Source organism: Sphingobacterium sp. UBA7625 (assembly GCF_002484085.1).
Taxonomy (GTDB): Bacteria; Bacteroidota; Bacteroidia; order Sphingobacteriales; family Sphingobacteriaceae; genus Sphingobacterium; species Sphingobacterium athyrii.
Genome location: NZ_DLJD01000015.1, coordinates 1 through 57,671, shown reverse-complemented (window position 1 = coordinate 57,671; position 57,671 = coordinate 1). Strand labels below are relative to the sequence as shown.

48 protein-coding genes (1 of these 48 running past the window's edge) are annotated in these 57,671 nt (G+C 41.9%); 22 read left to right on the top strand and 26 right to left on the bottom strand.

Annotated elements, in window-relative coordinates; genetic code table 11:
* From B4G94_RS06095 to B4G94_RS06075, 5 genes are all read right to left on the bottom strand, one after another.
* On the bottom strand, nucleotides 1-224 hold the beginning of the coding sequence (locus B4G94_RS06095) for a DKNYY domain-containing protein (protein WP_286857760.1). Its footprint begins 826 nt before the window's first position; 224 of the gene's 1,050 nt are visible here — the first part of the coding sequence; its start codon is at nucleotides 222-224; the stop codon falls past the left edge of the window.
* A gap of 284 nt (nucleotides 225-508) precedes the next feature.
* Nucleotides 509-1,453: an alpha/beta hydrolase family protein gene (locus B4G94_RS06090; protein WP_286857758.1), complete on the bottom strand. Its 945-nt coding sequence runs from the start codon at nucleotides 1,451-1,453 to the stop codon at nucleotides 509-511.
* A 209-nt stretch (nucleotides 1,454-1,662) separates the two neighbouring features.
* Entirely contained in the window at nucleotides 1,663-1,986 is a 324-nt protein-coding gene (locus B4G94_RS06085) for a 2Fe-2S iron-sulfur cluster-binding protein (protein WP_165305932.1), read from the bottom strand.
* Nucleotides 1,987-2,079: 93 nt separating this feature from the next.
* Nucleotides 2,080-2,976: a dihydrodipicolinate synthase family protein gene (locus tag B4G94_RS06080; RefSeq protein ID WP_286857755.1), complete on the bottom strand. Its 897-nt coding sequence runs from the start codon at nucleotides 2,974-2,976 to the stop codon at nucleotides 2,080-2,082.
* Nucleotides 2,977-2,997: 21 nt separating this feature from the next.
* Nucleotides 2,998-3,498 (bottom strand): cupin domain-containing protein, encoded by a 501-nt coding sequence (locus B4G94_RS06075; RefSeq protein ID WP_286857754.1) that lies wholly within the window; start codon nucleotides 3,496-3,498, stop codon nucleotides 2,998-3,000.
* A gap of 101 nt (nucleotides 3,499-3,599) precedes the next feature.
* Here B4G94_RS06075 and B4G94_RS06070 point away from each other — a divergent pair, with 101 nt between their 5' ends.
* Nucleotides 3,600-5,021, top strand: a complete 1,422-nt coding sequence (locus B4G94_RS06070) for a PLP-dependent aminotransferase family protein (protein ID WP_286857751.1) — start codon at nucleotides 3,600-3,602, stop codon at nucleotides 5,019-5,021.
* A 299-nt stretch (nucleotides 5,022-5,320) separates the two neighbouring features.
* Here B4G94_RS06070 and B4G94_RS06065 read toward each other — a convergent pair whose 3' ends face one another.
* The gene (locus B4G94_RS06065) at nucleotides 5,321-6,727 is read right to left on the bottom strand and encodes a hypothetical protein (protein ID WP_286857749.1); all 1,407 of its coding nucleotides are present in this window, start codon (nucleotides 6,725-6,727) and stop codon (nucleotides 5,321-5,323) included.
* Between the two features lie 267 nt (nucleotides 6,728-6,994).
* Here B4G94_RS06065 and B4G94_RS06060 point away from each other — a divergent pair, with 267 nt between their 5' ends.
* On the top strand, nucleotides 6,995-8,152 hold the full coding sequence (locus B4G94_RS06060; protein ID WP_286857746.1) for a hypothetical protein: 1,158 nt from the start codon (nucleotides 6,995-6,997) through the stop codon (nucleotides 8,150-8,152).
* Between the two features lie 250 nt (nucleotides 8,153-8,402).
* Here B4G94_RS06060 and B4G94_RS06055 read toward each other — a convergent pair whose 3' ends face one another.
* Both B4G94_RS06055 and B4G94_RS06050 read right to left on the bottom strand, forming a co-directional pair.
* Nucleotides 8,403-8,780 (bottom strand): nuclear transport factor 2 family protein, encoded by a 378-nt coding sequence (locus B4G94_RS06055; protein ID WP_286857744.1) that lies wholly within the window; start codon nucleotides 8,778-8,780, stop codon nucleotides 8,403-8,405.
* Nucleotides 8,781-9,215: 435 nt separating this feature from the next.
* A complete protein-coding gene (locus B4G94_RS06050) occupies nucleotides 9,216-9,464 on the bottom strand; it encodes a hypothetical protein (RefSeq protein WP_108632761.1) in 249 nt (82 codons plus the stop codon).
* 250 nt (nucleotides 9,465-9,714) lie between these two features.
* Here B4G94_RS06050 and B4G94_RS06045 point away from each other — a divergent pair, with 250 nt between their 5' ends.
* From B4G94_RS06045 to B4G94_RS06025, 5 genes are all read left to right on the top strand, one after another.
* Nucleotides 9,715-9,990 carry a hypothetical protein gene (locus tag B4G94_RS06045; RefSeq protein ID WP_286857742.1) on the top strand — a complete coding sequence of 92 codons (276 nt, stop codon included), beginning with the start codon at nucleotides 9,715-9,717 and terminating at the stop codon, nucleotides 9,988-9,990.
* Nucleotides 9,983-12,697, top strand: a complete 2,715-nt coding sequence (locus tag B4G94_RS06040) for a GH116 family glycosyl hydrolase (protein ID WP_286857739.1) — start codon at nucleotides 9,983-9,985, stop codon at nucleotides 12,695-12,697. The genes B4G94_RS06045 and B4G94_RS06040 overlap by 8 nt, the downstream gene beginning before the upstream one ends.
* Nucleotides 12,694-13,272, top strand: coding sequence for an RbsD/FucU domain-containing protein (locus B4G94_RS06035; protein WP_286857738.1), 579 nt, complete (start codon nucleotides 12,694-12,696; stop codon nucleotides 13,270-13,272). The genes B4G94_RS06040 and B4G94_RS06035 overlap by 4 nt, the downstream gene beginning before the upstream one ends.
* Nucleotides 13,273-13,432: 160 nt before the next feature.
* Nucleotides 13,433-13,918, top strand: coding sequence for an RNA polymerase sigma factor (locus B4G94_RS06030; protein WP_286857736.1), 486 nt, complete (start codon nucleotides 13,433-13,435; stop codon nucleotides 13,916-13,918).
* Nucleotides 13,918-14,577 (top strand): hypothetical protein, encoded by a 660-nt coding sequence (locus B4G94_RS06025; RefSeq protein ID WP_286857734.1) that lies wholly within the window; start codon nucleotides 13,918-13,920, stop codon nucleotides 14,575-14,577. The genes B4G94_RS06030 and B4G94_RS06025 overlap by 1 nt, the downstream gene beginning before the upstream one ends.
* Nucleotides 14,578-14,754: 177 nt before the next feature.
* On the opposite strand, the gene B4G94_RS06020 is transcribed toward B4G94_RS06025, so the two are convergent.
* The gene (locus B4G94_RS06020) at nucleotides 14,755-15,645 is read right to left on the bottom strand and encodes a flavin reductase family protein (protein ID WP_286857732.1); all 891 of its coding nucleotides are present in this window, start codon (nucleotides 15,643-15,645) and stop codon (nucleotides 14,755-14,757) included.
* Nucleotides 15,646-15,977: 332 nt separating this feature from the next.
* On the opposite strand from B4G94_RS06020, the gene B4G94_RS06015 reads away from it, so the two are divergent.
* Nucleotides 15,978-16,331, top strand: a complete 354-nt coding sequence (locus B4G94_RS06015; RefSeq protein WP_165305944.1) for a hypothetical protein — start codon at nucleotides 15,978-15,980, stop codon at nucleotides 16,329-16,331.
* A 137-nt stretch (nucleotides 16,332-16,468) separates the two neighbouring features.
* On the opposite strand, the gene B4G94_RS06010 is transcribed toward B4G94_RS06015, so the two are convergent.
* Nucleotides 16,469-17,356 carry a diacylglycerol/lipid kinase family protein gene (locus B4G94_RS06010; RefSeq protein ID WP_286857729.1) on the bottom strand — a complete coding sequence of 296 codons (888 nt, stop codon included), beginning with the start codon at nucleotides 17,354-17,356 and terminating at the stop codon, nucleotides 16,469-16,471.
* 73 nt (nucleotides 17,357-17,429) lie between these two features.
* On the opposite strand from B4G94_RS06010, the gene surE reads away from it, so the two are divergent.
* Complete coding sequence (surE, locus tag B4G94_RS06005; protein ID WP_165305946.1) at nucleotides 17,430-18,164, top strand: 5'/3'-nucleotidase SurE; 735 nt, start codon at nucleotides 17,430-17,432, stop codon at nucleotides 18,162-18,164.
* Nucleotides 18,165-18,183: 19 nt separating this feature from the next.
* Complete coding sequence (locus tag B4G94_RS06000) at nucleotides 18,184-19,308, top strand: aldo/keto reductase (protein WP_286857726.1); 1,125 nt, start codon at nucleotides 18,184-18,186, stop codon at nucleotides 19,306-19,308.
* Nucleotides 19,309-19,698: 390 nt separating this feature from the next.
* Here the strand turns inward: B4G94_RS06000 and B4G94_RS05995 are convergent, their stop codons facing one another.
* The 9 genes from B4G94_RS05995 to B4G94_RS05955 form a co-directional block, all read right to left on the bottom strand.
* Nucleotides 19,699-20,463: a LytR/AlgR family response regulator transcription factor gene (locus B4G94_RS05995; protein ID WP_108632752.1), complete on the bottom strand. Its 765-nt coding sequence runs from the start codon at nucleotides 20,461-20,463 to the stop codon at nucleotides 19,699-19,701.
* Nucleotides 20,444-21,460 (bottom strand): sensor histidine kinase, encoded by a 1,017-nt coding sequence (locus tag B4G94_RS05990; RefSeq protein WP_286857724.1) that lies wholly within the window; start codon nucleotides 21,458-21,460, stop codon nucleotides 20,444-20,446. Before B4G94_RS05990 ends, B4G94_RS05995 begins: the two co-directional genes overlap by 20 nt.
* Nucleotides 21,461-21,570: 110 nt before the next feature.
* Nucleotides 21,571-21,969, bottom strand: coding sequence for a DoxX family protein (locus B4G94_RS05985; RefSeq protein ID WP_165305949.1), 399 nt, complete (start codon nucleotides 21,967-21,969; stop codon nucleotides 21,571-21,573).
* 62 nt (nucleotides 21,970-22,031) lie between these two features.
* On the bottom strand, nucleotides 22,032-23,075 hold the full coding sequence (locus tag B4G94_RS05980; protein WP_286857722.1) for an alpha/beta fold hydrolase: 1,044 nt from the start codon (nucleotides 23,073-23,075) through the stop codon (nucleotides 22,032-22,034).
* Between the two features lie 41 nt (nucleotides 23,076-23,116).
* Nucleotides 23,117-23,557: a hypothetical protein gene (locus B4G94_RS05975; RefSeq protein ID WP_286857720.1), complete on the bottom strand. Its 441-nt coding sequence runs from the start codon at nucleotides 23,555-23,557 to the stop codon at nucleotides 23,117-23,119.
* Nucleotides 23,523-24,542, bottom strand: coding sequence for a heme-binding domain-containing protein (locus B4G94_RS05970; protein WP_286857718.1), 1,020 nt, complete (start codon nucleotides 24,540-24,542; stop codon nucleotides 23,523-23,525). The genes B4G94_RS05975 and B4G94_RS05970 overlap by 35 nt, the downstream gene beginning before the upstream one ends.
* Nucleotides 24,543-24,922: 380 nt before the next feature.
* Nucleotides 24,923-25,705 (bottom strand): DUF1223 domain-containing protein, encoded by a 783-nt coding sequence (locus B4G94_RS05965; protein ID WP_286857716.1) that lies wholly within the window; start codon nucleotides 25,703-25,705, stop codon nucleotides 24,923-24,925.
* 36 nt (nucleotides 25,706-25,741) lie between these two features.
* On the bottom strand, nucleotides 25,742-26,200 hold the full coding sequence (locus B4G94_RS05960; RefSeq protein ID WP_286857715.1) for a protein-disulfide reductase DsbD N-terminal domain-containing protein: 459 nt from the start codon (nucleotides 26,198-26,200) through the stop codon (nucleotides 25,742-25,744).
* Between the two features lie 258 nt (nucleotides 26,201-26,458).
* Nucleotides 26,459-27,751 carry an epoxide hydrolase family protein gene (locus B4G94_RS05955; RefSeq protein WP_286857713.1) on the bottom strand — a complete coding sequence of 431 codons (1,293 nt, stop codon included), beginning with the start codon at nucleotides 27,749-27,751 and terminating at the stop codon, nucleotides 26,459-26,461.
* A 410-nt stretch (nucleotides 27,752-28,161) separates the two neighbouring features.
* Between B4G94_RS05955 and B4G94_RS05950 the strand changes: the two genes are divergently transcribed.
* From B4G94_RS05950 to B4G94_RS05895, 12 genes are all read left to right on the top strand, one after another.
* Nucleotides 28,162-32,493 (top strand): hybrid sensor histidine kinase/response regulator transcription factor, encoded by a 4,332-nt coding sequence (locus tag B4G94_RS05950; RefSeq protein ID WP_286857711.1) that lies wholly within the window; start codon nucleotides 28,162-28,164, stop codon nucleotides 32,491-32,493.
* A gap of 182 nt (nucleotides 32,494-32,675) precedes the next feature.
* Nucleotides 32,676-33,821, top strand: a complete 1,146-nt coding sequence (locus B4G94_RS05945; RefSeq protein WP_286857709.1) for a pectinesterase family protein — start codon at nucleotides 32,676-32,678, stop codon at nucleotides 33,819-33,821.
* A gap of 44 nt (nucleotides 33,822-33,865) precedes the next feature.
* Nucleotides 33,866-37,279 (top strand): SusC/RagA family TonB-linked outer membrane protein, encoded by a 3,414-nt coding sequence (locus B4G94_RS05940; RefSeq protein ID WP_286857708.1) that lies wholly within the window; start codon nucleotides 33,866-33,868, stop codon nucleotides 37,277-37,279.
* Nucleotides 37,280-37,289: 10 nt separating this feature from the next.
* Nucleotides 37,290-39,314, top strand: coding sequence for a RagB/SusD family nutrient uptake outer membrane protein (locus tag B4G94_RS05935; protein WP_108632740.1), 2,025 nt, complete (start codon nucleotides 37,290-37,292; stop codon nucleotides 39,312-39,314).
* An 18-nt stretch (nucleotides 39,315-39,332) separates the two neighbouring features.
* On the top strand, nucleotides 39,333-40,952 hold the full coding sequence (locus tag B4G94_RS05930; RefSeq protein ID WP_286857707.1) for a DUF5123 domain-containing protein: 1,620 nt from the start codon (nucleotides 39,333-39,335) through the stop codon (nucleotides 40,950-40,952).
* A gap of 91 nt (nucleotides 40,953-41,043) precedes the next feature.
* Nucleotides 41,044-42,516 (top strand): pectate lyase family protein, encoded by a 1,473-nt coding sequence (locus B4G94_RS05925; protein ID WP_286857705.1) that lies wholly within the window; start codon nucleotides 41,044-41,046, stop codon nucleotides 42,514-42,516.
* Between the two features lie 47 nt (nucleotides 42,517-42,563).
* The gene (locus tag B4G94_RS05920) at nucleotides 42,564-44,225 is read left to right on the top strand and encodes a glycoside hydrolase family 28 protein (protein ID WP_286857704.1); all 1,662 of its coding nucleotides are present in this window, start codon (nucleotides 42,564-42,566) and stop codon (nucleotides 44,223-44,225) included.
* A 77-nt stretch (nucleotides 44,226-44,302) separates the two neighbouring features.
* Nucleotides 44,303-45,211, top strand: a complete 909-nt coding sequence (locus B4G94_RS05915; protein ID WP_286857703.1) for an alpha/beta hydrolase — start codon at nucleotides 44,303-44,305, stop codon at nucleotides 45,209-45,211.
* Between the two features lie 9 nt (nucleotides 45,212-45,220).
* Nucleotides 45,221-47,683, top strand: a complete 2,463-nt coding sequence (locus B4G94_RS05910) for a glycoside hydrolase family 95 protein (RefSeq protein ID WP_286857702.1) — start codon at nucleotides 45,221-45,223, stop codon at nucleotides 47,681-47,683.
* 243 nt (nucleotides 47,684-47,926) lie between these two features.
* Nucleotides 47,927-49,573 (top strand): glycoside hydrolase 43 family protein, encoded by a 1,647-nt coding sequence (locus B4G94_RS05905; RefSeq protein WP_286857701.1) that lies wholly within the window; start codon nucleotides 47,927-47,929, stop codon nucleotides 49,571-49,573.
* A 118-nt stretch (nucleotides 49,574-49,691) separates the two neighbouring features.
* Nucleotides 49,692-50,726, top strand: a complete 1,035-nt coding sequence (locus B4G94_RS05900) for a pectinesterase family protein (RefSeq protein ID WP_286857699.1) — start codon at nucleotides 49,692-49,694, stop codon at nucleotides 50,724-50,726.
* Complete coding sequence (locus tag B4G94_RS05895) at nucleotides 50,710-51,726, top strand: alpha/beta hydrolase (RefSeq protein WP_286857697.1); 1,017 nt, start codon at nucleotides 50,710-50,712, stop codon at nucleotides 51,724-51,726. The genes B4G94_RS05900 and B4G94_RS05895 overlap by 17 nt, the downstream gene beginning before the upstream one ends.
* A 151-nt stretch (nucleotides 51,727-51,877) precedes the next feature.
* On the opposite strand, the gene B4G94_RS05890 is transcribed toward B4G94_RS05895, so the two are convergent.
* The 7 genes from B4G94_RS05890 to B4G94_RS05860 form a co-directional block, all read right to left on the bottom strand.
* Nucleotides 51,878-52,660 (bottom strand): NIPSNAP family protein, encoded by a 783-nt coding sequence (locus tag B4G94_RS05890; protein WP_286857696.1) that lies wholly within the window; start codon nucleotides 52,658-52,660, stop codon nucleotides 51,878-51,880.
* Nucleotides 52,661-52,704: 44 nt separating this feature from the next.
* Nucleotides 52,705-53,643, bottom strand: coding sequence for a proline dehydrogenase family protein (locus B4G94_RS05885; protein ID WP_286857694.1), 939 nt, complete (start codon nucleotides 53,641-53,643; stop codon nucleotides 52,705-52,707).
* Nucleotides 53,644-53,822: 179 nt separating this feature from the next.
* Nucleotides 53,823-54,155 carry a hypothetical protein gene (locus B4G94_RS05880; RefSeq protein ID WP_108632731.1) on the bottom strand — a complete coding sequence of 111 codons (333 nt, stop codon included), beginning with the start codon at nucleotides 54,153-54,155 and terminating at the stop codon, nucleotides 53,823-53,825.
* A gap of 84 nt (nucleotides 54,156-54,239) precedes the next feature.
* A complete protein-coding gene (locus B4G94_RS05875) occupies nucleotides 54,240-54,800 on the bottom strand; it encodes a Crp/Fnr family transcriptional regulator (protein ID WP_165305969.1) in 561 nt (186 codons plus the stop codon).
* Between the two features lie 78 nt (nucleotides 54,801-54,878).
* Nucleotides 54,879-55,232, bottom strand: a complete 354-nt coding sequence (locus B4G94_RS05870; protein WP_286857690.1) for a hypothetical protein — start codon at nucleotides 55,230-55,232, stop codon at nucleotides 54,879-54,881.
* 112 nt (nucleotides 55,233-55,344) lie between these two features.
* Nucleotides 55,345-56,040, bottom strand: coding sequence for a hypothetical protein (locus tag B4G94_RS05865; RefSeq protein ID WP_286857688.1), 696 nt, complete (start codon nucleotides 56,038-56,040; stop codon nucleotides 55,345-55,347).
* A gap of 342 nt (nucleotides 56,041-56,382) precedes the next feature.
* The coding region (locus B4G94_RS05860; protein ID WP_286857687.1) for a hypothetical protein at nucleotides 56,383-57,671 on the bottom strand (1,289 nt) is incomplete at its 5' end.

The window sequence follows — 57,671 nt, the reverse complement described above, 5'->3', positions numbered from 1 at the left end:
TCCTTTGCAATATCCTCTGCCAATACCTCAAAAGATTCCGCATCGGCCTGCATTTGCGATACACCCAGACTAAACCAATTCCCATTCTGGCAATAAACAATTTGTCCTTTTGAATCTATAAAATAAGAGCTCGATTTTTGTTTATTGACCAGTTTACCGATATCCCGGCAAGAGATACAAAAACTGAGTAAAACACAAGCCAGAAAAAAAGTATATTTTTTCATTTTTATACCAGGGCGAAGTTGTGATATATCCTTTATAGCGCGCATGTATATAAATTTACGCGGTCAAATTTAAAAAAGTGAATTTTCTTGTAAAATTGTAAATCGCCTTATCTTCAGATTTTGCATCTTTCCATTTGTTGTTGACTTTTTTAGGAATGAAATAAACTCTAACCATGCCCTACAGATACCCAATTCATGGAAAATAGGTCATGGCAAACTTATTTCGGGATATATACTGTATTTATGTTTGGTTGCTTGTAGTGAACTGCCGATTGCCAGCATAGTCATAAACGATTTTTAAATTTTTGACTTCGATTTTTAATCCAATTTATCGCTATTTTAATTGGAGCTGAAGAATCTGAAGATGTTAGAAAGTGCCCCATTTCAGGAAATAGACAATATTCAAACGGTTTTCCTTCAATTTTAAGTAAATTAAGATGATCTATAGATAAGCCGACAGGAACTTGCACATCTTGTCCGCCAAAAAGCCAGAGCCCCGGTGCCGTTGTTTTGCTAAGGGCCAGCTGAGGGTCTGTTGTAATAAACTTATATTTATCTGGGGCATTTAGAATATGCGTCCTTACCTCTTTCTCGGTATGATTCGTCCAGAAATCTGCCTTTCCTTCAGTAAAAAACTGAAAACGGAGCTGTTCTCTGGTTGGAACCACTGCCCCACTAAATATGACCGTAAAATCCACTTCTTTTGACTTATTTGATGCCAAAGGAATAATCCATCCGGCTTGGCTGAACCCCAAGAGACCAGTATGTGTTAATTGATGTCCGAAATAATTTTTGAGTGTTAAAACTGCTTCCTTAGCATCCTCCGCCAGGAGATCGAGGTTTGCTGAGTCAATATTATTTGTGCCCACTTCCGGACCCGCATATTCCCCCCCGGATTTACCAACTCCTCGCTTATCATAAGTTAATACAGATATTCCATTTTTAGCCAAGAAAGTTGCAAATGCATTCAATCTGAGCTCCTGTCCAGATCCATGCACCAATACAATTCCGATTTTTGAATTTGGAGCGCTAAAAATTGTTCCTGCCAACTCTATCCCTTTACTTTTAAAATTTATATCTTTTGTTGCGTATTCCGTAGTTTGAGCTACTATATTGCTCGCATATACTAAAAAAAGTAAAGACAAAATTGCTTTTATATGTAATCTTTCTTTAATACGTTGATATGCGGGCTTATCGCAAGAATATGCTATACTAAAATGTTTTTTCATCGGGATTCCATTTTCAAAGTTAGGGTGCTTAAATGCTGTTGCTGTAATTTTATGTTCAGCATCTAACTTAAATAATTTTTAGAACTCGTCCTGATGTTATTTAGGTGAAGTGCTTGTTTTTATCGGTGAAAGCGCTAACGGATCGGTAAAAAAATAATATACTTTTTCTTTTCTTAAAAAGAGCAAAGCATATTTTTCTGTTTGGTAAATTAATACAATTGATCATAGTTTATCTTTATGCTTTTACTTATCGGAGCAGAAACACAGGCTAAAATTAAACCTTGCCGGAGGTGAATCTCTGACAGTACAAAATTCCTTCTTAACCTTACCTCTCCTTCCTCTAATTTGCATACACAAGTGCCGCAGTTGCCCCTGCAACAGGAGTACGGAACGTCAATTCCAGCATTGAGTATCGCATCGAGCAGAGGCATCTGTTTGTTCCATTGGATATGCTTTGTATTGCCGTTCAATGTCAATGTTACTTGCACATAGTCCAATTTCTCTGCTTCGGTGGGGGGATTTTTTTCTTTCATGTTCATATGTTTTTTGGATTTATTTTAAATTATTGCTGAAACATTTATGCGCAAAGCCCGAAGCTTATCTTGCTTTGGGCTTTGGTATTGATTCTAAACGGCCAATTCACTTTGTATTGCTGAAAGTATTCTGTCCAGTTCCGCTATTTCGTTTTCACCAAGTGGTTTTAGTGGGCTTTTAAAACCACCTCCACCTACTCCTAGTATGTCCAAACCGGCCTTTATAGAACGCGGAAGACCTTTTGCTACGATGAATTTTAACAAATCGACCTGTTTGTAAAATATTCTTTGTGCCTTCTCGAGATCATTTTGCTGTACGGCATCGTAAAGTGCAATATTAAGTTCGGGTATCAGGTTCGGTGCGGCTGTACACCAGCCTTTAGCACCGGCCGAAAATGCGGATAGGGCGAGCGGATTGGAACCATTAAAAAACGCGACTCCTTCACCTAGCTCTTTTCTCAAATAATGCATACGTTGAATATCGCCTGTGCTTTCCTTTATCATCGTTACATTCGGAATTTCCAATAAGCGTTTCAGCAGGGCTGGCGACATATCAACACCAGCAGTGGCGGGATTATTATAAGCCATGATTGGAATCGAAATTTTGGAAGCCACAGTGTCGTAATGTTTTACAATTTCGTCATCGGTCAATTTCCAATAGCTCATTGGGATAATCATTACCGCTGTTGCGCCTGCTTTTTCGGCAAATTGTGCGTGGTAAACAGTTCTTTCTGTGGTCAGATTTGAAACACCCACCAATGTGGGGACTCTGCCGGCCACCTGTTGCATGGTGGCTTCGGCCAACGCTTCTTTTTCTGTGTCGTTAAGATAAGGCATTACCCCCGTGCTCCCCAATGGTGCAATCCCATGGGAGCCTGATGTGATCAGGCGTTCTAACTGTTTTTTGAATAACGGAATGTCGATGTTTTCGTTGTTGTCAAATGGTGTAACCGGATAAGCGATTACACCTTTAAATGGTACTTGATTCATAGATACTGTTGCTTTTAAACATTAAAAATCTCGGCCTTCTTCTTCACGCAATGCGACACCTAGGTTTTGCAGTTGTGGCGCATTTTCACAAGCGATGTATTTCGCAGGTTCGTTCTCACTGCGGTTCTGGTGCTGATGCCAAGCCCAAGATGGGATATAAACGGCGTCGCCTGCTTCCCATTCCACAATTTCATCTTCTACCCTGGTCCAGCCTTTGCCTTCAATGACATACAATACAGTTTCATAGGTATGGCGGTGTAGGTGAGTCTCCTGTCCCGGCAACAGACCGCCGATGGTTAGACTGACATTTTTACTGGGTAGATCCACGAAGAAAACAGGATGCTTTCTTTCTTCTGAAAATTGATTGTGTACACCTGTATTTTCAACGTTTTTGTGAATGAGATGCGAGGGTTTTATGTACGTTGGTCTTGCAAATGTTTGATGGAAGTCTTTGGAGCTGAATTGTTTTTGCTCCGCATGAATTGATTTTTTAACTTCTGTTGGTGATTCTAATTTTGACATAACTGATTTTTTTTTCTGTTTTTTTGCACTATTGCATTACAAAAGTATTGTATCTTTGGACTATTAAAATGATACAGTTTTTATAAAAATGAATAGTCCAGATGTTAAGGGATTGGAATTTTGAAATACAGTTAGATGAACAATCGGATAAAGCTATTTATCTGCAAATAGCGGATGCTATAATAAAAGATATTCATTCGGGTAGATTAAAACCGGGCGATGCGCTACCCGGCAGCAGATACCTTGCGCAATTGCTGAAAATTAATCGAAATACGGTTGTGGAAGCCCTTAATGTGCTGCTTATTGAAGGCTGGCTGATATCCAAAGAAAGGCAAGGTACTTTTGTCGCAGATACATTACCTGATTTCAGCGATATTCAAAAAAACAACCCTGTCACTTCTTTAGCAGAAAGTGCTTTAGATAGGTACTGTCACTTACAGTTTGATGACGGGTATCCCGACAGTAAAATTGCACCCATTACAGCGCTTGCAAGGGCATACCGCCAAATATTCAACCAAAAAGCGAGATGGCAGATGATGGGCTATGGCAATGAGCTGGGCGATCTGGAATTTAGGAGAACTATCATTCAAATGCTCAACCATCAACGAGGGATGCAGGTCGATGAGCAAAGTATTTGTATCACTCGTGGGAGTCAAATGGCCATGTACCTGACAGCACAACAGTTGTTTACTGATGGTGATCATGTGATCATTGAAAACCCGGGGTATGCACCAGCGTGGAGAGCCTTTGAAAGTGCGGGGGCTACACTATTGCCAGCAACTGTGGACAAGGATGGTTTGCTGATTGAGGATGTTATTTCTTATTTGCAATCTGGCAAAAAGATCAAGGCAATTTATGTTACACCACACCGCCAATACCCGACTACCGTAACGATGAGCCTGAATAGAAGATTGGAATTAATACGGCTTTCTAATGAACATGGTTTTACCATTATAGAAGACGATTATGATAATGAGTTTCATTTTGGATATCGTCCTGTCTTACCGTTATCAAGTTTTACTGAACTGAAAAATTACGTTTACATCGGTACTATGAGCAAGGTTGTCGCACCGGCTTTACGTATAGGTTATTTGGCGAGCAACGACCGAATGCTAGTTAAGAAAGTAGGGAATTTACGGAAGATTATTGATGTGCAGGGTGATAATATTATGGAACAGGCTGTTTTGCAACTTATCAAAGAAGGTACAATTAAGCGGCATATAAAAAAGGCAACAAATTACTATAAAGCTAAGCGAGATTTTACGGCAATGGTGTTAAATAAATATATCAAAGATAAAGCAACATATACTATTCCCGATGGTGGTTTAGCTTTTTGGGTCGTACCCAATAAGCAAGTGGATTGGTTTGATATTTCCAAAAAGCTGCAAGATAAAGGAATCAACATCATCAATCCCGATGTTTATAGTTTTGATGAAACCGTTAATGGTTTAAGATTTGGCTATGGATCGCTTTCTGAAAAAGATCTGGAGGAAGGTATTATCGCTTTGGGAGAAATGATTTGATCGTTAGTATGCTATGTTCAAACAGATCTAAATGTATAAAGAATTGACTTTAAAATTAGACCGTAAACTCTGCTTTGCGATTTCCCATTAAGTTTCGGCGTCTACATCTTGACAATATAAAAATAGAAAAAAGGTCGATGTGGCAGTGGGGGATTGAAAGGCTTTTCGTAGGGGAAGATTGATTGGTATTCCTTGGGTGTCTTTTAAAAGGCACCCAAGGTTGAAGAAAATGGAACTCCAGCTGAACTTTACTTTCGTCCTTTAATTTTAAACAGGTTTTTATGCAGAATTGATCCAATTTATTGTTCCTTTGCAAACTTCATTTCAAACCCGTTTTCTCGCCTTATCACCTGTTTCAAATCTGGATTAAATTGCCATTCTATTCCAAGACCCATTTTGAAGAGATCGTTCCCTATATAATCTAGGGGGGTGCTATCTTGTTCGGAAGTCTGTAAAATTAGCTTCCCATCCTTTTGTATGAAGGTCAGTTTGACTGTGGGAGATATTTCAGCTGTGTACACACCTAAATACCGTTCAATATTTTCGATGACCCGTTTTTTTACCTCGTAAGGTTCTATTGCTGCAATTCCCTCTAAATTTTCCAACCGGGCAATTATTCCCCAACCATAAAAGTCATTGGACACGCCTATTAATAATTGATTTTCCCCTTTCTTGAGCTTTAATTTAGTACTTCCATTTTGTACCGATATCCTCCCGTCCGGATACTTTTTCATATTCTGTCTAAAAATATTTTTGTCCGTATAAGTGATCTGATCATTTAGATAAACCCATATTTCATCTGAGAATCCCAATTGAAGATTAGTCTGAGTGGCTTCTTTTGCATTGATTATAGCTTTTAGCCAAACTATCCTACGTTTTTCACTGCCGCCAAAGCGTCGTGTTAAGTTGACGAGCCCATATCTTTCGGCTGCTATTTTTTCTACAAAAGAGTCATCTTTCGGTAGGTCGCTGACAGTGGTTGGCTCCCTTCCTTCGGCTAAAAGTGCGGGTTGAGCTACCGACCAGTTCCTGATATAATTTGCTTCGTGTCTACTCAGGTCTGCGCCTTCAGTTTGCGCCAGGTTTTCGGTCTGATCGGGTTTTATCTCAATATTGCTAATATAGGAGTCACCATCGAAGGCGATACTTCCAGAGTGTTCACGACCTTCTAATTTAGGAATCGTTAACCTAAGGGTATTATTGACAAAGACCTGCATTTGCATACCTGAAATGACCAGCTTAATATGATTCCATTCGTCTGTTTTGGCCTGCGCAGCAGTCTGATATTGTGGATACATGTCCCACATATTTACACCGTCTAAAATCGGGCAATACTGAATGCCTTCATTGGCGAATGGATCAGTCATTTTGGGAACACGCAGATAGACAATTTCCTGCTCTTTCTCATTTTTTCGGTGGAAATAGATTGCACTTGCAAACTCCGTTTTTGCCGGAATTACATCATATTCGATAGTGCCGTCTGTGAATATCAGATCTTTAATGACTATTGGTCCTGATGCTGGCGCTATTTTCATCGTATGACGTCCTTTAAACTCTAAGAAATCAACTTTTCCGGGTTGAAACTCCCATTTCTCCGCGCTTAGTGTAATGTTTTGTGTTTCGGGGATTTTACTTTTCTTTTCTTGGGCATAACTTTCGAACAATGTCGCCAAAAGTGCAGCTACTATCAAAATTATTTTTTTCATGTTAATAAAGTTTTTTGATAAATTTAGTGCTTAGACATCTTCTTCCTGAAGTCAACCTTGCATCAAGTTTGTTCAAGTTTGTTCAAGGTAGTGTTGTGTTTTTAAGGTGTTTGTATACAGTGAATTATGATAAATGTAAACCAGTCTGAATTATTTCATTACCTTAATTAATCAATTCAAAATCAACTTGAATGGGGCGAAACTTCCACTTGGAGTACCGTCGATTTTGAAAAGCTTTCGGGTAAAATTCAGGAGAGAACGGGAGTAATGCTTAGTATCTCTACGCTAAAACGGGTTTTTGGTAGGGCCGACTATCAAAGTGCGCCATCGCTGACGACCCTGAATACCTTGTCGCAGTTTATCGGTTATGAAGACTGGCGGGCTTTTCGCAATACATATACTCAAAAGCGGCCAACACAAATGGATGTCCCGAAGGAAGCTGTTTCTGAAAATTTTAAGACTGCCCGAAAAAAGTATGGACATTTATTTTTTAAGATTATTTTCCCTGTTCTAGGGCTGGTCCTGATGGGGTTTTTGACCCAAAAATTTGTTCTTAGTAAACATTCATCTCCTACTAACGCTTTCCATTTTTCGTCAAAGACTATATTGACGGAAGGCTTACCTAATTCAGTCGTATTTGATTACGACGCTTCGGAAACGAATATGCAAGATACAATATTCATTGCTCAAAGCTGGGATACCCGCCGGAAGGTCGCTGTAGATAGAAATGGTAAACATCACTCTTCTATATATTATTATCCCGGTTACTTTCGGGCCAAATTGATGATCGGAAATAAAGTTGTCCGTGAACATGATATACAGATTAAAACTGATGGCTGGTTGGGGCTGATAGAGGCAGACTGGGGAAAAGAACCCCTGTATTTTAGAAAAGCTGATATTATTAAGCCGAATGAAATTGCGGTTGGCAAAGAGCTTCTAGAAAGATATAAGGTCGACCTTTTGGCAGATGCTCCACCGGTCAGGCTTTACAACCAAAAGGATATAACCGGCGTGATGACGAATAATTTTAGTTTTGAAACAGAGTTAAAGACTGAAACGGCCAATGGGGCAAATAGTTGCCAGCGTGTGGAAGTGCTTTTGCAATCAAAAAATGATATCATTATCGTGCCACTTGTAAACCCCGCATGTATCGGTGATATCGCTCTTATCGCCGACGGTTTTTATACGGATAGTAAACAGGATGATCTCAGTGGATTTGGCTGTGATCTCTCCAAATGGACCAAGCTGAAAATAGACTGTAAAAACCAGCAAATTAGATTTTGGATCAATGACAAACAGGCATACATGGCCATGATCAAAAATGCGCCTACTGAAATTGTCGGTGTACAGTACCGTTTCAAAGGACCAGGTTTTGTCAGAAATACCCGTTTATGGGGATCAGGCAATAAAGACATTGTTTTTTGATCTTTCTTTATCGAAGACTATTGCGTCCCTGGAATTTATAATCATTACATATCTACTTTTCCCGAAATTATTTGAAAAAAACTAATCCGTTTTTTGGGATAGTAATACATTGTCAAAATTTGCCTTAACTAAATTAAGCAGTAAAAACATGATTTTCAATAAATTCAAGATATGGTGATATCGCCAAAACCTGTTCGAATTGGCGAAGCATCGCACGCATGAATCGTTGATATAAATATTTAATTTGTTTTTATTCAGGTAATTGCATGAAACTCGCGCCAATGACTTTTAATGTGCCACCAATGTTTTTCCAAACCCTAAAATACCTGAATTTTCCTGCCAATGGTGATCCCATTACGGATCCTTTTGCTGTCATCGTAACGACAGAAAGCGCAGTATCTTCGATTATCCTAATCGCATCAATCTCAGCTGAAGCGTCTTCAATAATCATTGCCTTGGATCTATGTGCGTCTAAGTCCATTTCTTTGGTTAACGTCTGTCCCGCCGGTGTAAGTGCAATAAGTTGATCGTGCAATAGTTGGTCAAGAGCATCTGCATCGCCTGCTAGCTGGGCCAAGAAAAGCTGGTTTTCCGCTTCGGTAACATCTTCTTTCGTAATTCTGTTCATATCCTGATTATATAATTTATTACATACTGTTTTTTGTATCTTTTCCGCGTGACCTTAGGGGCTGTAATTGAACTTCTTGCTTTTTTAATACTTATTTTTTTGCTGATCAATTTCCATGGTATAATTACCATGGGGTTCTAGTATCCATTCATCACCTTTGACCAAATTTTTATTAGTGCATACAGGCAACGAAATCGAAATTTTCTTCCAGTCTGGACTTATTAAAGCACCCTTTTTCAACAGTCAAAATACCCCATATATTAAGTCAGCGAAAGAAGCGGCCTATGAGCTGGGTTCTCAAAGCCCAGCTCATCTTAGCCGATTTTTAAAATGTATTCAGGAACAAATATTTCTGTCGTTAAAGCCGCTAGCTGGATAAGTTTTCAAAGACAATAAACAAGATGTTCATTATCTTGGATCAATTATTTCTAAGGCCTAATTCGTCAACTGTAATTTTCCGATAAAAGGCCGTTTGTCGATTGTATTAATAGCTTCTCGAATAGAATAACATAACTGGTAATTCTCGTTGAGCTTTTTTTTGTTTGATTCGATTTTTTCATCGGCGATCTTGTCAAAGATCCATGTAGGATATAGTGGATCTGAATTGAACTTTGTAATTAATACAGTATACCCATCATTTTGAGCATCCTTTAATCTCTCTTTAGTTATATCTACTATTTTCATAGTGAGATAATATACGAAAAAAAAATTAAGTGGTTTTTGCGTAATACATGATATTTCCCCAACAAATGATTATCTCGTGGTCTCTTAAGGCTATTCCAGCCTTAATTTTCAAGCAGGCCATGGCTAGCGCGTTTGTTACCATTTTCCAGGGCTTTTAGCTTTTTACGGTAAATTTAATCATAAAGCACATCGGGTATAAGAGCAACGCGCAATGGATATCAGGAAATCAAATGGCTTAAGCTGCCATATTTTGAAGAAGAAATTTATGGTGCCCGGGACTCCTGTTTTGCGTCCGAATGGACAACATGTTGCATATCAGTCCTATCCAGCCTACAATAAAATCAAAAAAAATAATAGGGAGGGTGGTGGAGTCACCGGTTATTTGTATCTTAAATTCAACGAAACAGAATATGCCAAGTCTGATCAAGGTTTTGCCGACTGTCCAGTTCCTCAGCATGCAATAGATAGAAACAAAAATTTACTTCCGCAAAACCCGGGATGGTCATTATATAAAACGTATGGATAGAAGAAGCTTTTTTAAGAAAACAAGTTTAATTGGACTTGGTGTACTGGCAAGTCAGTTTAACGTATGGTCAAAATCAATATTTGCCTGGGACAATCCTCTACACAATATCCCTGAGCATAAGGATATAGATAAGCAATGGCTCGCATCTTTGTATCATAGGGGCGAGAAAATTGCCTATCGAAAGAGTAAAAATGAACTGCGTTATATTGGTATGCCCGTCGGTGGATTACACACCGGTACTGTATATATCGGTGGCGATGGACGCCTGTGGTTATGGCAGATATTTAATACTGCCTACGATGGTGAATACGAAGGGATAGAACCCAAAAATGTACAATGGAATAATGGGAATGAGCTGGTGACAGTCCGTCCACGTGATGGGTCAGCGTATATCGAGCCTGCCATTGCGGACAATCTCCGCAGTATGGAGCAAGGTTTTGCACTATCTGTAAACGTTGGAGGAAAACAGGTCGTCAAAGAACTTCGGGAAAATCACTGGGATGAGATTGTATTTGAACCGACTTATCCGACCTGTCGGGTTACCTATAGCAGCACCAACTTTCCTGTGGAAGTTGTGCTGACAGCCTATTCACCATTTATTCCGCTAGATCAGGACAATTCTTCCCTACCGTTAACGACTTTTCATCTTGAATTGCGAAGTAAAGTGAATACAGCGGTCGAAATAACCCTAACGGGCTGGATGGAAAACGGTGTGTTTAAGGGGCGTAAAGATCTTACAATGGTCCGTAAAGTATCCCGTCTTTTAGATCAGGCAGGCCTAAAAGTCCTAAACTACAGTTGTGAACAAGTACCTGACAGTGCTTTGCTGGCCGGCGACTATGGTACGATGGCTTTTACATGCTTGGATCCGCAGGCACAGGTGCATACCAAAGTGCAGCATTGGCCTGTCGCACCGCACTTATTGCAATCTGATAATACCGATTCAGTCGTTGATTTTTCGGATCTACAAGTGGGAGCCTATACCGTTCGGCGTATTATAGAGCCAAATGGGACGAGTCAGATTTCGTATGCGATCTCCTGGCATTTTAATAATCCACATCCCAAGTTAAAGACACATTTGAAAGATGCCCATAATGGTTATTGGTACGGTGCCAAATTCGGTGATGCCGCAGCAGTATTGGATTACTATCTGACAAATCGGGAAAAGCTCGATGGGGAAACCATCGCTTGGCAACAGACCTGGAATGATTCAACATTACCCCATTGGTTTATGGACCGTACTTTTGTTAATATAGGGACTTTAGCAACAGCGAATACGATGCGTTTTGCTTCGGGAAGGTTTTGGGGCTGGGAAGGTGTCGGAGCCTGCGCGGGGACCTGCACCCACGTGTGGCAATATGGGCAGTCCATGGGGCGTATATTTCCTGATCTTGAACGTAATTTAAGGGAGGTTACCGACCTCGGTGTTGGTTTTCAGCCCGAAACCGGTGCAATTATCTTCCGTGCCGAATACGAAAAACGACCTGCGATAGACGGGCAGGCCGGTGTTATTCTCCGTTTCTATCGGGATCATCAGATGAGCCGTGATGACAGTTTTTTAAAACGGAATTGGCCAAAACTTAAACAGGCGATTCAATTTGTCCTCGATCAGGATAAAAATGGAGACGGTATGACCGATACACCTATGGAAAACACATTGGACGCGATATGGGAAGGAGAGATCGGCTGGATTGTAGGACTTTGCCTTGCCGCCGTACAGGCTGCGGCATGTATGGCCGAAGAGGTCGGTGATAAGAAATTCCAGCAGGTCTGTATGGACTACGTCAGGAAAGGGACTGTAAACATGGATAAATATCTTTTTAATGGTGAATATTATATCCATCGACCAGATGCGGCACAGGGGCGGAAGAAGCTGGGCTCCTATAATACCTGCCATATAGATCAGGTTTACGGGCAGGCCTGGTGTTTTCAGGTGGATATGCCGCGGATTAATAACCGAGAGAATACATTATCCGCCCTGAAGGCACTCTGGAAATATAATTTTGCGCTGGATGTGGGTCCTTATATTAAAACACATCTCGGGGGAAGACCTTATGCACTGGCTGGCGAGGGAGGGATGGTCATGAATACCAATCCAAAAAATGAGGAAAAAGCTTATGGCGATAATACGACCTGGCAACTGGGCTATTTTCATGAATGTATGAGTGGATTTGAACATCAAGTGGCAGCGCACATGATGGCGGAGGGGATGATCGATGAAAGCTTGATTATGACCAGGGTAATTCATGACCGGTATCATGCTGCAAAAAGAAATCCCTTTAATGAGATTGAATGCAGTGACCACTATGCGCGTGCGATGGCGAGTTACGGAACCTTTATCAATGCCTGTGGCTTTATTTACCATGGCCCAAAGGGGCAGATCGGTTTTGCTCCTAAAATAGGTGCTTCAGATTTTAAAGCACCTTTTACTACGGCAATGGGGTGGGGGACCTATATTCAAAAGCAACAAAGCGTAGGAAAATGTGTTTGTCAGTTGACATTGAATTATGGTGAATTAGATCTGAGAGAATTTCACCTGGGGGACGCTGGGCAGCTGTCGCTCGATCACAAGCAGATTACTGTCCTGCAAAATAATAGACCGATATTACTTCATAAAATGAAACGTCGGGACGGGCGGCTGGTGCTCAATTTTAAAGACAGCATAGGGCTAAAAAAAGGCGATACGCTACATATTCGATGGTCATGAAAAAAATGGTAAATACGCTTTTTGCGATAATAAGTCTTTTCCTGGTTATGGGATGTATGTCATCAGCTGACCAAAAGGAAAGATCTGAACAGAAATCCGGCTGGGAGGAAGTGCTTTCACAAAAAATGCCCTTGCTTGGACATCGTAATTGGATATTGATCGTTGATAAGGCCTATCCTGCACCAGCGGGTGCAAACATCCTTGTCCTTAATTCCGAAAAGCAGATGTCCGAGGTACTTGAACGTATATTGCAACTGCTCAGCTTACAGAAGCATGTACGGCCTGTTTTTTATCTGGATAAAGAAATTGACTATTTGGACGATGCACTCGCACTGGGATTAAAAGAATACAAAACAAGCTTAACCAAACTTCTGCCTCATATAAAAAAACAGTCTCTTTTGCACGAAGATGTTTTTGGGAAAATGGATAAAGCGGCGGATCTGTTCCAGGTCATTGTGGTGAAAACGGAATCACTTATACCGTATAGTTCAGTTTTTATTGAACTGGATTGTAAATACTGGGATGCCGACCGTGAAAAGATTTTACGTGAGCGGATGTTGAAGTCAAAAGAATGAGGTATTCATCTTGACCTGAATAACATATTGATGTGATACACTTCGTTAAGATTGTTTTTATCTGCCTGCATAACTTTCTTTTTTTACAAGTTGTTGTAATATTTTTCTCTTTATGGAGACTAATAAGTAAAACAATATCAAATAAGCATCCTCGTAAGGTATGTACATCGAAAAAGACTTTATTGCGTTAATAACATCTAATCAGGCTATAATACATCGTATCTGCTGCATGTATGTGGACAATAAAGTCGATAGGGAAGATTTATTTCAGGAAATCGTATTACAGGCATGGAAATCAATCAAAAGTTTTAGGGGGGATGCCAAATTTCAGACATGGTTGTATCGTGTAGGATTGAATACTGCTATTACGTATATCAAGCGCGACCGTAGGCACAGTCTTGCTGAATTGCAATTTAGCCAGCAAAGCTATTGTGATATCATCTATGAGGAAGACAAAGATATTCTTTTGATGTATCAGGCCATAAGTAAATTGAACAAGGTGGAAAAGGCGCTGGTGGCACTTTATCTCGAAGACTATAGCTACAACGATATCGCCATGACCATGGGGATGACCCCCAACCACGTAGCCGTAAAAATATCGCGGATCAAAACAAAATTGAAGGAATTAAGCAAACAACTATCGTGATGGAACTAGATCAGCTCAAATATAAAATGCAAAAAATTAGTATTGGAGGTCAGATGGAGGAAACACTCTTGTCCGAAAATACCATTGAAAAAATTAAACTGCAAAAATCTGCCGGTCTGCTTGATTTAATAGACCAGAATTTAAAAAAGAATATGCAGTATCGCTCAGTGCTTGTTATCTTCTGCATTGGGGTTTTCCTGTATTTCTATGACAGTGGATTTTGGGGTTACTATTTCATTGTTGGTACATTGGCGGAAGCCGGAATGATATACAATGCCTATAAACTGCGAAAAAATATTCATCAAGTTTATTTGGCAGATCTGCCTTTGAGTGATCGTTTCAAGAATATTCAGGGGCTTATCTCCGCTTATTTGAAGTTCTATAATTTAACGGGAATAACGCTCTGTTTCCTACTCACAATAGCACTTTCATTAAAGAATACTCACACTTTTAATGTAGGATCTATATTCGATACTGCTGTACTTTTTAGGTTAGCTGTTTTCGGATTTATTTTTTATTTTTTGCACAGGCACTCTTTTAAGAAATTTGCCAAGCCCCATCAGGATATGCTATTCGATTTACAGTATTACATTGCTGAATTAACGGAGTTGACTCCAGAGGATCCAGACCATTCAGCTGATAAAGCAAATTCTTTTTGAGGTCCAATCTTCAATGGAACAGAAACTTTTTTGGGTGTCTTTCGCAAATGAGTAACGATCAGGGCTAAATGTGCTTCTGCATATACACTTGATGCGGTATTATCAGATAAGATTTTAATCCTTTATCATACTTATATTTACTTGATGTAATCGGCTCTCTCCGCCGGAAAAGGCAGGCTACATCAACAACACTTTCCATGCATCCATTACACGGCCATTATCTAACAAAAGCTTGGCTTTTGAATGCAGACTTGCTGTGCGGTTGTCGGTGCCGGCCGCCAGCAGTTTTTTTATTTCGTCGGTTTTGCGAAAGGCTTCTACTTCCTCATTGGATGGTAGCGCGCTGACAAGAGCCAATAATCCCAGATTATTCCCCGTTAATATGGTGGAGTTTTTAACCTCTTTGGGAAAGGAATCTACACCGATACCTATCCCGGTATGATCCGTTGGTTTGGCAATTTTGAATAAGTTATCGCTGGTTACCCTACAATACCAATCACCACCCAAACGAGCTACCAGATCCATTTTATGCGGGTCTATTTTGTCGTTGGTATCTAGGATAGCTTCATTGATATGGATCAGTTTCACGGCCGCAATAATTAGATTCCCAGCTCCACCGGTTTTTCCTAATGCTATCACATCATTCACGACACATTCTAATTGAACGTTCGATTCCGCTACCCTAGGTGGCTTTATCGTTTCCGAAGCCAATTCAGTAAACCCCGCTTTCGAAAACTCATTCACGTCTTTTGGATAATCTGCACTCGTTAAATAAGTCTGCTGAACCATCTTATAGTTAACAATATTGATCACACATTCCGGTATTTCCAAAATGTTTTCAAGCGTATGCTTGCTGCTATTGTCCCGCGCCCTGGTTGTTGGTGAAAAAACGCAGATCGGTGGGTTGACACTGACAACATTGAAAAAGCTAAACGGGCTTAAATTTACCGCGCCGTTTTTATCAATTGTAGATGCAAAACATATCGGTCGGGGCGCAATGGCCGAGTGCAGATAACCTTGTATTTCTGTCGGTGTAGCTGATGACACATCAATCGTTTTTAATTTCATTCGAATTTTTATTACCGTGAGTTGGGAATAGAAAAGTATACAAAACCAAGCTAAGGGTATCCCATGCTTAGAAATGAAATTACAGAAATTTTTATAAATAGCGTTTTTTTCGGGAAAAGATTGCTTATGAACGTGTAAGAATCGTTTTTTATAAAGTAATATACCTCATCATGTCGCGAATTGAAAATGCGTTACGTTTGAATATTTACTAAACACACAAATAAATTATGAAAAGTTGTCTAAAAATGTTTATTCTATCTATTTTGATTTTCATTACATCATGTAAAGAGAAAAACGAACCTTTGGTGGCTTGTCTCGAAATATATCATCCCATGGTAAGTAACATAAATTATAAAGATTCGAACGGAAAGGAGCTTATCTTTGCTGATAATCCACTCTATCCGGCAGCTGACATCAAAATTTATAAGATAGATATTAATGACCGGGAGACCCCTTTATCATTTACAGTAAATAAAGAATTAAAATTTATTTCGATCAATTTAGACAAAGTTGAGAATGGCACATTCTATATTCAACTGAAGTCCGATGTGCAGGACAAAATTACCTATACAGCTAAAATTGATGCGAATGATCCCTGTAAGGATTATAAACTTCAAGAAATTAAACAGAATGATATCATTGGTCAATATGATCAAAAGAATCAAATTTGGATATTAAAGAAATAAACTTTTCGATGTTTCTTTTTGGATATAACAGAGGATAGCAATTCTCCAGTTAAGATAGCGTTTATTTCTGGGGTATTTGTTTTTGCTGATCTGCTACTGGCTTTCGGTATGTCAAACCCCTATTTTAAATAAAAATATCAATTCCCGTTCACAATAACTTCGATCAAGCTATCGAGTAATGAAATTTTGAGTTGCTGTCCATTATAAACTTTACACTCATCATCAATGTGCAATTCTTTTCCCTGCCATTCCATAGTTAAGCGGCTTGCTCTGATAGGCTCTATATTAAATATCACATTCTTTTTATTCAATAGCCCATCTATATAAGCAACTAGTTCCTGGCGCTGATCGGCGGTTACGACTATGATATCAAACTGACCATCTCCCGGATCAGCATCTGCGGCGAGTACCAATCTGGGGCCTATGCTCGAAATGTTCATCACTTCAACCATAATACACTCTTTTTCAATGCTACCAGTAGCAGTGACCAGTTTGAGCGCTTTGGCTGGAAATGTCAGTGCTAGTTTTCGAAGTTGCTCAAGCGCAATCCTAATCTCATCGTCAGCACTATTGTCTTGCCTATTTTTTTTATCCATTTTTTCCATCAGTATAGGGAATACTCCAAAACCAATCGATTCAATAAAATGCAAAGGCTTTCCGCTCAGGCCAGTCACCATCCCTACGTCGAAATTTTTGAGCTTGAAATATTTCCACAGGCTCATGGCCTGTTTACAGTCCAATGGAATACCAAGAGAAATGGCTATGTTGTTTGCTGTACCTTGGGGCAAGATGGCTATCGGTCTTTTAAATCGTAGTTTTTTTTCCAATAGCGCCATAATAGTCATTTTTATGGTTCCATCCCCGCCAGCTAAGGCAATGAGATCGGTCTCCGGATCTATCTTTTTGACTACATCTTTTTTAGCGACCACCGTGCAACGGTGTCCCAGGTCTTCAATCAGCTGACAAAGTTCGTCTTTGCCGTCATTGTCTTCATCCCCAGCAGCTGGATTGTGTACTAATCGCACTTTTTTGCTCTGTTCTTTCATATCAGCTGAACAAACCCCGCTTGAGATTGGTTTTCTTAGAAAAGACACAACTATGAACATACTTATCACCAATGACGATGGTATCTATTCGCCGGGTATAGCAGCGCTAGCAAAGACGGCTAGGCAGTTTGGTACCGTTAGGATCGTTGCACCAGATGTTGAACAGTCGTCGATGGGACATGCTATTACGCATTCTCGCCCCCTAAGCTATCGGAGTGCCCCTATTACCTTTGAAGGAATTGATGCCTTTCGAGTGAATGGGACACCTGCAGACTGTGTAGCGCTGGGCTTACACATGTTTCCCGATACGCAGGTTGTTCTTTCAGGCATCAACATGGGACCCAACTTAGGCAATTCCATGTGGCATTCAGGTACCCTTGCCGCCGCAAAACAGGCCATGCTCCTCGGTATTACCGGTATTGCTCTGAGTACACCAGTCGGAAAAACAGAACCGGATTTTGAAGGACTGTCTCAATGGACAAGCGATGTACTCAAGATTTTGCTCAATGATAAAGGCTCTGCGCTATATAATGTGAATCTTCCTCCAAAACCAGAAGGAGTCTTATGGACAAGGCAATCGGTGCGGCTTTATGATGGAAATGTAGTACCTAGTCAGGATCCCATGGGAAGAAAAAACTATTGGATAACAGTAATACCACTTGAACCGGCGGAGGAAGGAACAGATCGCTGGGCGGTACAAAATAATTTGGTATCCATTACGCCTTTACGTTTGGATCTGACTGCACATGATGAACTTTCAGCTAGACTGGCAATCGAGAAGAAATGAGACTTATAGGACCGAGCATATGAAAAGAAGTGAATTTTTAGCAGATACAGCCCTTGTGGGTGCAACTTTTGCATTGAGTGCGGCAATACCTGATATTTTATTGACGACATTAAAAGAACATAAAATGGCAACACCTCAAAATTTAACAGAAAAGAAACGATTCCGTCCCGCTGATAAGGCTGGATTTGGTGGAGTCGCATTGGGTAATGGATTCCAACACAACACAGATCTTGAATGTCTGCAAGCGGTGGAGGCGGCATGGAACTCAGGAATACGATTATTTGATACCTCTCCGTGGTATGGTCTAGGGATCAGCGAGCGTAGAATGGGCCTGTTTTTAAAAGACCAACCGCGTGATAGTTTCACACTTTCGACGAAAGTAGGGCGTCTGATGGAACCGAAAGAAGACTTTACGATGGAACAAATATTATGGAAGGGAAAACTAAATTTTGGCTATACGTATGACTACAGTGCCGCCGGTGTCAGAAGGAGTGTGGAGGATAGCTTGCAGCGCTTGGGCTTATCGTCCATTGATGTTGTTTTTATCCATGATCTTTCGCCAGATAACGGCGATATGAAAGATAGTTATGCGCGCTATTTTGAGGAAGCAGCGAAAGGAGCGATGCCAGAGCTGACTAAAATGAGAGCGGAGGGGATTATCAAAGGCTGGGGACTAGGTGTCAATACCATTGAACCTATACTGCAGACATTGGATGTTGCAGATCCCGATATCTTTCTGTCTGCCTGCCAATATTCATTGATTAAGCATGATGATGATCTCAATAAGGTTTTTCCGAAAGTAGCTGAAAGAGATATATCCATAGTGGTAGGTGCACCTTTATGTGCTGGATTTCTGTCAGGCAAAGACCGTTATTTGTATGATGGTAAGTTTCCTGCTGGAGTTAAGGAAAAACTGAATGCTCTAGAGCGTGTAGCAGAAAATCATGCGGTGGACCTACGTACCGCGGCTTTACAATTTGCTGCTGCGCCAAACGAAGTTTCAGGCGTTATACCCGGGGCACATACTGCCGAACAGGCGGTACAAAATGCATTGTCTTTCAAGGCCAAAATACCCGCAGGTTTTTGGGAAGAATTAAAATATGAAAAGCTAATTGCGGAAAATGCGCCAGTACCCAAAGTTTAAGTATTGGCGTTATTATGAATAGCGATGTACTGAATAACAGTATATAGCCTCAGATCGTTTCATAATTTTTGATTTAATGAAAATTTTAAGGCTATACTATTTTTGTCAGGAAAAAGACGCCTTGAAAGGCGTCGGCCTGGACGTATATCAAATGAATATCGTTTGTTAAATTTACGCAGGATGACATTCTGTCAAGGAAATAATAAAAGCTTTAAATGCATAAGCTTTCAAAATGGCACAAGTTGTTATTCCATTTCAACCATCGATAATCATCTGATTAATAACCTTAATAAACGCCCATATACTACTAAAGCAAAACGTAAAGCTTTTCGTATGGCCGGACGCCCTGTCTTTATTTCTAACCCCCTGTGTTATGGATGGGTTCAGTGCTTACCTGTCTTCCAGCCAATTGAGGAATATTGTCGTTTTCTCTTTTCCGATCAATAACTTTTCGTCAGTCGGTACGGTGAGTTTAATATAAAGTTTTCTTGCAAAGTAATGCTCAACTTCCTTCACTGCCGAAAAACTGATCAGGTACTGTCTGTTTAAACGAAAAAAATCCTTATCGGATAATTGGGCGGCCAATTGATCCAGAGACTGGTTGACATCAAAATGCTCACCTTTGAAAGTGACTATCGTGGGTGAAGTATAATTGATGTATATATAAGCAATATCCGCAGTTTTTACCGTCAGGTACTTGTTGTTCTTAAACACCAGAAAGCTTTTTTTTGTAGTCTCTTCGCCACTGATTTTCTGGATAAGCTGAATAAGGTTATTTTCAGATGTCTTTTGGAAGAAATTTTTAAAATTATCGACTTTTTCAAATGCATTTTTAAGATCAGTTTCAGAAAAAGGTTTAAGAAGATAGTCGATCCCGTTTTCTTTGATCGCATCCATTGCGTATTCTCCAAATGCGGTACAGAAAATAACTGGACATACAATTTTAACCGATTTAAAAATATCAAAGCTTATACCATCTGATAGTTGGATATCCATAAAGATAATATCAGGGGAGAGACTGTTGGAAAGATAGTCTATGGCTGCTTCCACGCTCTGTATTTTAGCAATGATCTTCGTTTCGGGACGCAGTTTCAGTATCAGGTTTTCAAGGGAACGCGCAGCTTTGATCTCGTCCTCAATTATTAGGATGTTCATATATAATGGGAAGTTTTATAATAAATGTTTCATTGTCCGTGATTATCTGTATCTCCCGTTCAGAAAGATGAAGATAACGCTGATTAATATTTTCAAGACCTAGTCCTGTAGAGGGCTCTGGAATTTTTCGGGGTTGAATATTGTTTTTGACAATCAGGTAATCCCCTTTTCTATCAATACAGATATGAAGCGGCTTATCCAGCGCAACGATATTATGCTTAATACAATTTTCCACAAGCAGCTGCAGCGTAAATGGTGGAATGAAAGTGCCGTAGATTTCCCTGGGGATATTCTGGGAGACTTGTAGTCCATCCTCAAATCGTGCTTTCAGCAGATAGACATAGGATTCCATGATTTCCAGCTCTTCTTTAAGTGTCAGCAGGTTTAATTTAAGACTTCCTAGGGTGAACCTATAAAAGTCAGCGAGCTTGATGATAAACTCCGTTGACTGGCCATCTTGGCTCTCTACCATATATTTTAAAGTATTGAGACTATTGAAAAGAAAATGCGGGTTGACCTGCTGCTTGAGCAATTCGTACTGGGCTGCAAGATTTGCGGACATCGAACGTTCCAGTTCCCGGACGACCTGCTGGTTCAGATAGGTCTGATAGAGCAGATGGATGAACATATAGAACGTGAGGTTGATCAAGATGCCCCTTACTTCGTACATCAGCATTTTTGGGCCAAAATTAATGTGGGAAAGGATATAGTACTGAACCGAAGAAAGCAAAAACATAAGCAGCAGTCCGACACCCAATCCCCTGAAAAGCTGTGCCGATATCACATTTTTGCTTCCAGTTTTCTTTGTGTAGGCCGGTATGGAATAGATATTATAATACCAGATCAGTAGGGCAAATCCAGTGGTCACAACAAAATCGGCTATCCCTTCTGCAAGAACAAAATGATGGTCCGCAATCTTGGGAATAGAGGTCAATATTCCAAGAGAAATAGAACTGATCCATATCAGTTTATGGGATATGCGAAATGGGGTTTTCATATTTTTATGGTGGCAAAAGTTCTTAATTGTATATATTTTGCGTGCTAAACGTTGTTAGGGAGCAGCACGCAAATTACTGAAAAAAGTTTTGATAACGATGAACCGAAATCCTATCTGTTCAAATCCTTGCTGGCGTAAACGATGTGGTATATGCGATTAAATGAAAAATAGGTTACCAAAAGTAGGATAAGCGCAATCAGTGTATCGGCCACTGACGATGGACCCAGAACGGCAACTTTAGAAAAGAAGGCAAAGATGATGTCGAAAAGCATGCCGGCAAAAACCCATTCCTTGAGCCTGTTAAATCTGTTTGGAATGAGTAATATGATTACGCCTACGATTTTGAAAACGCCGAGAATATAAATGAAATGTTCCGGATAGCCCAATTTACGGGTGATATCCCAGACAGCAGGATTGCGGGTTAGTTCAAAGAATCCGCTTAGGCCAAACCATAATGAGACAAGGATGCTTCCTGAGAGATAAATCTTTTTGTACGTCGAATTTTTCATGATATAAAACAGTATATAATTTATGAGATAGCGGTCAAGATTGACTTTTTTGATTTTTTAAATTATTTGGATAACGAATTTGCTTCAACGATAGCGTCTGCAAATTCTTTTGGGGCTTCCTGGGGCAAGTTGTGCCCGATGCCGCCGGTCAACGTGTGGTGCACATACTTGCCGGTATATTTGGACGCATAATTTTCGGGAAGGGGAAATGCTGCGCCATTGGCATCACCTTCCAAAGTGACCGTTGGTACTGTAATATTCGGGGAATTAGCGAGTTGAGCCTCTAATTCATCGTACTGTTTTTCTCCCGAGGCCAGTCCCAGTCGCCAGCGATAATTGTGAATAACAATCTCGACATGATCAGGATTGTCAAAAGAACTGGCTGATTGTTCATATGTGCCGTCATCAAAAGTCCATTTTGGAGAGGCTGTTTTCCAGATCAGCTTATTGAAGGCTTTGGTGTTCATTTTATAACCTTTATATCCTCTTTCGCTTGCAAAGTAAAATTGGTACCACCATAATAATTCAGCGTTTGGCGGAAGCGGATTCTCGTTTGCTTTTGGACTCCCGATCAGATATCCGCTTACGGCTACCAATGCAGAAACGCGTTCCGGCCAAAGAGCCGCCATAATGTCTGCCGTTCTCGCCCCCCAGTCAAAGCCACCAACGATGGCTTTATCGATCTTCAGGGCATCCATGAATGCAATGATGTCCATTGCTACTGCCGACTGCTGGGCATTACGTGCGGTCTGTGGAGAAACAAAGGTTGTTGTTCCATACCCTCTGAGGTAAGGGATCAGCACATGGTAACCTTTTCCGGCGAGAATTTCCGAAGATTTTTCGAAACTGTGGATATCATATGGCCATCCATGGAGCAGTATGACAGGTTTTCCGGTCTTTGGCCCCAGCTCGGCGTAGCCCACATCGAGCACCCCCGCCCTGATCTTTTTCGTATTCTTGAAAGCTGAACTGGTTGAAATATTGACCTTAGCCTGTTTACTTTCGGAAATTTGCTGCGCCTTAAGAAATGATATCTCCATTCCAGTAAGTACGATTACCAGATATGTAATAAGCACTTTTTTGTTAAGCTTTAATATTGTATTCATTATGTGAGTTGTTAAATGGACAAAAATTATTAGTTAATCTGCTATTGGGGAAACTTCACAGGCTGGCTGTCCAATATAAGCGCGATGCGCTGTTTTCGGGACTGATCCGGGGGTATTTCCCCATATTCAGCCTCATATTCCCATTGACCGTCCTTTCGGGATTGTATCTTCTCTACAAGGATAAGCTCACCGTTGACCTTACTTCCAAAATAATGCGGATCATCCTGCATCCGGTAGGTGACGAGTTTGAGGTAAGCCGGCTGCTCCAGTGGATGCCCCGGATCTGACAATAGCGATAGCGCCGGTGGATTTCCGTACAATGCCGACATGGTCTGCTTATCTGTATTGAAAGACGATGTGATAAATTTCAGCGTTCCCGGCTTGAACATAAACCGTATTTTCTCGGTTTCTCTTTCATGACTTTGGCTACATGAGCCAAAGATTAGGCTACTTAACAGCACTATAGATAATATCTTTTTCATTTTGGACGGTTTTTAAATAGTGTTCGATCAGTTTTTTGGAATTCACTTTTGGCGGTACATTGAACAGGAAGCCTGTTGATTCGGCGAGCTGTCTGTGACAGCTGATGCATGACTGTTGGGCAAAAAGAGCAGTCTTTCCCGTTGGTTTTAACGCTGGGCCATTAAATTTTGCAAACCCCCAGCCCTCTGTATCTTTAAATTCTCTCCCGTCTTTGACCATATACTGCATGTTGACAAAATCGCCGGGTATAATGTCGCCATTAGATTTTCGTACTTGCTTGAACACAGCTTTTGCCACAGCGCTCCCATTGGGCCAGGGGTGAAAGTTTTCTTGCTCAATAGCTTTTACTGCAATATCGTTTCCATAGATTATGCGGATTGTATTGTCAATGAGAGAACTCATTCCGATGACTTTCCAGTTCCTGAATTCACCATTATAGGCTATGCCATTCGGTGAAATGGGGGCAGTTTTGAACGTTGGAGTAGCCCTAATTTCTTTTTGCTGTTCAGCAGCTACAGTAGGTATGAAACCATCTTTTGCCGACAGGGAAAGTGCATACTGTTTTATAATATCCACCTCGCTCGCTGATAATTTAGATCCGGGATGTGTAAGGGAATAAGAGGGGAGAGGCATTTTGCCGGCGTTGACCATATTGAAGATGGCATAAAATTTCCCTTTTTGTTCCGCATCTGAGAGTTTATCCCATTCGGAAAAATTCATCACTTCCCTTGCACGGGCAATATCTTTGTTCACGGTCCACGAAATAGGTGCTATTTTATCAAAGAAAGAAAGCTGCTGTTCATTAGAGTGGCAGTTATAACAGGACCGTTCCAGAATGTGTTCGACCTGTTTGGGTACGTTGCGCATGTGGCCGGTAACAGGTTTCTGTTCTATCGGTTTATTGAAAAATTGCAACGATGTAAAACCTGCAACAATGCAGAGGAATAGGATGTTTATCAATTTGATTCGTTTTATTTGCTTCATTGTATTTGCTCGTTTGTTAAGTAAAATTACTTTTAACCACCGCCTATAGAAAGTTCAAAACGGTTGAATTGGACATATAACTTGTTGAGGCCAGCTTTTGAAATGTTGAAATGGACATGATCTCACTTAATATCAGCATGGATTACATGCCTCAGCCTTGGTGGTTCTAATTTGATGGTAATCGTATTTCTTTCTTGACCGAATGCATGAGCGTTGACATAGCATAAATATTCCCCCAAAATATTTTGGAGGAATAAAGGTTAGATTGCCGCTTTGTCGTGCTATGGCAGATCTACAAGTATGCCCTAAACATGCGCTGGCAAATATGGCCTGGCAACTGGAAACTGTTGAATCCGGACCTCTTAAAAGTACGAGTAGAGCTATTGATGCGATAAACTAATACTTGTGGCATCAATGATTTCCCCTGACTTCTGGTCCTGCTCGAATGCAATAATTTCCCATTGATTTTTCGTGTCGGGCAGCTTAAAAGAAAAACTATCCTGTGCTTTTATCCTGTGGCTCTGCAGTTCATGTACAACCTGAACATGTAAGAGGGATTTACCTGCATTTTCTCCGGCTGATACCTGTGAAGAAGCGTGTTTTTGGACCAGTGCTACAAGGATGTCTGTATTTTTTGCATTCGAAGTTGATGTATAGCTTACCTGTATATTTTTCCCTTCTTTCTGCTCCACTTTTAACCTTAGGTTTTCGGGGTGTGTTTCCAGCAGTGCGGACTGGATACCCTGAAGTACTTTGCCCGTTTCTGAACCTACCATTTCTGTCTTGCCGTTGATGACCATCTGTGGAGTATAGCATGTACTGAGGTTCATCCATGTCGCATACTGTTTTTGTCTTTCGGTAAATTTACTCTGGCTGAAGCGGTCCTTCCATCCTTGATGGTCCCAATAATCGACATGAAAAGCCATGATGAAAAGTTTTTTGTTCTGATTGTTTTTTTCGAGTTTTGCGATCAGTTCATCTGCCGGAGGGCAGCTCCAGCATCCTTCCGAGGTGAAGAGCTCGACTAAGGCAAAACTTTTGTCCGCATTGTGGCTTTTGATATTTGCCAGTTTTTTGTCATCTGCAAATCCTTTGAAGGCCATGATTAGCAAAATGGAGAGCGGTAGGCTCAGACAGTATAGAATTTCTTTAATTGATTTCATGATCTGAATTTTTGATATTTATTTCACGTTAGATACTTAATTGAATATTTTTAGGGCGAAACCAAAGTCCTGTGGTGGTACGCAGACCTGGTCACTGCACTGCATGAATTGGATGGTTCCCCTGATTGTCCCGTTTTTACCTTTCAATTTGATCCGCTGTCCGAATTCAACCTCATTTTCAAAATAGGTAACCGGCATTCCAAGTAGCTTTTCAAATTTGCTGAGCGGAGTGGGTTGAGTAACAGTTCCCAAAAGCTGATATGAACTGTCGGGTTTGAATTTAAAGTTTGTTTTAATGGGGCTGTTGGGACTGTTGCCCAGCGCATACATGTGCCATCCCGGAGCTATCCTGGCTTTCATGCGAATTTCTCCTTCATCGGGAGATTTCCTTTTAAGCGTACATTCCCACGTTATCTGACCTGTTGAAGTCTGTCCTTTAGCATGTCCGCAAAACATCATAAAGACTGTCATTACTAAAATTGCTAATCTGTTCATTTCCTTGTTTTTTAACTGTTAAACCTTAAGTTTTGTCATACAAATAGACAGGAAATATGATTTTAAAACCAGTTATAAATAGCTGTAATAGACATTTTAGTGCATGAAATGAACTGAGTACCTTTTAAAAAAAGATGGCCTGCTCAAAAGAGGTGGAAAACAATAACTGAAAAGGCTGCCCGCTTAGTTGGACAGCCTTGCAATCAAATGAGTACAATGAAATTTTTCTCTGATTTTTGAATTAGTGTTTATTGGATCTTACAGATTTTTCCGTAAGGTTTTAAAAGCATTCCTCATCTCTGATACAAAGATTTCCGGCTGTTCCCAGGCAGCAAAGTGACCGCCTTTCGGTGCTTTATGATAATAATATAAAGAAGGATATGCTGCTTTTGACCAGCTTTCAGGGGCTTGGTATATTTCATGCGGGAATACTGATATGGCTACTGGAACTTTAATATCCTTGGTTTTCTGATGTTCCGAGCTGAAATTATTGTTATTGTTTTCCCAGTAGAAACGCGATGATGAAGCTCCTGTATTGGTGAGCCAGTACAGTGTGATGTCATCAAGGATAGCATCGCGACTGATTACTTTTTCAGGTGTAAGATCACTCTCAGACCATTCCGCAATTTTTTCATAAAGGAATGCCGCCAATGCAGTTGGTGAATCGGAAAGCAGATACCCGGTGGTTTGTGGACGCGTTACCATCATCCCTCCATAGGCGGCGTTTCTGCCAAAGAAGGTACTCATGGAATTATAAGCTTTGGTTTCGGATTCCGAAAGGCCTGCCGGTGCAGGATCACCTGCATTGATCGGTTTCACGAGTTCCGCCGGGATGGTTGCGGGCATGTTTATGTGAATACCCAAAAGTCCTGAAGGAGCCTGTCTTGCCAGTGCATCGGAAATCACGGAGCCATGGTCACCACCCTGAGAAACGTATTTTGTATAGCCAAGGCGTTTAACAAGCGTATCCCAGGCTCTGGCAACACGTTCAGGGTTCCAGCCCAATTCTTTTGGAATCTCGGAAAAGCCATATCCCGGGATAGCAGGTATGATGACGTCAAATGCATCCTCTGCCTTTCCGCCATATTTAACAGGATCGGTCAACGGACCTATGGCATCAATGAACTCCAATGGTGAACCGGGCCAGCCATGGGTCAAGATAATAGGGAGGGCATTCTTTTCTTTTGAGCGTACATGGATAAACTGGATATCAAGTCCATCAATCTTGGTGACAAATTGCGGAAGGGCGTTCAGCTTATTTTCCGCTTTGCGCCAGTCATAGCCATTACTCCAATAATCGATCAGTCCTTTTAACTGTGCAAGCTGAATACCCTGCGATTCGTCGTTAACTGTTTCTTTGTCCGGGAAGCGGGTTTCTGCGATACGTCTTTTGAGTTCATCAAGTTTAGACTGTGGAATATTGATCTTGAAAGGCCTGATGGCTGCATCAGATTTTGAGGATTTCGTTTTTATGGCCTGCGCATGCGTAGTTGTCGGAATGCTTAGTGCGAACGTTGCTAACATAAGGATGGTTGTCATTTTTGTTTTCATTGCTGTTTGATTTAGATTTTACAATATCTTTCTTTTTGTTGCAGCAAATGTATCTCGGATACGGAACGAATTAAATGGGAAACTGGTTCAATTGGACATATTCGATGTCGAGTTGGAAAATATAAGGTGCGAATAGAAGGTTCCATTTAGAAAAATGGAATAAAAAGAAGGATGAGATTATCTCTTTTTGAGACATCCCTAGCTAGCGGGATTTTAAATATAGATAAGGTTTATTTGTTTGAAATATAGTGTTTTATAAAAAAAATGGAGGGCTAGCCCAAGAAGCAATAGCGCACAAATGTATATTGAGATCGATTGCGTAGAAATTTCAACCTAGGGTACAAATAATAAACTAACTTCGTGTTATAACCAAATTCCTATGATCTGCATGGGGATCCTAATCTGAAATTATGGCAAAATCTAGTAGTTCGTGGCTGTTTTTATTTGTATTTGCACTAGCTTATGCTGGGATAGTGAAAGGGCAGGAAAATTTTAAATTGGATTATTTTGGTGGGGAGAAAGGCCTGTCTCATGGTAATCTGACAGGATTACTGAAGGATAGGGATGGTTTTCTTTGGATCAGTACCTGGAATGGCATCAACCGCTACGATGGGCAGCGTTTCAAAACATATAATTCTACTGAGCAAAAAGGACATGCAGTAGCAAGCCGTCGCATCATCCAAATGATTGACGGTATAAACAACGACATCTGGTTTTTAACCTATGACATGAAACTTTATCATTTTGATAAGGCTTCAGAAGATTTTTTTTCTGTATCGGAAGTCGTGAAGTCAACACAAAACAAACCGGTACAGTTCAATAAGATTTTAGCAATCGACACACAATCGGTATGGGTAGGAAGTACAGACAATGGTTTGTTTTGCATAAATGCTCTTGGTAAACAATATAACTATTCCATTTTTAGCGCAGAGAATAAGAAGCCCAGTCATCATTTATCATCAAATAAGTTAACCTATTTCCATCAGGATGCCCAAAAGCAGCTATGGATAGGAACGAAAGAAGGGTTGCATATGCTTCAAATGGACCCTAAAGAACGATATTCATTCCGGGTGGTCCAATCATTTGACTTAAAGTCTGATGGTATCTTTAAGATTGCCGAGGCTCCGGATTTTATTTATTTTTCTACCTTGAGAAATAAGTTGCTGGTGTTTAATAAGCAGAAAAAAGATTTGCAACAACTGACGCTAACTCAAGGTCGCATCAATGAAATGCGGATGTCACGAGATAAAAAAAAGCTTTTTATTTCAACTTCGGCGGGTGAGCTCATTGCATTTGATGTTGCAAAGCAGGTACTACAGACAATATTGCATTTTCGGACTGGTCTGGCCGGAATGTTTGAGGATAGTAAGCATCGTTTGTGGCTTGAATCTGAGAGAAATGGTGTTGTCATGCTGGATTTAAAACATCTAAATAGCACCTATTTTAGCTCACCTTTCTTTAAAAAAAGTTCGACGGCAAATTTTAAGTGTTTTGAAGATGCCGAACATAGAGTCTGGATCAATATGCGTGGCGGTGGATTTGGCTTCTTTGATGAACAGCGGGCTGCCATCAATTTTTCTTTCAAGTCGATCAATGGGAAGAGGATTGAATTTCCTCGCTTTGTTCATGATATTGTATATGATCCTGCTGGTGTAATATGGTTTGCGGTTGAAGGTGAAGGGATGGGCAGTGTGGTGTTACAAAATAATGGCATGTCCTTTCAGTCTTTCGCTAATGAACAGAGCGAAATAGCTGATCCAGAGGTTCGTAGTCTGTTGTTTGACCAGAAAGGAAGGCTATGGGTAGGAAAAAAATTTGGAAGTATAGCAGTACATGATCGGGGGAAACAGCTGCCGGTTTCTTTTATCGGTGTTGATCCCGAAGCGCTGTCTTCTGTCTATTGTTTGTTGGAAGACCGTAAGGGAACGATGTGGATGGGCACCAAGAAACATGGCCTATTAAAGGCTGTGCCCCAAAATAAGGAACGAACCTCTTATAAGCTGGAACAGTTCAGTACAACAAACAAAAAACTGGGAAGTAATCAGGTGTACTCTTTGTTGGAAGATAAACAGGGAGCTATATGGATTGGAACATATGGCCAGGGGCTTTTGCGGGCGACGGAGGTCAATGGTAAGCTGGTCTTCGAACGAATAGCGATTCGCAAAGCAGGATTGCAGAAGGATGCCTTCAGCAGAATCCGTCAGTTGTCTCTGGATGAAAAAGGGATGGTATGGGTCGCTACTACATATGGGGTGCTTGTGGTGGATCCCAACAGAAAGAAGGATCATTTTTATTTTGTGCATTACGGTGGTGATCAGGTCGCTGACAATGATGTGCAGTATCTGTACAAGGACCATAACGGAACAATGTGGATCTGCACCTCAGGAGGTGGGTTGTCAAAATCTTATGGTGACCCATTCAAAGGGCTTCAATTTGAACATTATACCGTTAAGGATGGCCTTTTTAATGATTATGTACTGAGTTGTATCGAAGATGCGGACCATAACCTTTGGTTGGGAACGGAAGGAGGGCTATCTAAGTTTGATCTCCAAAAAAAGAAATTCGTGAATTTCAACGCAAGTGATGGCTTTGGTAATATGCGATTTTCTGAAAAGACAGTAGCGCAGCAGAAGGATGGACGCATGGTCTGGGGCACAACAAAGGGAATGCTCTGGGTAGATACCAAATATTTCCAGCAGAAAAGTAGTAGGCCACAACTTCTGATGACGGGGCTTTTGATCAATAACAAAGAATTTGTACCGAGTCTTCAAAAGAAAGGACAAGAGAAAGGTATACAATATACCGATCGGCTTATTTTAGATCATAATCAAAATAATCTTTCTTTCGATGTGTCGGTTTCGGATCCTCGTCATATGCACCCTAATTTTCAATACCGCATCATGGAGGTTGACACCACTTGGCACCTGAACAATCAGATAGCACGTATTACTTATACCAACCTTAATCCGGGCGATTATACCCTGGAAATTAAAGGGGAAGATGATCTCTACGATGGGGTTCCTTATCGAAAGGTCTATTTTACGATCAACTCGCCCTGGTGGAAGACGGGATGGGCTTATTTAGCCTACGCATTCTTGCTCCTTGTAATCTCTTACGCAACTTTTAGGCTTATATTACAGTTGTTGCGGTTAAGACAGAAGGTGCTGATTGAACAACATCTAAGTGCGCTTAAGATGGAATTTTTTACCAATATTTCGCATGAATTGCGCACACCGTTGACCCTCATCCTGAGTCCCGTCAAGAAATTGATGGGTGAGGAAACGGAAGGGAGAAAACAGGTGTATATGGATATCATTCATCGAAATGCACTTCGAATGGAGCTTTTCGTCAACCAGTTGCTCGATCTACGCAAAGTACAGGAAAGCAAGCATCAATTGCAGAAAACGCAGTTTGACATGGTCGTAATGCTCTCGGATGTGCTGCTCACATTTATGGCATCGGCCGAGGCAAAACAGGTGTATTTTAAAGTTGAGATGGCTTTTAAAGAATTATGGGTGCACCTGGATCAGGAGAAAATGGAGATAATCCTGTATAATTTGCTGTCAAATGCGCTAAAATATGCCCCTGAAGGGAGTACAATTGAGATCCAGCTAAACCTGAGGCAGCAAATAATGTACATCAACATCGCTGATGAGGGGCCAGGGGTGCCTAGCGGCACACTTCCTTATATTTTTGATTTATTTTACACCGAAAATAGCAACGGAGCTTATAAAAGAAAAAGCACCGGGATAGGTCTTGCTCTGGCCAAGGAGTTTACTATGCTGCACCAAGGGCATATCTATGCAGTAAACAGACCGCCCCATGGTCTTCAGGTTACTGTCGAAATCCCCATTCCGAATGCCTCAGGCCTGCCGGGGAGCCATTCCGGAAGCTTTGCCTTTGGCGATGTAAAACTCGAAGTCCGTGGGTATGCCGATAGTGGTTTACAGGAGAGCAGGGCAGAACGAAAGGAAACATTGTTGGTAGTTGAAGACAATGCTGATCTGCGCCTGTTTTTAAAGGAGCAGCTATCACCCTATTATCATGTGGAAGTAGCTACAAACGGTAGTGAAGCCCTGGAACAGATTCGCTCCATGGTACCTGATTTTATATTAAGTGATCTGATGATGCCACAGATGGATGGCATTGGATTGTTGAAAGAGGTTCGTCAAGATGTGCGGATTTGCCATATCCCGTTTGTATTGCTGAGTGCTAAACATGCTGTTGAGACTCAAATAGAGGGATTGAGTTATGGCGCCGATTATTATATTACGAAGCCCTTCGATCCCGCTTTTTTACTGACAGCCATTGCCACTTTACTGCAGAAAAGAAGGACCTATTTTGAACAGATGAGCGGACGAAAAAAAGCTGTAGTACAAGCATCCGATGTACAGATTGATGATAAGGATAAAAAATTTCTGGAGACAGTTGTTGAGGTGGTGGAACGGTATATGAATCAATCGGATTTTAATATTGATTTAATCGCCGAACAGTTGAATTTGTCCCGAAATACCTTTTACAAAAAATTCAAGAGCCTGACGAATATGGCTCCGGTAGAATTCGTACGTGAACTACGTTTGCAAAAAGCAAAACTATATTTTGATGCTGGTATGGAAAATGTATCCGATGTAGCTTATCGTGTAGGATTTAATAACCCCAAATATTTTAGCACGAGTTTCAAGGAAATGTTTGGCATCTCTCCAAAAGAGTATGCCATGCAAAAAAAAGATAAGACAGTATAACTGATTTGAGGTGTGTTTTATCGCGTTTTTTTACTTTAAATGTGTTTGTAATGAGGTCTTTATAAAAATCTGACCTTTTTTATCAATTATTGAACCTATAATTTGTTATGCTCCGGTAGCTTTGAATATTGCTGGCGACAGGCCTGACAATTAATGTTACTCGAACCAATTATAGACTTCAAATGATTAGACAAACTCTTGTATCTATTTTATTGACGTATGTGCAATTCTTCTCTCCTTTTTTAACTTATGCAGACATATTTAAGGCGAAAAGAACCGATAGCCTATATCATGCGGTGGTAGCTGCAGATCAGACCGGCGACTATACGTCCATCCAGGAGGCGATTGACAATGCACCTCAATACTGCCGTGCCCCTTATCGCGTCCTTGTGAAAAATGGCGACTACAACGAAGTCGTCTTGATACCAAGGGAAAAAAGTTTTATCCATTTAATTGGACAGGATAAGGAGAAAACACGTATTCATTTTAAATTAAACGTACAGTCTGCTCCCAAACTCGATTCGAAATCGTATAAAACGGACACCGCGGCGTGGAGATTTTCTGTCCACAATCCACAGGCAGCAGTATATCGCTTTCCGGGAGCAGTGGTATCGGTAAACAGCGATGATTTTTATGCTGAAAACATCAGTTTTATAAACGATTGGGGCTTCGAGCAGCGAAGTGGTCCACAGGCCTTGGCACTGCGTATCCAGGCTGACAGAGCTGCATTTAATAATTGCATTTTCCGCTCTTTTCAAGATACCTGGATGACCAGCACGCGTAAGCCCAATGATCGGGTCTATGTGTACAATTGTTGGGTAGAAGGAGCTGTGGATTATTTTTATGGGGGAGGAAATGCGTATGTTGAGCAAAGCACATTGTATAATCTACGTAGCGGATCGGTCATTGTAGCACCAAGCCATACGGAGGAAACTAGATGGGGGTACGTATTTAAGCATTGTACGATCGACGGAAATAGTGCGGCTGCAGATGGAAAACTAAAGTTGGGTCGCCCATGGCACGATCGGCCCAAGGCCGTATTTCTTTACACCCGAATGAATATCCAAGTGTCCTCAGAAGGCTGGGCAGATATGGGCGGAATCCCTGAGATATTTGCTGAGTACAAGAGTATAGATTCAACAGGGAAGGCGATTGGTCCCGAAAATCGTAAGACACATTTTACAAACAGAAATAATGAGACGGGAATCTCAAAAGCAGTATTGACCGATTCGGAAGCCGCAAGCTACACATATGAGAAGGTGATTATGGGTAATGACCGGTGGGACCCCCGTAAATTTATCTCTTCTAACGCTAAAATATGGAAGTGACCTCGCAGAAGTTAAAATAGCCAAGAAATTATAAATCAAATCTTATGAGAAATAATCAATTAACGCCATTTGATGGAATGAAGTTTCCTTTGTTTCATGCAATGCAGCGGCGGAAAAATTTGTTGCATTCTGATGGAATCAGGAATGTGCCTTATTACCACAGGCCGAGCCGGGCGAATATTGGCTTCCTACTGGTCTTTCTCTCGACTACCATTCAGATCAAGGACGTTTATGCGGCGACGATGGTGCTAAAGGATAATCCGGATAGGCATACGCAATGGATAGCTCAGCGGTCTATCGCTGTTACAGGTAAGGTATTGGACGAGCAAGGAGCACCGATAACAGGGGTGACTGTACGTTTAAAATCTAGTGGTCAGGTGACGTCCACTGATCAATCTGGAAACTATACTATTAAAGAGATTCCCGAGAATGCTATTCTGGTATTTGCTTATGTTGGAAAAAAGAGTCAGGAAATTCAGGTAAGTGGGCGAACTAAAATAGATGTCGTTCTGGTGGATAATACACTGATGATGGATGAAGTCGTCGCCATCGGATACGGGACCACAAAACGGAAAGACCTGACAGGCTCGGTGGCTTCAATCAATGCGGAGCAATTGAAAGACCTGCCTACAGTATCTGTACTTCAGGCTATATCCGGTCGTTTGCCCGGCGTGAACGTTACTATAACAGAAGGTTCACCTGATGCTGAGATAAAAGTACGTGTGCGCGGGGGAAGTTCCATTACACAGGATAATTCACCCCTGTATATTGTTGACGGGTTTAGGGTGGCAAATATCAACGATATCCCGATGGCAGACATTGAGAATATTGATGTTCTTAAAGATGCCGCCTCTACAGCGATCTATGGCTCGGAAGGAGCCAATGGAGTAATCTTAATTACGACCAAGTCTGGGAAAGGAGGGAGCCCAAAGATTACGTTCAACTCTTATCTGGCCGCAAGTAAAGTGTACAACCTCACCGAGGTACTGTCGCCCTATGAATATGTATACTGGCAGCGTGAGCTTGATCCTTCCATGGCAGCGAATAACAGTTTTAATTCGATGTACGGATTATGGGAGGATGTGGATATTTACAAGTCCAAGGCTGGTCTCAATTGGCAGGATAAATTATATGGAAATACCGGGCTGCAGCAAAATTATAGCTTAGGGATGACAGGCGGTGATAAGGATGGAAGCCTGACCTATAATCTGAACTATACACGCGATGACGAGGATTATATCATGTTAAACTCAGCCTATCAGCGTGATTATGTAAGCGCGAAGCTCAATAAGAAAATCAGTCCCAAGCTTTCATTTGAGTTTAACTCACGGATGTCCAATACTAAGATCACGGGTCCGAGTATATCTGATGGACGCAAGCTGCGGGAAGCTGTTAAATATGCTCCTGTTCGCAGTCTGGCGTCCCTGACCGAAGGTGCTCTTGGTGGAGCAGAAGACATCACGTCAGCTGAAGCGCTGAGCTCACTCAACGACCCCGTCGTAAATGTCGTGAATGAGTATAAAGATCAGCATCGCTTTAATTTAATCTTCAACGCGGGGCTGAACTGGAAGATTGCCAGAGGATTGAGCTTTAACGCCAAAGGTTCTTATGGTTTCAATAAAAATTTTACGGATAATATCTGGATAAAGGGCACTGGACAGTCCAGTGCCAACGGTGGTCAGCCCGTCGCACGGCGTGAAGATCAAAAAGGAGCATTGTGGTCTTTCCAAAATGTGCTGACTTACGATTTCAAATTGCAGGAAAATAAGCATCGTTTTACGATCGTCGGAGGACAGGAGATGACAAACAACGAACAAAATGATATGTTGCTGGAATCTAAGTTTTATCCGAAGGACTTTTCGGCAGACGATGTGCTTGCGATGTGGAATTATGGCACTCCTTCGCCCACCTATACGACCATCCGTGAACCATCACGGACCACCTCCTTCTTTTCACGGATTAACTATACGTTCAATGACCGTTACATCCTGACATTGACAGGTAGGGCGGACGGTAAAAATGTATTTGCTCCGGGCAACCGATGGGGATTTTTTCCGGGTGCTGCTTTTGCATGGCGATTTTCGGATGAGTCGTTCATGGCAGGGACCAAAGCATGGCTTGCTGACGCAAAATTGCGTGTAAGCCATGGCTCTGTCGGTAATGCGCGTGTAGGGTCTTACTGGCGACAGGATTATGATTTTATTAATGCCGCCAATCAATTGTATTATATTGGGGAAACTCCACAGAGTGCATTGCGGACGAAGACTACATTGAAGAATGAAAATTTAACTTGGGAAAGCACGGTGTCCAGTAATATAGGTTTGGATCTTTCCTTGTTTAAAAATCGATTGAATCTAACTGTCGATGCCTATAATAATATTACAAATGATCTAATCCTGCAGGTGCCCTTGCCTTCGAGCTCAGGTTATGCCAATCAATATCAAAACGTGGGAAGTACAGCCAACCGTGGGATTGAATTTTCGGCCTCTGCAGTACTGGTAGAAAAAAAAGATTTTCGCCTAACAGCAGATTTTAACATAGCCTTTAACCGTAACAAGATTCGTAAGCTGATCGATGGTTTGAATGAAATGACAACGCCAGCCTCAGCCTGGTTGGATTTTGGACGCGACGATTACCGGGCTATTGTTGGGCAACCACTGGGATTGATGTATGGTTTCAAACAAGACGGATTCTATTCCTTCAATGATTTTACATTTGACGAAACGCAAAATAGATGGCTATTGAATGAAGGGGTAGCGGATGTGTCGAAGGTGATGTCAAGGAGCGGTAATTATTTTGGACCTGGCCATATCAAGCTTAAAAAGTTGGATGGAGAAGGTCAGACGATCACCTTGGAGGATGACAGGATGGTCATTGGGCATGCACAGCCCAAGCATACAGGCGGATTGATGCTGAACATGCAATACAAAAGTTTTGACCTGGCCGCGATGTTTAACTGGTCTTACGGCAATGATATATATAACGCGGATAAGATCGATTTTATGGCTTATGAAGGGTCTAAGCGGTATCAAAATATCAGTGACGAAATGCGTCTTTCCCAGCGTTTTACGACAATTGACCCGGCGACAGGTGCGAATATTATGTTTGGGAATGATGCTAACCCCGAACTCTTTCGGTCACTCAATGAAGGGAAGACAATGTGGAACCCTATGGCGGCAAATGGTCGTATCCTGACCGATTGGGCTATCGAAGACGGTTCGTTCCTTAGACTGAGTAATCTTACACTTGGTTATACATTACCTACCCATATCGCTAAACGCTTGTTGATGCAGAATTTACGTATTTATATCGCAGGCTATAACCTTCATGTCTGGACAAAATATAGCGGACAGGATCCCGAGGTCGATACCCAACGTAATCCCTTGACGCCCGGGGTAGGGTATTCTGCCTATCCGAAAGCGCGAAAGGTGTTATTTGGATTAAATGTTACATTTTAAATAAAAGAAAATGAAAAAGATAATCTTTATTGCTGTCGTCGTACTGGCGTGTATGAGTTCTTGCAAAAAATATCTCGACACTAGTTCTCCTTCTTCATTGAGCGGAGAAACTGTATTTAAGACGAGTTCGATGACCAAGGCAGCAGTCATGGGGTTGTATGGGAAAATGACCGATACTTATATCTATGGCCAAAAGCTTTCGGTTAACTGGCAGGGAGTTTCAGATACGGAATCTAATGGCCAATTCAGTGAGACCGGCTATATTTCTCAGACAGATGATTTTGGTGCCGGCAATTATTTTGGACACGCCAATAATTCTACAACAAGATGGCAACGTTTGTTTGAGTTTGCCGAAATGGCGACAGCTGTAGTCGATGGCATACGCAAATCACCAATTTTAATCAGTGAAGCCAATACCATGAATCCCCTGTTGGGAGAAGCATTGACATTAAAATCCCTGGCTTTTTTTGAGTTAGCCCGTTATTGGGGAGATGTTCCTTACAAAAAAGAAGCATCTAAGTCTGATCTGTCGAATGTGTATTTACCAAAATCGGATAAGGATACAATATACCATTATTTGGTGAAGGATCTAGAAGAAGCGCAGTCATACCTCCCCTATAAAGGTGGAAATAGCGAATATGGTACCGTAGAACGTGTGACAAAAGGTTTTGCAAAAGGTTTGTTGGCACGCGTAGCATTATTCGCCGGCGGCTGGTCGCTCCGGGATAGCAAAACTTTTCCCAACTCCACTGCTGAAAAGCACCCTACTATACCTGAGATCAATGGCTACTATGTAGGACGTCCGCAGAACTGGAAGGCGTATTATCGTATTGCAGCCCAACAGACTGCTGAATTGATTGGATCTGCGGATAATCCGCATCGTTTGGATCCGGATTTTGAGAATATATGGTCCTCAGTATGTGGCAATCGTTCAAATGTGGCAAATGAGAACTTATTTGAAGTAGCCTTTGGTATGGGGAACAATGGTGATATAGGTTCGCTGATGGGCTACGGTGTAGACGGAAACTCAAAGTATGGTTCAAGGGGCTTCGGGGGGAGCTATGTGACCTCGACCGCTTATTATTTTTATTCCTTTGACAGGGAAGATAAACGGCGTGACGTGACGCTCACCTGGATCGGCTATGGCGCAGATAATAAAGAGAAAGTCAGCAGCAACCCGAATGATGTAAAATTTGGCAAATGGAGGATATACTGGATGTCTAACGCATACCTCGCCATGCATAAGACCGCTACAGGACGTATTGCTACTGGAGTAAATTGGATCTTGATGCGATATGCAGATGTCTATCTCATGTACGCTGAAGCACAAAGTCAGCTGGAAAATCCGAATGCTGTACATCAAGCCGCCGGGATATCACCAAGACAGGCCTTGGAAAAGGTAAGGGAAAGGGCATTTGGTACAGGATCATCAAAAATACAATCATATGATGCTAATTTTTTGGACGCAGTGATTAATGAGCGGGCCTGGGAGTTTGGTGGCGAGTCTGTCCGCAAACAAGATCTGATCCGTTGGGGATTGCTGTACAAAAAAATTGAAGATATGAAAATGGCGCTTTGCCTCATGTACGACCATAGTAAACCAGTGAAGATATTTGATAAAAGCTATCAGCCTGCTCAATTTCCGTCTACGGTATATTTCCGTTATAAAGACGGTGAATATATTGACAGGACTTCCTTGAATTATTATGGTGATTTACCCGCTGCTCCGGGAGGCGATTATCAATCAGTCCGATGGTTTCCACAGGATGCTGCCAAGCCAGAAAAAACAGAATCAGGCAAAGTATACAATTATACGATATGGCCGATTAGAGCCCTATTGGCAGGAACTGGATTGATGGCTACATACAACTATTCAGCATTTCTGTCCACATTGAAATATGGTGCCGAAATTCAAGCTCAGCTCAATCAGTATAAAATGGGCAATAGTGTCTGCAATTATCGATACGTTTATCCGATCTATATCGATGATATCCGGGAAGCAAGAGGCTATCTGAGTAATGCCTATGGGTACTAACATCAAACATATGGTTTTATGAAAAAGATAATTTTAAATATCATCATGCCGCTGGCATTGGTTTTCAACCTATTCAGCTGCAAGAAGGCCAACGATTGGGAAGTCGATGCCTCACATCAACGGCTCTTTAAGTCCTTAAAGTTTGCTACTAGTATCGTTGGCGCAACTTCGGTGGAGATTGCCTACACCCAGACAGTTGCCGCGCAAAAATATATTTTTGAATTCAGTAAAGACAGTCTGCAATTTTCTGAAATTGTTAAAACAGTGGAAATATTGGCCGATACATTAACTCCATTTGCGCCATCCACTATTCCGGCCCGGGTCGAATACCGTACCTTATTTGACGATCTGGAGGGACTGACGGGTTACTCGGTCAGAATGAAGGGACTAAATACTGAAACCGGTGATGAATCCAACTATTTGCAATTGTATTTTAAGACAGCTGCGGAACAGCTATTCAACAAATGGACCCTTGGAGTAACTGAAATTGAACTCTACTGGCCTGCGACAGATCGCGTCACCCATGTCAGTATTTTTGATGCGGAGAAAAATACTGAATTGCAGAAAATATCCTTATCCGCGGCCAATAAAGCAGAAGGTCACATCAAAATTGAAGGGTTACAAGCGGGTACAAACTATCGAGTGGCAATTTTTAATGAGCAAAATGAGCGAGGTGCAAAGCTATTAAAAACCTTGGGACTGGCTGGTGGTGAAATGATAACAGTAAATCCGGGAGATGATATTCCAACATTGGTCAGTTCAGCAATTGCCCGTGGAAAAACCAATATTGTGTTGGTATTTGCTGGGGGCAAAACGTATGATTTGGCTAATGTAGTGATTCCTGCGGGGATCAGTAACCTAAATTTAACGGGTATCTCAGATGCCAATGGCAATAAGCCCAAGTTAAATCTTATGGGACTACAGTTCACTGACTTGATCTTGGGCGAGGTGCTGTTTGAAAACCTCTCAATTCATGCCAACGGAAGCCCTTTTCTAATATCTCAGGATAAAAATGGCGCGAGCGTAATTGCTTACACTTTTAAAAATTGTTATATCGAAAGGTATGGTAGCGGAGTAGTTCGTCTTAATAACGCCGTTACTGTAGCAGGAATAAATTTTGACAATTGTGTGGTTGATAAAATTGGCGGATATGGTGTAGTCAATATCGGAGGCAGTACCGCAAGTGTCGATTCCATCTCCATAACCAACAGTACCTTTACCGATTTGACGACGCAGTTGATGGACGTCCGTGTTGCTGTTGGAAAAATTGTAGTTGGGAATTGCACCTTCTACAATCAAAATTCGGCCATGTCCCAATTGCTACGCTTTGATACAGCACGATTGCCTTTGGCCTTTGTCGGTAGCAACAACATTATTTCAGGGATGAACGGCGGCGGTCGTTTAAATGCAACCAGCTATGATCATGCTAGTTTTGGTCTCAAAATTTCATTTGCCGGAAGCTATCGGACAAATGAATTGCAGATAGAAAGAGCATCAAGAGATTTCTCGGAGATCACCGTCTTCAGCGGCAGCGCGGATGACCTGTTTGTGGATCCGACCAATAAAGACTTCCGCATTAAAGCGGGCAACGGGTTTGGTGGACGCGGTACCGCCGGAGATCCACGTTGGTTTGAATAGGTAAACAATAGTCCATGACATATATGTCATGGAATCCGAAACTGGATTCTATTGGATATATGTCATGGATAAATAGATGCAAAAAAAGAATATGAAGAAATTAATATGGAGTGGGATGTTGTGTCTAATGACTTGGCCAATACTCTATGCGCAGCATATTTCAGCTTTTCCTGGTGCTGAAGGTGGTGGTATGTATACAACGGGAGGTCGTGCCGGTGCGGTCTATTATGTTAACACTTTGGTTGACGAAGACCGTGGCGATGCCAAAACGAAAGAAGGTTCGTTACGCTGGTGTCTTCGGCAAGATGGAGCGAAAACGATTTTATTTAAGGTAGGTGGGACAATATGGCTTCAGCAGCGATTGTCAATAGACAAGGGGAATTTGACTATAGCAGGGCAATCAGCTCCCGGTGGCGGGATCACGTTGGCCGGTAATCCTGTATCCGTTGATGCTGATAATTTGATCATCCGTTTCATCCGCTTCCGAATGGGAGACCTGCAACTCGCTGGCCGGGAATCTGATGGTGCAGATGCCCTTGGAGGCCGTCAAAGGCAGCATATCATAGTCGACCATTGTTCGATCAGTTGGAGTACTGATGAATGTGCTTCCTTCTATGACAATAAAAATTTCACGATGCAATGGTGTATTGTTTCGGAAAGTCTCCGTCTCTCGGGGCATTCCAAGGGACCGCATGGCTATGGCGCGATATGGGGTGGGGTACAAGCTACCTTTCATCATAATCTCTTAGCGCATCATGATAGTAGGACCCCTCGATTGGGTCCCGGTGCACGCTATGCTGGACAGGATACGACCGATATACGTAATAATGTAATATACAATTGGAACGGGAACGGAGCGTATGGTGGCGAAGCCATGTGTGTTAACATTGTTAATAACTTTTATAAACCTGGACCTGCCACGGGCAAAAATATAAAGGATAGGATTATAGCTATTAATGCGAAAACAGAAGAACAACCCTTCCCGAGCATCAAAGATGTATGGGGGAAATACTTTGTGAATGGAAATCTACTGGCTCACAACCCCAGGATTTCTTCAGATAATTGGCAAGGGGTGCGTATCGTGGGCGAGCAAACACAAGCGGGAATCAGATTGGACAAGGAGATACCTGTGCAGGGAACTATTCGTACCCATGATGCACAGACCGCCTATGAGAAAGTATTGACCTACGGCGGAAACTGCTATGTACGTGATGCCGTAGATCAGCGGATCATCACCGAAACACGTAAAGGGACCGCTACTTTTCGGGGCAAGAGCATTCATAACGGCGAAGGAGGAAAATGGAAAAGTTTACAGTACCCGCGCAAAGGTTTGTTGGACTCACAGCAGGATACAAATCCAGATCCAGCTAATTCGTCTGGCGCATGGCCAATTTTGTCAGCCGGCGTTGCCGTTCAGGATAGTGACCGGGACGGTATACCAGATGGTTGGCTTGAGAAGCATTATCCCGGCAAAAAAGCCAAGGACCTGAATGTAGCAGGCTATACTTATTTGGAAGAATATCTCAATGGACTGGTGCTTCCCATTACGGAAGGGCAGATCTAAATGCTTTATGGGACAATCGTGTAATAGAATTAATAAAATAAAAATAGATGGTTAAGAAAATCGAAAAAAATGGCTTGGTGATAGTGAGTTTATGCATGATGCTCGGAATATGCAGTCAGATACAGGCTCAGTCAGTAGAAAGCCCATACCATTGGAATAACCTCCCCGAAGTGGAACTGCCTCAATTTCGAAAGGACACACTCAATATCGAGAAATTTGGCGCAAAAGGGGACGGTTATACTTTAAATACAAAGAGTATAAACGAAGCAATTTCTGCCAGTAGCAAAAGTGGTGGTGGTGTCGTTGTGGTGCCAGCAGGCTATTGGCTCTCGGGACCGATAACGCTAAAAAGCAATGTAAACTTGCATTTGGATGAAAATGCGTTTCTACAGTTTACAGCTGATTTTGACGAGTATAAAATCGTAGCCGGTAATTACGAAGGGAAAGCGTCGGCACGGAATCAATCTCCGATAAGTGGTACGGAGCTTGAGAATGTCGGCATAACAGGAAAGGGGATCATAGATGGCAATGGAGATGCCTGGCGAATGGTCGGTAAAGGTGCATTGACTGAAAGCGAATGGAAAGCCAAAGTTGCGTCTGGCGGATTGGTCAGTGCAGACGGTAAAACTTGGTACCCAAGTGCAAAGACTAGGCTTGCACATGAGGAAAAACGGTCCGTCCTGTTGGCAGATGGCAAAACATTGGCTGATTTTGAAGCGATCAAAGACTATTTAAGGCCTAATTTGCTTGTTTTGACTAAGTGTAAAAAAGTGCTGCTTGAGGGTGTTACCTTTCAAAATTCGCCAGCTTGGAATTTGCATCCGGTCATGACACAGCATCTCACCATACGGGGTGTGAAAATCAAAAATCCGGATTATGCCCAGAACGGTGATGGTATTGACGTTGAATCCTGTGCCAATGTGCTGATCGAACATTGTATTTTGGACGTAGGTGACGATGCGATCTGCATAAAATCAGGTAAAGATGAAGAAGGTCGCAAACGGGGAATAGCAACCGAGCGGGTAATTATACGACATAATAAAGTGTACAAGGGGCATGGCGGTTTTGTGGTAGGTAGTGAGATGTCTGGCGGTGCACGGGATATTTTTGTCGAGAACTGCACCTTTATGGGGACGGACAAAGGACTTCGTTTCAAGACCACACGGGGCCGTGGCGGGATTGTGGAGAATATCCATATCCGCAATATCAATATGAATAATATTGTACAGGAAGCTATATATTTTGATATGTACTATTGGACAAAACCGCCTCAGGCAAATGAAGTACAACAAGTTCCGCCGGTAACTGTCGAAACACCCCAATTTCGGAATATTGCTATAGATGGGATTACGTGCAGGGGAGCTCAAGTAGGAATCTTTGTTCGGGGTTTGCCGGAGATGCCGGTACGGCAGATAAGCATGGTGAATTTAAATATAACGGCCAACAAGGCAGTTGAGTTGAAAGACGCAGCAGATATTACGCTGAAAAATGCGTTTCTACATTCAAAAAATGATGAAAGTGCAATCATTTATATTGAAAACGCCGCTGACCTACGATTTGAGGATTTGCGTTTTGACGGAAACCAGTCTCCCCAAGTGGAGGTAAATGGGCCGCATGCTTCCAATATTATTTTTAATCAATCGAACATCGATAAAAGAAAGTTGAACTTTAACCACGGCGCAAAGACGAATGCTGTTAAAATCAATTGACGTATGAAAATGTTAAACAGTTGGCACAGTGAATGGGAGCACTTATCATTGGGCTGTAGACTTAAATCTGAATACATATGAAAAAGTTGCTGACGATTTTATTGTCTTTGGTATTTCTCCTGGCATCTGCTCAAGAGCCGATACCATTGTATGGGAAAGTAAAGCCCAATAGCAAGGGGCAAAAGCTGTCGGATAGTATAACGAACGAACGTGTTTATCAGGTCGGTGAACCACGAATTATTCCTTTTCTTGTTTCCAAGGAAGAAAATTCAGGAAGTTCCGTACTGATTATTCCCGGTGGTGGTTATGCCCGACTGGCTTATATCATCAGTGGAACACAATTGGCCAAATGGTTCAATACCATTGGTATTAATGCCTTTGTACTGATCCATCGCTTGCCACACTCACCTGATTTGATCAATAGGTCACTGGCACCCCTGCAGGATGCACAACGGGCCATCCGGTTAATCCGCGCTAAAGCCGCTGACTGGCATTTGGATCCCGATCGTGTTGGGGTAATGGGTAGTTCGGCGGGCGGGCATCTGGCAGCATCCTTAGCAAGCATCGAACAGCCTGTCCAGACTTTGGGCGATAGTATAGATCAGTTAAGCAGTAAACCCAATTTCAGTATATTGGTGTCGCCGGTCATTACGATGGAGGGCGATTTTGCACATCGCGGGAGTGTGGAAAATCTCTTGGGAACAGTTGACGATCCATCTAAAAAAGAACTGTTCAGCATACAGAAGCAAGTGACCGGCACAACACCGCCTACATTTTTGGTTCACGCCCAAAATGATAAGACCGTTTCGGTGCAAAATAGCTTACTCTATTATCAAGCTTTACAAGCTCATCATATACCAGCCACACTACACATCTTTCCACAGGGAGGGCATGCCATCGCACTCGTCAACAATCCGGGATCTACCGCTATTTGGCCCGAGATATGTGTGGCTTGGCTACAAGAAATTCAAATGATCAAACCATAATCTAGCGATATGAAGATAAAACACCCTATTTTTTCTATTGTCCTATTCTTGTCCTGGCAGTTCGGGGCATCCCAAGAATTGAAATTGACTTACGATAAAGCAGCTGCAAACTGGAATGAAGCATTACCTTTGGGAAATGGCCGCATCGGCGCCATGGTATATGGTGGAGTTGACAAAGAGGAGATCCAGCTGAATGAGGAGACGATCTGGGCCGGGCGACCTGGAAATAATGTACCTAAAGGCAAATACAATGATATTGTGAAGATCCGGCAGCTCCTCACAGAAGGTAAGAACAAAGAGGCACAAGCACTGTCAAATCAAGCATTTCCCCGGGCAGCACCCGAAGGACTTGATTATGGGATGCCCTATCAGACTTTCGGGAGCCTGCATTTGGGATTTCCGGCACATCATAGCCCGGTCCATTATCAACGGGAGCTGAATTTGAATAAAGCAATAGCGACTGTTTCTTATAATGTCGATGGTGTCAACTACCGTAGAGAAATGTTTACCTCGCTAGTTGATAGTGTGCTATTAATCCGTATCACTGCCGATAAGGAGAAAAGTATTTCGATGGATCTAAACTGGAAGAGTCCCCATCAGGATGCCCGCATTGGTCAAAAGAATGGAGCACTTTTTCTCCGTGGAAAAGGAGGGCAAGTTGATGCCAAAGAAGGGCAGGTGGCTTTCTATGGATTTGTTTATCCGCAGGTTAAAGGTGGCCAAATTAACCATCTTGACCGACAAATTATCATTAAAGATGCAGACGAAGTAATACTTTACGTATCTATTGGGACAAATTTTAAAAATTACCATGATCTCTCCATCAACCCTGAACAAAAAGCGACCCGGGTTTTTGAACAAGCCAAGAGAATCAGTTATGCAAAAGCAGTAGAAAATCATGTGAGGAAATACCAAAAGTACTTTAATCGGGTTAAATTGGATCTCGGAAACAATGCGCAGGCCAAAAAAACAACAGATGTACGTATCCGCGAGTTTGCGACAAACTTTGATCCGCAGCTGGTTGCTCTTTATTTTCAGTTTGGCCGTTATTTGCTTATTTCATCTTCACAACCCGGAGGGCAACCCGCCAACTTACAGGGAATTTGGAATGCTAAACTTTCTCCGCCCTGGGATAGTAAATATACTATAAATATCAATACTGAGATGAACTATTGGCCTGCGGAGGTTGGGAATCTGAGCGAAATGCATGAACCACTTTTTAGCATGTTAAAGGACCTGTCAATTACCGGACAGGAGAGCGCTCGGGAAATGTACCGGGCCCGAGGATGGAATGCCCATCATAACACCGATCTATGGCGTATCACAGGAGTCGTAGACGGCGGTTTCTACGGAATGTGGCCTATGGGGGGAGCTTGGCTGAGTCAACACATCTGGCAACACTACCTGTATCATGGTGATAAGCAGTTTTTGAGAGATTACTACGATGTGCTGAAGGGGGCAGCCTTATTTTACCTGGATGTTTTAACGAAGGATCCTTCTGGAAAATGGTTGGTTGTGAGCCCTTCGATCAGTCCGGAAAATAGTTATGAACCGGGGAGTGTAGGGGTCTCGGCAGGTACGACAATGGATAACCAGCTACAATTTGATGTCTTTAACAATTTTATTCATGCATCCACCTTTCTGGAGGACGATGCCGTTTTACGTGACTCGGTGAGACGGTGCCTGGAGCAGTTGCCGCCAATGCAAATAGGGCAGCATGGCCAGCTGCAGGAGTGGCTCAAAGATCTGGATAGAACAAATGATCATCACCGTCATATATCCCATTTGTATGGACTGTTTCCGTCAGGGCAAATATCACCTTTTCGTAATCCTGATCTCGCCCAGGCAGCCAAAAATTCATTGATCTATCGTGGCGACAAGTCAACAGGTTGGTCAATGGGCTGGAAAGTGAATTGGTGGGCTCGATTATTGGACGGTAATCAGTCATATAAATTGATCAAAGATCAATTAAGTCCAGCTCCTGAAGAACAGCAGGGACAAAACGGGGGAACATACCCCAATCTCTTGGATGCTCATCCTCCTTTTCAGATTGATGGCAATTTTGGCTGTACATCAGGCATTGCCGAAATGTTGTTGCAATCCTATGATGGAAGTATATTTTTGTTGCCCGCATGGCCTGATGAATTACCGAGTGGGGAGGTAAAAGGCTTGGCGGCCCGGGGTGGATTTATCATCGATATGAGTTGGAAAGAGGGAAAGTTGACCGTATTAAAGGTGCTCTCAACCCTAGGTGGGAATTGCCGGATCCGTGTTAGTCATAACACCCAACTTTCTTGGCAGGGAAAACCGCTGCAAAAAGCCAGTGGAGAAAATACAAATGCCTTTTTTGCAGTCGATGAAATCAAAAAGCCATTGATAAAAACAAAAAAAGGGATGTTAGAGATTCCTCGGACGGTGCTGTATGATATCTCGACTAGCAAAGGTGGGGCCTATGAATTTGCCGTGCAATAACGAGGTATGTTAACCGCGCGATGTTTCATGAAATTCACACAGAAAATCATTGATGGACAATGTGATGGGGAATCAACTTTGTAAGAATACACTTGCTAGAATTTTTGTGTCGGGAACGATTGCGTGAAAAATTGTTTACAATAGAAATAAAATATGCTAATTTCAGTGTTAATGCAAGCGGTTGCTTCACTTCCTTTTGCAATAGAATAACCAATTGAAGTAAACTCTATATATATAAAATTTATGTCAAATACATGGAGAAATGTCTGGAAATATTCCGCATTGGTGGTTTATCTCGCCTGCGGCGAATCATCATCGACATTTGGACAAAATTATCATTCTCAGGTGTGGAATCCTGACCTGGGAAATGGAAAATTCAAAAACCCGATCATCAATGCCGATTATTCTGACCCGGATGCGATCCGTGTTGGTGAAGATTATTATATGACCGCATCGAGCTTTAACCACAGTCCGGGATTACCGATTTTACATTCGAAAGATATGATCAACTGGACGATTATTGGGCATGCATTGCCGCGGCAGATCCCTGAATCCGTGTTTAGCAAAGTGCAGCACGGTGGTGGGGTATGGGCACCTTCGATACGGTATCACAACGATGAGTTCTACATTTATTATCCAGATCCGGATTATGGGATCTATCAGATCAGAACGAAGGATATCCGTGGACCATGGTCTGCACCTACGTTGGTATTCGAGGGAAAAGGCCTGATCGATCCCTGTCCTTTTTGGGATGAGGATGGGCGTGCATATCTGGCCTATGCCTATGCTGGCAGCCGCGCAGGGCTAAAGAGCGTGATTGGTATAGCCAGGATGAATGCCGAGGGCAACAGTGTATTGGACCGGGGAACCATTGTCTATGACGGGCATGAACTGGATCCTACGATTGAAGGGCCCAAGGTATATAAGCGAAATGGGTATTATTATTTGTTTGCTCCGGCAGGTGGTGTCGCAACAGGCTGGCAATTGATTCTACGCTCGAAAAATATCTATGGCCCATATGAACGCAAGGTCGCTATGGCCCAGAATAAGTCTACCGTCAATGGACCCCATCAGGGGGCCTGGGTGGATACACCTACTGGTGAGGATTGGTTCTTCCACTTTCAGGATAAGGAAGCCATGGGACGTGTCGTCCATTTACAACCTATGGTTTGGAACGCTGACTGGCCTGTCATCGGAGAGGACAAAGATGGAGATGGAATAGGGACACCCGTGATGAGTTATAAAAAACCAAATGTGGGAACCTCGGTACATCCCCCGACCAACCCGCAGGAGTCAGACGAGTTTGATACAGCACACCTGGGATTACAGTGGCAATGGCAGGCCAATCCGGACGGTACTTGGCTTATGCCCTCCCAAGACGGAAAGCTTCGGCTTTATAGCCAACAGCTCCCTGAAGGAAGTACGAATCTGATGGCAGCCCCCAATATACTCACGCAGAAATTTCCGGGCGATGATTTCACTGCGACAACAAAAATACGGCTACGCCCCAATGAAAAGGATCTAGGTGAAAAAGCCGGTCTTGTGGTGGTGGGAGAAGCTTATAGCCAATTGTTTATCCGCAAGGAAAAGGGCAGTTTCCAACTTTATTATGGCAGCTGTACAGGGGCCTATTCCGGGACCGAAGAGCAGGTCAGGCTCATAGGTACGCTGCCGGAAGACTTTGTCTACCTTCGTGTACAAGTCAAAAATGGAAAGACCTGCAGTTGGGCTTATAGCTTGGATGGTAAAAAATATACAGTCGTGGAAAATGGCTTCCAGGCAAAACCGGGCAAATGGATCGGCGCCACATTAGGACTTTATGCCAGCCGCGAGAAGCATATCAATGATAGTGGCTATGCAGAAGTGGACTGGTTTCGCATAGAGAAATAAAACAGTTTGGGCCATGCTGTTACGATTAAAAAGCCATGAAATTACTGCAATACGTTGATTTATGAACCACGTTTTTTATGTAACTAAACGAGTTAAATAATATAATTATTTACTGATTATGAAAAGAATAGATATGATAAAAGTCTTGGCAGCCTACCTACTTGTCAGCCTGCTGTTATTGGGTTCGGAATTACGGGCAGCCAGTCCGGAAGTGATTACTGTAGACCAACAAGGGAAAGGAGACTTTACAAGCATACAGGCTGCAGTTAATGCGGTGCGAGCTTTTCGGGGGCATTATGCTGTCCGGATTTGGATCCGTAAAGGGACCTACCATGAGAAAGTGGTCATTCCCGCTTACCTGGAAAATATTCAGCTGGTGGGTGAGGATGCTGTCAGTACGAAGATTGTCTTTGATGATTATGCTGGTAAGGTCGCCAGCTGTCCAGATGAGACAGGGCAGACGAAGCTTGGAACGTTCAGCAGTTATACCCTGCTGGTGCGTGCCAACAGGGTACTCATTAAGGATTTGACCATTGAAAATGCTGCCGGACCTGTAGGCCAGGCTGTGGCCCTGCACTTGGAAGGTGACCAGATCGCCTTAGTAAACTGTCATCTTATGGGCTTTCAGGACACTTTGTACCTTGGAAAAAGCAGTGGCAGGAGTTATTTTTCCAATTGTAATATCAGCGGGACAACAGATTTTATTTTTGGTCCCGGGACCGCTTTTTTTGCGGCATGTAAGCTGATCTCATTGCGAAATTCGTATGTCACCGCAGCTTCCACAGCGCAGGGACAACGTTATGGTTATGTATTTGATCGCTGTGATTTTGTGGCCGCTGACGAATCTGTCAATAAGGTGTTTTTGGGGCGGCCATGGCGACCTTATGCCAAGACGGTACTTGTCGATTGCCATTTGGGGAACCATATTGTGCCTGAGGGCTGGAATGAATGGAAGGGCGACAAGATGTTTCCTGATAAGGATAAGACCGTGTTCTATGCTGAACTGGGGTCAAAAGGAGCAGGTGCGGCGGATCTCGCCCGGCGGGTGACCTGGTCCCATCAGCTGTCTGCTAATAAACGCAGTATGTATAGTCTTGATAAAGTTATGGACGATTGGAACGTTAAATTGATGCTCAATGAAATGGAAAAATAATAGAGGTCATTACTGGCGGCTTAGTTCTATTTTTATACTTCTTTTTTACAGTGGTACGGTGTGGGCACAGCATAAGGCTATTCCACGGGATACGACGTATAATACCATGCGTGTATGGCGGCAGATTAAGAAAAACTACCCACAAGCGAGACCTGCGGTGGACAGCGCAGGAGCGGAGCTCAGGGTAATCCGCAACGTCGTATATGCGTATCTACCCCACACAGATTTTGGGCCACGTGATTTGCACCTCGATATTATTCGACCCGATGATAAATTAAAGCGTGCCGCAGTGCTGTGGATCCATGGTGGTGGCTGGCGTTCGGGCCACAAGGAAATGGATATGCCCATAGCTCAACTGTTGGCTAGAAAAGGCTATGTTTGTATTCCGGTGGAGCATCAATTGTCTTTGGAAGCGAAGTACCCTCAAGCGGTACTCAACATCAAATCGGCGATTATATGGGTCAAAGAACATGCTGAACGATATGGTATAGACAGCAGCAGAATCGTTGTCGCAGGGAGTTCAGCAGGAGGGCAATTGGCAAGTTTGGTCGGATTGACAGGAGGAGTGGACCGTTTTGAACCCCGGGTCGAATCTAAAGCGAGTACGCATGTACAGGCTATTGTGGATCTGGATGGTGTGGTAGACTTCTTGGCCCCCCTTTCGCTCAATCTGGAACGTAAGGCCGACTCCCCGGATGCCTTTTGGTTGGGTGGAACCTTCGCCGAAAAGCCGCTTGTCTGGAAGGAAGCATCACCCATATTCTGGGCCAGAGAGGACCGGCCGGTTCCCATGCTTTTTATCAATAGCGGATTTCCGAGGTTTCATGCAGGCCAGGATGAACTCGTCGGCATGCTGAAGCGCTGGGGAACGCCCCATGAAGTGCATTGCATTGATGTAAATGTACATCCCTTTTGGCTTTTTCACCCTTGGGTAGATCGCTGTGTCGACATGATCGACCAGTTTTTGAAGCACATACAGTTAAAAGAAAAAGTCCATTAAAAAAGTAAAGCTATTTTACTGGGATATAGTGAGTTAGCTGAGTTTCGCTTCACTTGTTAGGTTGCCTTTGTCCATGCCTAAGTCATTATTTATGCTTAGCATTCGTTCGAAAGGACTGGCCAATTTTTCAAAGGACAGTCCCTACGTTTTGTTATATATCTGAATAATCTGTTGGCCTACAAAGGATAGTTACGTTTTTAGAAACATTATTCTGGTATTGCGGCAGCTCAGCCATTGGTTTATACAAAGGTCCAAAAGCTTTCCAATGTGCTTCACGTTCTGTCATGTTTTCGAAAGTCGTCAAATAAATTAAATTAGGCATTGTACTCCCTGCAATAACTTGACCATAAAAAACGGCATTAAAATTTAGTTTTTTGAAGATATCGATCTCACCATTATTAAACATGGAAATTTTATTTGCAGCTAACTTTTCCGTTGGACCTTCATAGCTCCTCAATTCGTAAACACGTTCACTTTTATCGGTGCTTAATTTTGGAAGGGAAAGCAATGGCATCCCGTCAAAGGCTTTCATCAAAATCGTTTCAATCCTAGCATATGGCGGGTGGTTATGTGCGGCATCCAAGTACTCCTTTCCCGACTCTAAATACCGTTTATCTTTTAAAATATCTAGATCAAGACTTGCATATTTTTCAAGATTTGGCGATGAACTGAATACATAAACCAATTTATCTGCTTTATCCTTATTGTCAATAGGTTTGAAAACACCAATTTCTTTAAAGCCTAATTTGTGCATCGCCGGCAGGTAGGCTTTTTCAAGAAAACGATCGATGACCTCTTCTTGGTCTGTGGTCTGGAAGTGATAAACTTTCAATTGAAAATAAGTAGTTGCTGCGTGGGCAAAACAGCTGGATTGACTACTGATAAAAATAAATAGGATTAATATCCAATGTCCCGGATTCATAGATCTGACCATGTGTAATATTTAGTTTTATAGATTTAGATTATTATCGCCAAACGTCAATTTGCTTCAACAATATCCTGTAGTGCTCTGAATAAATTTAACGGATATTCGGCCAATCTGTTGCAGAGGTATAGGTACCATTCCTGACCATACACGAAATACAGTTTTGTGGGATAACCCTCATTTCTCAATTGGGCCAACTGTTCTGTTTGGATACCAAATAAACTTTCAAATTCATACGATTCCTTTTTAGGACCTAGTCGGTCTATAAGTTTTTTAACTTCCTGCTGAATTTCGTGATGATGCGTTGCGATGGAACATAGGTGACCTCTTGAAAACAACTGTTCGACATAATAGAGATACCGTTCATTGAGTTCCTGTCCTCTCGGCAGGGATAAACCTTTGGCTGTTTCAAAAGCCCCTTTAACGATCCGGATACGTCCCCTTTCCTTGCACATGGCCTCAAAATCATCTGCGGTACGATGGAGGTAAGCCTGCAACGTAATGGAAAGATTTGAGAATTCTTTAGAGCCCTTCTGATAGAGTTTTAATATCCGGTCAGTTCTTTCAGTCCCCTCAGCGCTGATGATCACTTCCTTGTCATTCGCTATTTCGCATATTTTGGAAAGGTTTTCATAACAGAGGTTTTCAGAGATTTCCAGTCCAATGTGCGAGAGGTCGAGTGAAATCGTTGAATTGAGTTTTTTTTGATTTATTGCGTTACAAATATTTAAAAACTCATCTGTCGCTTTAGTCGCTTCCTGAACGGATCGCGTGCTTTCCCCCATGTACTCGATCGAACATTTAAAGCCTTCATCATTTGAAGTCTGTACTTTTTTTAGCGTTTCCGTAAGGTTTTCTCCTCCGATATAGCGATCTGCGGCTTTCTTCATCAGCTTATAGAGTGCTTCGTTATTCAAAACATAAGCTTTGGCATCTTCATTTAATGCAGCCTTCCTTAGTGCTTCAGCACCGGCTGTTAATAACTGTTCCATTTGGCAATCTTAAAATTTACAATGCAAAATACATAAATTAAATTATGTTGTGTCAACATCTACTGCTTAATATTTATTCATATGTTCTCCAGCTATGGGGTAACCTGTTTTCAACCTTTTACGCTTAAAAACTCATATTTTCGAACATATTATTCTTATTGGAATGTTACTTTCCTCTTCTATTGTTTAACCCAATAAAAAGTTTTTGAAAAAATGCCTTTATGGGCTACAATTTTCAGCTTTTTTCCCATCAGGTACATTTCACAGTTGCCCTTTTGACCCGTATCGTGATTTTCCACTGTCCCTTTCCATTCATTTTTTTCAAAACGCACATTATAGAGTGTAGGACGACCTTTGGGATCGGTACCGACGAATTTTCCGTTTTTATTGGAGATGCTGATAATGAATCCTTCCTCAGTTTTCCATTTACCTACAAAATTATCGTTTGCGGACTGGGCAATGCTGATCATTGTCATGAACATGATGGCAAGGGATGACAGTATTTTCTTCATATTTTATTATTTAATGATGTGATACTGCAAAGCAAATTAAAATAATCAGTAGTATTTTTAATATATCTTAAAAAATGGAATCACTTATTTGCCTGCCCGTATCACGCTTAGTGTTTGCTGCGTAATGCCCAGATAGGATGCAATATGTCCCAGGGGAGCTCTTTGCAATATGCCGGGAAATTTGTCGAGTAGGTTTTTATAGCGTTGTTCGGCAGATTGAAATTGCAATGCAAGAATCTTATCTGATAACATACTGACTACTTGCAGCGATACCTGCAGCCGGTAGTCTCTAAAAGCAGGGATACAGTTACAGAGCTCATCGAGTTTGCTGTAAGGGATGATACGCAAATCGGTTTTTTCCAAAGCCTGTTTGCCATAGGGATGGGGGCGGTTAAAAAAAACACTTTCAAAAGATACCAAGAAATTACTCTCATTGAAAAAATAATGGGTGATATCTTTTCCATCTAAGTTATAAAAAGCACGTAATAGTCCTTTTTCAATGAAATAAACATTTTGGTGATGATTATCGGGCTGTGTCAATATGGTACCTTTCGCAAAAGTTTTCCTAGTAAAAGCGTTGTCGATGGCTTCACATTCAGCCCTATTTAATTTTGTTTGCGTAAGTAGATAAGGTATGAGTTCCATTTGGTTCAAATGTACATTAAATCAATGGTTCCGTGACCCGGGATAATTCGTCTCGTCATTAATTTGGAAAATGCTAAATTACTCGTTAAATAAATAGAATGCATTATTCGGATCTTTGGGTTTCCATCCATGTTTTGTATCGATTTTATCTTCGTAATAAAATTTCATGGTAATGCTTTCGGGGGTATAACTGTTGGGAACGGTAATTAAATTTAGGAGGCTATCTTTGCCATGCTCACCAAATACTTCGTAAGAAATATGTTCATTACTAAGGTATACGCGAAATTCTTCAAGAATCTTTAATTCCTTTTGATTAGATTGCGCAGTTGTCAGCTCCTCCCAGTATCTATTAATAGATTCGTTCTTATCACCAGTTGAGGTGCATCCAATTATCAGCGCTAAAATACAAGTCAAAATGATTATCCGTTTCATAGAACAATTTTAATTTTCCTAGCATTATTGGAATATACTTAAAATATTTCCAGACAACTAAATTGAAACAATCGCTTTTTGCATAAAAATGAAGATTGTTAATTATTTTGAGTTATCCCCTATAATTTCTACGTTGCGATTGGATTCCGATGTCGAGCAATCCTGTAATTAATTTCCTAAATTCAGGTTGAATATCTAAATTCCATTCATAACTAAATCCTTCTTCATTGTAATTCTCGTCCGCCCATACATCTCTTCCATCACATTCAATACGCAATTTGATATCATCAAGTGTTAGGTTATTAATACTTTCAAATCGCTTTTGAGGCTTATTGGGTTCTTTTATCTGTACATAATTACAAGACATGTTGAAGCTTATAATCAACCAGTTTTTACTATCGATAGTAGTGTCAACCTCCTTGATGTTTTCTATGCGAATGGTGAAGTATTTCTTGTCGATTTTTATCTGAACCGAATCAAAATGTTCTGTTGAAAGTTTTAATTGATCCTCATTGTATTTTTTTATAAACTTAGCAATAAGGGGTGCCGCGATATTTTTTGACAGATCTATCTCAAATAGCGTATCGGTCTTTTTAACTTTCGCTTCGAAGGTCATCCTTTTACTGTCTATATTTAAATTAGAAAAAGGCACCAAAGATGCGTCAGCCAACGGAGTTTCGTTAAGCATAAAGACTCCTCCCTTTAGCGTTCTGAAATTTTCCCCGATGATTGTGTCTATACGCGTCCACAGTTTATCGGGATCTAACAAAAAAGAAACTTCATTTGCAACCCGTTTTCTTATTTCCATATTTTTGTCTGTGTCAATTTAAGGAGGTTAGGATATTTAGAACATTTACGATCCGATTTTGACAAAGTTAAAAATCTGTATCGAAAAAACCGATTTATGTAAGACCGTTGTATTCCACTGCTCTCATGCTAAATCGCACTTTCCGTTCTTTAATTATCATACCAATATACAAAAAGATAATTGAGACATCAATGGTTTTTGCACGTTGACAATCTGTTTACAATATAAAGAAAAGCCCGGCTTGGATAAACCAGCCGGGCTTTGATTCCTAATGTTTTCAATAGGAAATTTCTAGTCAAATAGGGATTATATAATGACTACTTACGAAAATTTTTAAGCCTCTTATTTATCTTGGATACAACGTACCGGATAACCAGCATTTTTAAGATAATTCGATGTATCCCAAGAACTTTGGAATCCACGTCCCTGTAACGCATAATTATTGCCGCCGACTGCAGTGTTTAGCCAATAAATTGCGGAGCTTTGGCGGATAAGCTGGGCCCCTGTTGTCGGGTTTCTGTGACCATTTGCAGGAAAGCTTAATTTAATATCACTGCTTTTTTTACTGGTCATAATATGCGCGGCCGTAAAGTCAGATAATCCAACTGTAATGTTACCAGTAAAAGTAGTCCAGTTTCCAATCGAGGTATGGCGGGTATAAGTTCCTAGACGGGTATATTCAGCTTGACTAGGTACTCTATCTCCTGTACCACATGGATCCAATGTTGCTTTCACAGGAGCAGCTGCGGTACCATTATTCCATGAACCGTCCGGAGCAGGTGTTGTATTCCATCCCGCGATAGCGCCATCGCCACTGTAAGCATTTGCCACTGCAGCCTGACGGCCCCATTGGTAGTAATTACCATATAGTGCCTGTACGGAAGGAACGGCATCAGGATTATTTGTTGCAGGGTTTACATCGACCACACCAAGGTTATAGCGGTCCCAACGATAACCGGCGATGACAGCATAGCGTGCGTCAGCAGCAGTAGCGCTTCTGGTGACATTGGACGCATTGACAAAGCGGTCGCTGTTGAAACGTAATTTCATGGTGTAGGAAAAGCCCGGTTTTAAGCCTAGACCCGCATTTGAAAAATTAAAGTTTACCGCTTGCGCATTGACATCATGACCGATTTTGATCTGACCGCTTGGTATTGTTAATGCAATTGAAAAATTGGTCGACTGACTCTGGTTGACGATAAAAGTCCGTGCTGTTGCATTTAGATTTGAAACAGGGGGTACATTTATCGCATTGGTAGCGGATAGGGTTTCACCGGTACTCAGATCGACAGTTGGGTTAGCGAAAGGTGAAACCCATTCCGCTTGTACCGGAACCTCCGAAAGGTAACCTCCTTTTACATAGTTTGCGGTACCAAATGTACCTGTTGCATCGCTGTTGTCGACAAGCAGGGTCACACGGGTAAACATGTGCTGCAATGGTGTCGTCAACGGAGTCGGGGTATTGTTGCCGAGTATGGTGACATCTTTTTCGATGGCATACATGAAGTCCGCTCCATTTTCAGTATAGTTTGCAAAAGCGAAATTCACCTGACCTGCCGTATATAGGTTTGTTGTTGGAGCAGCAGGAGGGGCAGTAGTCGTAGACCCCAATGAATAGATCACAAAGGTAT

What these genes read in the sequence shown, in the direction of transcription:
- B4G94_RS06090 (WP_286857758.1), bottom strand. Translation starts at nt 1,453, where the DNA reads ATGAAAAAACATTTTAGTATAGCATATTCTTGCGATAAGCCCGCATAT.
- B4G94_RS06085 (WP_165305932.1), bottom strand. Translation starts at nt 1,986, where the DNA reads ATGAAAGAAAAAAATCCCCCCACCGAAGCAGAGAAATTGGACTATGTG.
- B4G94_RS06080 (WP_286857755.1), bottom strand. Translation starts at nt 2,976, where the DNA reads ATGAATCAAGTACCATTTAAAGGTGTAATCGCTTATCCGGTTACACCA.
- B4G94_RS06075 (WP_286857754.1), bottom strand. Translation starts at nt 3,498, where the DNA reads ATGTCAAAATTAGAATCACCAACAGAAGTTAAAAAATCAATTCATGCG.
- B4G94_RS06070 (WP_286857751.1), top strand. Translation starts at nt 3,600, where the DNA reads ATGTTAAGGGATTGGAATTTTGAAATACAGTTAGATGAACAATCGGAT.
- B4G94_RS06065 (WP_286857749.1), bottom strand. Translation starts at nt 6,727, where the DNA reads ATGAAAAAAATAATTTTGATAGTAGCTGCACTTTTGGCGACATTGTTC.
- B4G94_RS06060 (WP_286857746.1), top strand. Translation starts at nt 6,995, where the DNA reads ATGCTTAGTATCTCTACGCTAAAACGGGTTTTTGGTAGGGCCGACTAT.
- B4G94_RS06055 (WP_286857744.1), bottom strand. Translation starts at nt 8,780, where the DNA reads ATGAACAGAATTACGAAAGAAGATGTTACCGAAGCGGAAAACCAGCTT.
- B4G94_RS06050 (WP_108632761.1), bottom strand. Translation starts at nt 9,464, where the DNA reads ATGAAAATAGTAGATATAACTAAAGAGAGATTAAAGGATGCTCAAAAT.
- B4G94_RS06040 (WP_286857739.1), top strand. Translation starts at nt 9,983, where the DNA reads ATGGATAGAAGAAGCTTTTTTAAGAAAACAAGTTTAATTGGACTTGGT.
- B4G94_RS06035 (WP_286857738.1), top strand. Translation starts at nt 12,694, where the DNA reads ATGAAAAAAATGGTAAATACGCTTTTTGCGATAATAAGTCTTTTCCTG.
- B4G94_RS06030 (WP_286857736.1), top strand. Translation starts at nt 13,433, where the DNA reads ATGTACATCGAAAAAGACTTTATTGCGTTAATAACATCTAATCAGGCT.
- B4G94_RS06025 (WP_286857734.1), top strand. Translation starts at nt 13,918, where the DNA reads ATGGAACTAGATCAGCTCAAATATAAAATGCAAAAAATTAGTATTGGA.
- B4G94_RS06020 (WP_286857732.1), bottom strand. Translation starts at nt 15,645, where the DNA reads ATGAAATTAAAAACGATTGATGTGTCATCAGCTACACCGACAGAAATA.
- B4G94_RS06015 (WP_165305944.1), top strand. Translation starts at nt 15,978, where the DNA reads ATGGTAAGTAACATAAATTATAAAGATTCGAACGGAAAGGAGCTTATC.
- surE (WP_165305946.1), top strand. Translation starts at nt 17,430, where the DNA reads ATGAACATACTTATCACCAATGACGATGGTATCTATTCGCCGGGTATA.
- B4G94_RS06000 (WP_286857726.1), top strand. Translation starts at nt 18,184, where the DNA reads ATGAAAAGAAGTGAATTTTTAGCAGATACAGCCCTTGTGGGTGCAACT.
- B4G94_RS05995 (WP_108632752.1), bottom strand. Translation starts at nt 20,463, where the DNA reads ATGAACATCCTAATAATTGAGGACGAGATCAAAGCTGCGCGTTCCCTT.
- B4G94_RS05990 (WP_286857724.1), bottom strand. Translation starts at nt 21,460, where the DNA reads ATGAAAACCCCATTTCGCATATCCCATAAACTGATATGGATCAGTTCT.
- B4G94_RS05985 (WP_165305949.1), bottom strand. Translation starts at nt 21,969, where the DNA reads ATGAAAAATTCGACGTACAAAAAGATTTATCTCTCAGGAAGCATCCTT.
- B4G94_RS05980 (WP_286857722.1), bottom strand. Translation starts at nt 23,075, where the DNA reads ATGAATACAATATTAAAGCTTAACAAAAAAGTGCTTATTACATATCTG.
- B4G94_RS05975 (WP_286857720.1), bottom strand. Translation starts at nt 23,557, where the DNA reads ATGAAAAAGATATTATCTATAGTGCTGTTAAGTAGCCTAATCTTTGGC.
- B4G94_RS05970 (WP_286857718.1), bottom strand. Translation starts at nt 24,542, where the DNA reads ATGAAGCAAATAAAACGAATCAAATTGATAAACATCCTATTCCTCTGC.
- B4G94_RS05965 (WP_286857716.1), bottom strand. Translation starts at nt 25,705, where the DNA reads ATGAAATCAATTAAAGAAATTCTATACTGTCTGAGCCTACCGCTCTCC.
- B4G94_RS05960 (WP_286857715.1), bottom strand. Translation starts at nt 26,200, where the DNA reads ATGAACAGATTAGCAATTTTAGTAATGACAGTCTTTATGATGTTTTGC.
- B4G94_RS05955 (WP_286857713.1), bottom strand. Translation starts at nt 27,751, where the DNA reads ATGAAAACAAAAATGACAACCATCCTTATGTTAGCAACGTTCGCACTA.
- B4G94_RS05950 (WP_286857711.1), top strand. Translation starts at nt 28,162, where the DNA reads ATGGCAAAATCTAGTAGTTCGTGGCTGTTTTTATTTGTATTTGCACTA.
- B4G94_RS05945 (WP_286857709.1), top strand. Translation starts at nt 32,676, where the DNA reads ATGATTAGACAAACTCTTGTATCTATTTTATTGACGTATGTGCAATTC.
- B4G94_RS05940 (WP_286857708.1), top strand. Translation starts at nt 33,866, where the DNA reads ATGAGAAATAATCAATTAACGCCATTTGATGGAATGAAGTTTCCTTTG.
- B4G94_RS05935 (WP_108632740.1), top strand. Translation starts at nt 37,290, where the DNA reads ATGAAAAAGATAATCTTTATTGCTGTCGTCGTACTGGCGTGTATGAGT.
- B4G94_RS05930 (WP_286857707.1), top strand. Translation starts at nt 39,333, where the DNA reads ATGAAAAAGATAATTTTAAATATCATCATGCCGCTGGCATTGGTTTTC.
- B4G94_RS05925 (WP_286857705.1), top strand. Translation starts at nt 41,044, where the DNA reads ATGAAGAAATTAATATGGAGTGGGATGTTGTGTCTAATGACTTGGCCA.
- B4G94_RS05920 (WP_286857704.1), top strand. Translation starts at nt 42,564, where the DNA reads ATGGTTAAGAAAATCGAAAAAAATGGCTTGGTGATAGTGAGTTTATGC.
- B4G94_RS05915 (WP_286857703.1), top strand. Translation starts at nt 44,303, where the DNA reads ATGAAAAAGTTGCTGACGATTTTATTGTCTTTGGTATTTCTCCTGGCA.
- B4G94_RS05910 (WP_286857702.1), top strand. Translation starts at nt 45,221, where the DNA reads ATGAAGATAAAACACCCTATTTTTTCTATTGTCCTATTCTTGTCCTGG.
- B4G94_RS05905 (WP_286857701.1), top strand. Translation starts at nt 47,927, where the DNA reads ATGTCAAATACATGGAGAAATGTCTGGAAATATTCCGCATTGGTGGTT.
- B4G94_RS05900 (WP_286857699.1), top strand. Translation starts at nt 49,692, where the DNA reads ATGAAAAGAATAGATATGATAAAAGTCTTGGCAGCCTACCTACTTGTC.
- B4G94_RS05895 (WP_286857697.1), top strand. Translation starts at nt 50,710, where the DNA reads ATGAAATGGAAAAATAATAGAGGTCATTACTGGCGGCTTAGTTCTATT.
- B4G94_RS05890 (WP_286857696.1), bottom strand. Translation starts at nt 52,660, where the DNA reads ATGGTCAGATCTATGAATCCGGGACATTGGATATTAATCCTATTTATT.
- B4G94_RS05885 (WP_286857694.1), bottom strand. Translation starts at nt 53,643, where the DNA reads ATGGAACAGTTATTAACAGCCGGTGCTGAAGCACTAAGGAAGGCTGCA.
- B4G94_RS05880 (WP_108632731.1), bottom strand. Translation starts at nt 54,155, where the DNA reads ATGAAGAAAATACTGTCATCCCTTGCCATCATGTTCATGACAATGATC.
- B4G94_RS05875 (WP_165305969.1), bottom strand. Translation starts at nt 54,800, where the DNA reads ATGGAACTCATACCTTATCTACTTACGCAAACAAAATTAAATAGGGCT.
- B4G94_RS05870 (WP_286857690.1), bottom strand. Translation starts at nt 55,232, where the DNA reads ATGAAACGGATAATCATTTTGACTTGTATTTTAGCGCTGATAATTGGA.
- B4G94_RS05865 (WP_286857688.1), bottom strand. Translation starts at nt 56,040, where the DNA reads ATGGAAATAAGAAAACGGGTTGCAAATGAAGTTTCTTTTTTGTTAGAT.